The organism is Pseudalkalibacillus salsuginis (assembly GCF_021646685.1).
Lineage (GTDB): Bacteria > Bacillota > Bacilli > Bacillales > Fictibacillaceae > Pseudalkalibacillus > Pseudalkalibacillus salsuginis.
This window is the reverse complement of the sequence record NZ_JAKJHW010000002.1, coordinates 1-57,671: the sequence shown is the minus strand read 5'-3', so window position 1 is coordinate 57,671 and position 57,671 is coordinate 1. Positions and strand designations below refer to the sequence as shown.

The 57,671-nt window shown below is 41.1% G+C and carries 57 protein-coding genes and 1 tRNA gene (1 of these 58 running past the window's edge); 44 read left to right on the top strand and 14 right to left on the bottom strand.

What is annotated here, in order from left to right; translation table 11 throughout:
• The 10 genes from mgtE to L1611_RS05400 form a co-directional block, all read left to right on the top strand.
• On the top strand, nucleotides 1–1,280 hold the 3' portion of the coding sequence (gene mgtE / locus L1611_RS05445; RefSeq protein WP_236312100.1) for a magnesium transporter. Its footprint begins 73 nt before the window's first position; the window shows 1,280 of its 1,353 coding nt (coding positions 74–1,353); its start codon lies off the left edge, out of view; the stop codon is at nucleotides 1,278–1,280.
• Nucleotides 1,281–1,298: 18 nt separating this feature from the next.
• Nucleotides 1,299–3,137, top strand: a complete 1,839-nt coding sequence (locus L1611_RS05440) for a monovalent cation:proton antiporter family protein (RefSeq protein WP_236312099.1) — start codon at nucleotides 1,299–1,301, stop codon at nucleotides 3,135–3,137.
• A 158-nt stretch (nucleotides 3,138–3,295) separates the two neighbouring features.
• Nucleotides 3,296–4,072: an enoyl-ACP reductase FabI gene (gene fabI, locus L1611_RS05435; protein ID WP_236312098.1), complete on the top strand. Its 777-nt coding sequence runs from the start codon at nucleotides 3,296–3,298 to the stop codon at nucleotides 4,070–4,072.
• A 212-nt stretch (nucleotides 4,073–4,284) separates the two neighbouring features.
• Nucleotides 4,285–4,971, top strand: a complete 687-nt coding sequence (locus tag L1611_RS05430) for a PIG-L deacetylase family protein (protein WP_236312097.1) — start codon at nucleotides 4,285–4,287, stop codon at nucleotides 4,969–4,971.
• 27 nt (nucleotides 4,972–4,998) lie between these two features.
• Entirely contained in the window at nucleotides 4,999–5,934 is a 936-nt protein-coding gene (locus tag L1611_RS05425) for an NAD-dependent epimerase/dehydratase family protein (RefSeq protein WP_236312096.1), read from the top strand.
• The gene (locus tag L1611_RS05420) at nucleotides 5,931–6,587 is read left to right on the top strand and encodes a class I SAM-dependent methyltransferase (RefSeq protein ID WP_236312095.1); all 657 of its coding nucleotides are present in this window, start codon (nucleotides 5,931–5,933) and stop codon (nucleotides 6,585–6,587) included. The genes L1611_RS05425 and L1611_RS05420 overlap by 4 nt, the downstream gene beginning before the upstream one ends.
• On the top strand, nucleotides 6,580–7,371 hold the full coding sequence (locus L1611_RS05415; protein ID WP_236312094.1) for a glycosyltransferase family 2 protein: 792 nt from the start codon (nucleotides 6,580–6,582) through the stop codon (nucleotides 7,369–7,371). The genes L1611_RS05420 and L1611_RS05415 overlap by 8 nt, the downstream gene beginning before the upstream one ends.
• Before the next feature lie 9 nt (nucleotides 7,372–7,380).
• Nucleotides 7,381–8,193 (top strand): glycosyltransferase family 2 protein, encoded by an 813-nt coding sequence (locus L1611_RS05410; RefSeq protein ID WP_236312093.1) that lies wholly within the window; start codon nucleotides 7,381–7,383, stop codon nucleotides 8,191–8,193.
• Between the two features lie 41 nt (nucleotides 8,194–8,234).
• On the top strand, nucleotides 8,235–9,362 hold the full coding sequence (gene glf, locus L1611_RS05405; RefSeq protein ID WP_236312092.1) for a UDP-galactopyranose mutase: 1,128 nt from the start codon (nucleotides 8,235–8,237) through the stop codon (nucleotides 9,360–9,362).
• 81 nt (nucleotides 9,363–9,443) lie between these two features.
• On the top strand, nucleotides 9,444–10,430 hold the full coding sequence (locus L1611_RS05400) for a glycosyltransferase (protein ID WP_236312091.1): 987 nt from the start codon (nucleotides 9,444–9,446) through the stop codon (nucleotides 10,428–10,430).
• A 35-nt stretch (nucleotides 10,431–10,465) separates the two neighbouring features.
• Here the strand turns inward: L1611_RS05400 and L1611_RS05395 are convergent, their stop codons facing one another.
• Nucleotides 10,466–11,416, bottom strand: coding sequence for a GDP-mannose 4,6-dehydratase (locus L1611_RS05395; protein ID WP_236312090.1), 951 nt, complete (start codon nucleotides 11,414–11,416; stop codon nucleotides 10,466–10,468).
• A 172-nt stretch (nucleotides 11,417–11,588) separates the two neighbouring features.
• On the opposite strand from L1611_RS05395, the gene galE reads away from it, so the two are divergent.
• The 3 genes from galE to L1611_RS05380 are packed head-to-tail and all read left to right on the top strand — an operon-like array spanning nucleotide 11,589 to nucleotide 14,045.
• Nucleotides 11,589–12,572, top strand: coding sequence for a UDP-glucose 4-epimerase GalE (galE, locus tag L1611_RS05390; protein ID WP_236312835.1), 984 nt, complete (start codon nucleotides 11,589–11,591; stop codon nucleotides 12,570–12,572).
• Nucleotides 12,573–12,592: 20 nt separating this feature from the next.
• The gene (locus tag L1611_RS05385) at nucleotides 12,593–13,315 is read left to right on the top strand and encodes a glycosyltransferase family 2 protein (protein WP_236312089.1); all 723 of its coding nucleotides are present in this window, start codon (nucleotides 12,593–12,595) and stop codon (nucleotides 13,313–13,315) included.
• A gap of 13 nt (nucleotides 13,316–13,328) precedes the next feature.
• Nucleotides 13,329–14,045 (top strand): glycosyltransferase family 2 protein, encoded by a 717-nt coding sequence (locus L1611_RS05380; protein WP_236312834.1) that lies wholly within the window; start codon nucleotides 13,329–13,331, stop codon nucleotides 14,043–14,045.
• A 54-nt stretch (nucleotides 14,046–14,099) separates the two neighbouring features.
• Here the strand turns inward: L1611_RS05380 and L1611_RS05375 are convergent, their stop codons facing one another.
• A complete protein-coding gene (locus tag L1611_RS05375) occupies nucleotides 14,100–14,360 on the bottom strand; it encodes a hypothetical protein (protein ID WP_236312088.1) in 261 nt (86 codons plus the stop codon).
• 251 nt (nucleotides 14,361–14,611) lie between these two features.
• On the opposite strand from L1611_RS05375, the gene L1611_RS05370 reads away from it, so the two are divergent.
• The 3 genes from L1611_RS05370 to L1611_RS05360 all read left to right on the top strand — a co-directional run bounded on the left by L1611_RS05370 (nucleotide 14,612) and on the right by L1611_RS05360 (nucleotide 16,561).
• Nucleotides 14,612–14,821 (top strand): hypothetical protein, encoded by a 210-nt coding sequence (locus L1611_RS05370; RefSeq protein ID WP_236312087.1) that lies wholly within the window; start codon nucleotides 14,612–14,614, stop codon nucleotides 14,819–14,821.
• 65 nt (nucleotides 14,822–14,886) lie between these two features.
• Nucleotides 14,887–15,801 carry a glycosyltransferase gene (locus tag L1611_RS05365; RefSeq protein ID WP_236312086.1) on the top strand — a complete coding sequence of 305 codons (915 nt, stop codon included), beginning with the start codon at nucleotides 14,887–14,889 and terminating at the stop codon, nucleotides 15,799–15,801.
• A 13-nt stretch (nucleotides 15,802–15,814) separates the two neighbouring features.
• The gene (locus tag L1611_RS05360) at nucleotides 15,815–16,561 is read left to right on the top strand and encodes a glycosyltransferase (protein ID WP_236312085.1); all 747 of its coding nucleotides are present in this window, start codon (nucleotides 15,815–15,817) and stop codon (nucleotides 16,559–16,561) included.
• 198 nt (nucleotides 16,562–16,759) lie between these two features.
• Here the strand turns inward: L1611_RS05360 and L1611_RS05355 are convergent, their stop codons facing one another.
• Nucleotides 16,760–17,821, bottom strand: a complete 1,062-nt coding sequence (locus tag L1611_RS05355) for a glycosyltransferase family 4 protein (RefSeq protein ID WP_236312084.1) — start codon at nucleotides 17,819–17,821, stop codon at nucleotides 16,760–16,762.
• 237 nt (nucleotides 17,822–18,058) lie between these two features.
• On the opposite strand from L1611_RS05355, the gene L1611_RS05350 reads away from it, so the two are divergent.
• From L1611_RS05350 to cysC, 11 genes are all read left to right on the top strand, one after another.
• On the top strand, nucleotides 18,059–18,838 hold the full coding sequence (locus tag L1611_RS05350) for a sulfotransferase domain-containing protein (protein WP_236312083.1): 780 nt from the start codon (nucleotides 18,059–18,061) through the stop codon (nucleotides 18,836–18,838).
• A gap of 118 nt (nucleotides 18,839–18,956) precedes the next feature.
• Nucleotides 18,957–20,039: a non-hydrolyzing UDP-N-acetylglucosamine 2-epimerase gene (gene wecB / locus L1611_RS05345; RefSeq protein WP_236312082.1), complete on the top strand. Its 1,083-nt coding sequence runs from the start codon at nucleotides 18,957–18,959 to the stop codon at nucleotides 20,037–20,039.
• A 3-nt stretch (nucleotides 20,040–20,042) separates the two neighbouring features.
• Nucleotides 20,043–21,029, top strand: a complete 987-nt coding sequence (locus L1611_RS05340; protein ID WP_236312081.1) for a polysaccharide biosynthesis protein — start codon at nucleotides 20,043–20,045, stop codon at nucleotides 21,027–21,029.
• On the top strand, nucleotides 21,026–21,844 hold the full coding sequence (locus tag L1611_RS05335) for a dTDP-4-dehydrorhamnose reductase family protein (protein WP_265738370.1): 819 nt from the start codon (nucleotides 21,026–21,028) through the stop codon (nucleotides 21,842–21,844). The genes L1611_RS05340 and L1611_RS05335 overlap by 4 nt, the downstream gene beginning before the upstream one ends.
• A gap of 1 nt (nucleotide 21,845) precedes the next feature.
• Nucleotides 21,846–22,745: an NAD-dependent epimerase/dehydratase family protein gene (locus tag L1611_RS05330; RefSeq protein ID WP_236312079.1), complete on the top strand. Its 900-nt coding sequence runs from the start codon at nucleotides 21,846–21,848 to the stop codon at nucleotides 22,743–22,745.
• 33 nt (nucleotides 22,746–22,778) lie between these two features.
• A complete protein-coding gene (locus L1611_RS05325; RefSeq protein ID WP_236312078.1) occupies nucleotides 22,779–23,537 on the top strand; it encodes a glycosyltransferase family 2 protein in 759 nt (252 codons plus the stop codon).
• A gap of 9 nt (nucleotides 23,538–23,546) precedes the next feature.
• Nucleotides 23,547–24,755, top strand: coding sequence for a glycosyltransferase family 2 protein (locus L1611_RS05320; RefSeq protein ID WP_236312077.1), 1,209 nt, complete (start codon nucleotides 23,547–23,549; stop codon nucleotides 24,753–24,755).
• Nucleotides 24,756–25,092: 337 nt separating this feature from the next.
• Nucleotides 25,093–26,127, top strand: coding sequence for a glycosyltransferase family 4 protein (locus L1611_RS05315; protein WP_236312076.1), 1,035 nt, complete (start codon nucleotides 25,093–25,095; stop codon nucleotides 26,125–26,127).
• A 4-nt stretch (nucleotides 26,128–26,131) separates the two neighbouring features.
• The gene (gene sat, locus L1611_RS05310) at nucleotides 26,132–27,271 is read left to right on the top strand and encodes a sulfate adenylyltransferase (RefSeq protein ID WP_236312075.1); all 1,140 of its coding nucleotides are present in this window, start codon (nucleotides 26,132–26,134) and stop codon (nucleotides 27,269–27,271) included.
• A 5-nt stretch (nucleotides 27,272–27,276) separates the two neighbouring features.
• A complete protein-coding gene (locus L1611_RS05305) occupies nucleotides 27,277–29,043 on the top strand; it encodes an SLC13 family permease (protein ID WP_236312074.1) in 1,767 nt (588 codons plus the stop codon).
• A 13-nt stretch (nucleotides 29,044–29,056) separates the two neighbouring features.
• On the top strand, nucleotides 29,057–29,656 hold the full coding sequence (gene cysC, locus L1611_RS05300) for an adenylyl-sulfate kinase (protein ID WP_236312073.1): 600 nt from the start codon (nucleotides 29,057–29,059) through the stop codon (nucleotides 29,654–29,656).
• Between the two features lie 245 nt (nucleotides 29,657–29,901).
• Here the strand turns inward: cysC and L1611_RS05295 are convergent, their stop codons facing one another.
• On the bottom strand, nucleotides 29,902–30,690 hold the full coding sequence (locus tag L1611_RS05295) for a hypothetical protein (RefSeq protein ID WP_236312072.1): 789 nt from the start codon (nucleotides 30,688–30,690) through the stop codon (nucleotides 29,902–29,904).
• Nucleotides 30,691–30,798: 108 nt separating this feature from the next.
• Here L1611_RS05295 and L1611_RS05290 point away from each other — a divergent pair, with 108 nt between their 5' ends.
• A complete protein-coding gene (locus tag L1611_RS05290) occupies nucleotides 30,799–31,974 on the top strand; it encodes a BMQ_0737 family morphogenetic spore coat protein (RefSeq protein WP_236312071.1) in 1,176 nt (391 codons plus the stop codon).
• A gap of 284 nt (nucleotides 31,975–32,258) precedes the next feature.
• Here L1611_RS05290 and L1611_RS05285 read toward each other — a convergent pair whose 3' ends face one another.
• A complete protein-coding gene (locus L1611_RS05285) occupies nucleotides 32,259–33,545 on the bottom strand; it encodes a UDP-glucose dehydrogenase family protein (RefSeq protein ID WP_236312070.1) in 1,287 nt (428 codons plus the stop codon).
• Between the two features lie 174 nt (nucleotides 33,546–33,719).
• On the opposite strand from L1611_RS05285, the gene L1611_RS05280 reads away from it, so the two are divergent.
• From L1611_RS05280 to L1611_RS05265, 4 genes are all read left to right on the top strand, one after another.
• Nucleotides 33,720–34,535 carry a UTP--glucose-1-phosphate uridylyltransferase gene (locus L1611_RS05280; RefSeq protein ID WP_236312069.1) on the top strand — a complete coding sequence of 272 codons (816 nt, stop codon included), beginning with the start codon at nucleotides 33,720–33,722 and terminating at the stop codon, nucleotides 34,533–34,535.
• Nucleotides 34,536–34,636: 101 nt separating this feature from the next.
• Nucleotides 34,637–35,524 carry a hypothetical protein gene (locus L1611_RS05275; RefSeq protein WP_236312068.1) on the top strand — a complete coding sequence of 296 codons (888 nt, stop codon included), beginning with the start codon at nucleotides 34,637–34,639 and terminating at the stop codon, nucleotides 35,522–35,524.
• A 565-nt stretch (nucleotides 35,525–36,089) separates the two neighbouring features.
• Entirely contained in the window at nucleotides 36,090–36,992 is a 903-nt protein-coding gene (locus L1611_RS05270; RefSeq protein ID WP_236312067.1) for an MBL fold metallo-hydrolase, read from the top strand.
• A gap of 339 nt (nucleotides 36,993–37,331) precedes the next feature.
• A complete protein-coding gene (locus tag L1611_RS05265; RefSeq protein WP_236312066.1) occupies nucleotides 37,332–38,018 on the top strand; it encodes a DUF421 domain-containing protein in 687 nt (228 codons plus the stop codon).
• Nucleotides 38,019–38,064: 46 nt separating this feature from the next.
• Here L1611_RS05265 and L1611_RS05260 read toward each other — a convergent pair whose 3' ends face one another.
• The 3 genes from L1611_RS05260 to L1611_RS05250 all read right to left on the bottom strand — a co-directional run bounded on the left by L1611_RS05260 (nucleotide 38,065) and on the right by L1611_RS05250 (nucleotide 39,849).
• A complete protein-coding gene (locus L1611_RS05260; protein ID WP_236312065.1) occupies nucleotides 38,065–38,490 on the bottom strand; it encodes a GNAT family N-acetyltransferase in 426 nt (141 codons plus the stop codon).
• 5 nt (nucleotides 38,491–38,495) lie between these two features.
• Nucleotides 38,496–39,014 carry a YjcG family protein gene (locus tag L1611_RS05255; protein ID WP_236312064.1) on the bottom strand — a complete coding sequence of 173 codons (519 nt, stop codon included), beginning with the start codon at nucleotides 39,012–39,014 and terminating at the stop codon, nucleotides 38,496–38,498.
• Nucleotides 39,015–39,123: 109 nt separating this feature from the next.
• Nucleotides 39,124–39,849: an alpha/beta hydrolase gene (locus L1611_RS05250; protein ID WP_236312063.1), complete on the bottom strand. Its 726-nt coding sequence runs from the start codon at nucleotides 39,847–39,849 to the stop codon at nucleotides 39,124–39,126.
• A gap of 116 nt (nucleotides 39,850–39,965) precedes the next feature.
• Here L1611_RS05250 and L1611_RS05245 point away from each other — a divergent pair, with 116 nt between their 5' ends.
• Together L1611_RS05245 and L1611_RS05240 are read left to right on the top strand one after the other, a co-directional pair.
• The gene (locus L1611_RS05245) at nucleotides 39,966–40,520 is read left to right on the top strand and encodes a phosphatidylglycerophosphatase A family protein (RefSeq protein WP_236312062.1); all 555 of its coding nucleotides are present in this window, start codon (nucleotides 39,966–39,968) and stop codon (nucleotides 40,518–40,520) included.
• Between the two features lie 114 nt (nucleotides 40,521–40,634).
• Nucleotides 40,635–40,710, top strand: a tRNA-Val gene (locus L1611_RS05240).
• A 69-nt stretch (nucleotides 40,711–40,779) separates the two neighbouring features.
• Here the strand turns inward: L1611_RS05240 and L1611_RS05235 are convergent.
• Together L1611_RS05235 and L1611_RS05230 are read right to left on the bottom strand one after the other, a co-directional pair.
• The gene (locus L1611_RS05235) at nucleotides 40,780–41,778 is read right to left on the bottom strand and encodes a glycosyltransferase family 2 protein (protein WP_236312061.1); all 999 of its coding nucleotides are present in this window, start codon (nucleotides 41,776–41,778) and stop codon (nucleotides 40,780–40,782) included.
• A 240-nt stretch (nucleotides 41,779–42,018) separates the two neighbouring features.
• Nucleotides 42,019–42,192 (bottom strand): aspartyl-phosphate phosphatase Spo0E family protein, encoded by a 174-nt coding sequence (locus L1611_RS05230; protein ID WP_236312060.1) that lies wholly within the window; start codon nucleotides 42,190–42,192, stop codon nucleotides 42,019–42,021.
• Between the two features lie 169 nt (nucleotides 42,193–42,361).
• On the opposite strand from L1611_RS05230, the gene corA reads away from it, so the two are divergent.
• Both corA and L1611_RS05220 read left to right on the top strand, forming a co-directional pair.
• Nucleotides 42,362–43,417, top strand: a complete 1,056-nt coding sequence (corA, locus tag L1611_RS05225) for a magnesium/cobalt transporter CorA (protein WP_236312059.1) — start codon at nucleotides 42,362–42,364, stop codon at nucleotides 43,415–43,417.
• A 69-nt stretch (nucleotides 43,418–43,486) separates the two neighbouring features.
• Nucleotides 43,487–45,007: an MDR family MFS transporter gene (locus L1611_RS05220; protein WP_236312058.1), complete on the top strand. Its 1,521-nt coding sequence runs from the start codon at nucleotides 43,487–43,489 to the stop codon at nucleotides 45,005–45,007.
• A gap of 262 nt (nucleotides 45,008–45,269) precedes the next feature.
• On the opposite strand, the gene L1611_RS05215 is transcribed toward L1611_RS05220, so the two are convergent.
• Together L1611_RS05215 and L1611_RS05210 are read right to left on the bottom strand one after the other, a co-directional pair.
• Nucleotides 45,270–45,638 (bottom strand): VOC family protein, encoded by a 369-nt coding sequence (locus L1611_RS05215; protein WP_236312057.1) that lies wholly within the window; start codon nucleotides 45,636–45,638, stop codon nucleotides 45,270–45,272.
• Nucleotide 45,639: 1 nt separating this feature from the next.
• Nucleotides 45,640–46,380, bottom strand: coding sequence for a sulfite exporter TauE/SafE family protein (locus L1611_RS05210; protein ID WP_236312056.1), 741 nt, complete (start codon nucleotides 46,378–46,380; stop codon nucleotides 45,640–45,642).
• Between the two features lie 123 nt (nucleotides 46,381–46,503).
• On the opposite strand from L1611_RS05210, the gene ccpC reads away from it, so the two are divergent.
• The 5 genes from ccpC to L1611_RS05185 all read left to right on the top strand — a co-directional run bounded on the left by ccpC (nucleotide 46,504) and on the right by L1611_RS05185 (nucleotide 51,276).
• Nucleotides 46,504–47,379 (top strand): transcriptional regulator CcpC, encoded by an 876-nt coding sequence (gene ccpC / locus L1611_RS05205; RefSeq protein ID WP_236312055.1) that lies wholly within the window; start codon nucleotides 46,504–46,506, stop codon nucleotides 47,377–47,379.
• A 129-nt stretch (nucleotides 47,380–47,508) separates the two neighbouring features.
• Complete coding sequence (gene dapD, locus L1611_RS05200; RefSeq protein WP_236312054.1) at nucleotides 47,509–48,228, top strand: 2,3,4,5-tetrahydropyridine-2,6-dicarboxylate N-acetyltransferase; 720 nt, start codon at nucleotides 47,509–47,511, stop codon at nucleotides 48,226–48,228.
• Between the two features lie 21 nt (nucleotides 48,229–48,249).
• Nucleotides 48,250–49,377, top strand: coding sequence for an N-acetyldiaminopimelate deacetylase (locus L1611_RS05195; RefSeq protein ID WP_236312833.1), 1,128 nt, complete (start codon nucleotides 48,250–48,252; stop codon nucleotides 49,375–49,377).
• 170 nt (nucleotides 49,378–49,547) lie between these two features.
• The gene (locus L1611_RS05190) at nucleotides 49,548–49,796 is read left to right on the top strand and encodes a YkuS family protein (protein ID WP_236312053.1); all 249 of its coding nucleotides are present in this window, start codon (nucleotides 49,548–49,550) and stop codon (nucleotides 49,794–49,796) included.
• 130 nt (nucleotides 49,797–49,926) lie between these two features.
• Complete coding sequence (locus L1611_RS05185) at nucleotides 49,927–51,276, top strand: TrkH family potassium uptake protein (protein ID WP_236312052.1); 1,350 nt, start codon at nucleotides 49,927–49,929, stop codon at nucleotides 51,274–51,276.
• Between the two features lie 115 nt (nucleotides 51,277–51,391).
• Here L1611_RS05185 and L1611_RS05180 read toward each other — a convergent pair whose 3' ends face one another.
• Nucleotides 51,392–51,595, bottom strand: a complete 204-nt coding sequence (locus L1611_RS05180) for a ChaB family protein (RefSeq protein ID WP_236312051.1) — start codon at nucleotides 51,593–51,595, stop codon at nucleotides 51,392–51,394.
• Between the two features lie 107 nt (nucleotides 51,596–51,702).
• Nucleotides 51,703–52,545 (bottom strand): mechanosensitive ion channel family protein, encoded by an 843-nt coding sequence (locus tag L1611_RS05175; RefSeq protein WP_236312050.1) that lies wholly within the window; start codon nucleotides 52,543–52,545, stop codon nucleotides 51,703–51,705.
• A gap of 320 nt (nucleotides 52,546–52,865) precedes the next feature.
• Here L1611_RS05175 and L1611_RS05170 point away from each other — a divergent pair, with 320 nt between their 5' ends.
• The 3 genes from L1611_RS05170 to L1611_RS05160 all read left to right on the top strand — a co-directional run bounded on the left by L1611_RS05170 (nucleotide 52,866) and on the right by L1611_RS05160 (nucleotide 57,229).
• Complete coding sequence (locus tag L1611_RS05170) at nucleotides 52,866–53,414, top strand: peroxiredoxin (RefSeq protein ID WP_225065397.1); 549 nt, start codon at nucleotides 52,866–52,868, stop codon at nucleotides 53,412–53,414.
• A gap of 244 nt (nucleotides 53,415–53,658) precedes the next feature.
• Nucleotides 53,659–55,413: an ABC transporter ATP-binding protein gene (locus L1611_RS05165; protein ID WP_236312049.1), complete on the top strand. Its 1,755-nt coding sequence runs from the start codon at nucleotides 53,659–53,661 to the stop codon at nucleotides 55,411–55,413.
• A gap of 13 nt (nucleotides 55,414–55,426) precedes the next feature.
• Nucleotides 55,427–57,229 carry an ABC transporter ATP-binding protein gene (locus tag L1611_RS05160; RefSeq protein ID WP_236312048.1) on the top strand — a complete coding sequence of 601 codons (1,803 nt, stop codon included), beginning with the start codon at nucleotides 55,427–55,429 and terminating at the stop codon, nucleotides 57,227–57,229.
• The last annotated feature ends 442 nt before the right edge of the window (nucleotides 57,230–57,671 follow it).

Sequence of the window (57,671 nt, the reverse complement as noted above, 5' to 3'; positions counted from 1 at the left end):
GGGAAAATTTCTTAGAGATGCACCCTTATGATCAAACCCGGTTGTTCTCAGAGTTGGAAGAAGAAGAAAGGATGCGCCTTTATAGCTATCTTTCACCTGGAGAAATGGCTGATATATTTGAAAAAATAGAGATTGAAGATACAAAAGGCTATCTGTTTGAAATGGAGCCCTTTTATGCTGCAAAAATGCTTGGTGACATGTACGCCGATGACGCGGTAGACGTATTGAATGATCTGGAGGCTGAACAGTTAGCCAGCTACCTGACGATCATGGATGATGAAGCGGCTCAGGAAATCAAAGAGCTCTTACATTATGAAGAAAAAACAGCTGGTAGTATCATGACAACGGAGTTCGTAGCCATACGTGCAAACCAGACGGTGACGCAGGCGATGCAAATTCTTAGAAAAGAAGCTCCCGATGCTGAAACGATTTACTATGTGTTCGTAGTCGATGAAAATAAAAAGCTGGTCGGGGTCATCTCTTTAAGGGACTTGATCATCGCTGAAGAAGACACATTAGTGACCGACGTAATGAATGAACGTGTGGTAGCGATTTCTGTAGGAGAGGATCAGGAGGAAGCGGCACGGATGATGAAAGATTATGACTTTCTCGCATTGCCGGTTGTCGATTTTCAAAATCATCTTCTGGGGATCATCACAGTCGATGATATTGTCGATGTCATCGATGAAGAAGCTTCGGAAGACTATTCAAAATTAGCTGCCGTTTCAGATATGGATTCTGCTGACCGGAGTCCGATCCAGGCAGCCAAAAGACGATTGCCCTGGCTAATCATATTATTGTTTCTCGGTATGATAACCGCAAGCCTGATCGGACAATTTGAGCAAACGTTGAATCAAGTTGCCATTTTAGCCGTATTCATCCCGCTGATTGCTGGGATGGCTGGGAATACAGGTACCCAAGCTTTAGCAGTCGCGGTAAGGGGGATTGCGACAGGGGATACAGATAAGCAAGATGTCCGGAGCCTGGTATTAAGAGAAGCGGGGACAGGTGTGATCACCGGAACGTCTTGTGGATTGATCATCATGATCATCGTATATTTATGGAAGGATTCGATCTATTTAGGGTTGCTCGTGGGTGCATCGATCTTGATGACTTTGATCGTTGCCACTCTCGCCGGAGCTCTGATTCCGCTCCTTATGCACAAAATGAAAATCGACCCTGCAGTAGCATCTGGACCATTCATTACAACAATCAACGATATCATCAGTGTTCTGATCTATTTTGGCCTGGCGACGGCATTCATCAACTATTTTACGTAAACGAAACAGGAGGAAAGTATGGAAGAGCATGTATCATTCACATCCTTAATCGTCGTTATTTTAACCGCTTTTCTCACACCGATCTTATTGAAGAAATTAAGACTGTCGATCATTCCTGTGGTGGTTGCTGAAATCATTGCCGGTCTGATCATCGGAAGAACAGGTTTCAATTTAGTCCAGCCCGATGAGTGGATCACTATCCTCGCAAGCCTTGGATTTATATTTCTTATGTTTTTAAGTGGTTTGGAAATTGATTTCAGCGTATTTTCAAATAATAAAAATCGAGTGACCTTGCCTTCAGGGAAATTGGAACCGAACCGTTTTCTCGTTTCAATCATCGTTTTCGTGTTCATTCTGATCCTGTCGTTTGTATTGTCGTGGCTGCTCGTGTTATTCGGCTTTACAAACAATGCTTATTTTATGTGTCTCGTCATCTCGACGATTTCTCTTGGTGTTGTCGTCCCGACATTGAAAGAAACCGGGATCATGAAATCAGGAATCGGCCAGATCATCCTAATTGTCACAGTCATTGCGGATCTTGTGACGATGGTCCTGTTGGCAGTTTTCGTCTCTTTATATGAAGGCGGCGGAAACATGTGGCTGTTGCTCTTGCTATTCTGTGCAGGAATTCTTCTCTATTTCATCGGCAAGTTCTTTAAACAAAGCACCTTTTTTGAAACCTTGTCGACAGGTACTGTGCAGATTGGAATGAGGGCCGTATTCGCCCTGATCATCCTTTTGGTCGGGTTATCTGAACAAGTCGGAGCAGAAAGTATTCTCGGGGCTTTCCTTGCCGGAGTACTTGTATCCTTGTTGGCACCTAACCGGGAGATGGTAAGACAATTGGATTCATTCGGATATGGGTTCTTGATCCCGATCTTTTTCGTTATGGTCGGGGTAGAGCTCGATCTCTGGGCTTTATTCAGCGACCCGAGGATCGTCATTCTGATCCCATTATTGTTCATTGCCTTATTGATTTCCAAGCTGGTTCCTGTACTGTATTTGAAGAAATGGTATGACTGGAATACGATCATCGGTTCTGGATTCCTGCTGACAGCGACTCTGTCTCTAGTAGTCGCAGCGGCGAAGATCGGGGAACGTATTGGGGTCATTGATAACCAAATGTCATCAGCACTGATCCTGCTTGCAGTCATCACCTGTATTGTTACGCCAATCGTATTCAAAAAGGTATTCCCTTTAAATCTGGTCGCCTCCAAAACAAAGAAGGTGAACGTCATTGGAGCGAACCAATTAACATTAAGACTGCCATTGGAACTTGATCCGAATTTGTTCAATACGACTCTATATCATACGAAACAAGAAAAGCTTGAGGAAGGGATCGGGACTAATTTTGAAGTGAATGAAGTGGATGATTATGAAATAGAAAGATTGCTGCAAGACGATGTATTCAATACAGATGTACTGGTCGTAACGACCGGTAACGATTCGATCAATTCCAAAATCGCATCCTATGCAAAAGAAACTGGAATAGAGCGCGTCATAACGAGGATTGAATCATCGAAGATAAGTACGAAACTGAAAGAAAAAGACATTGAAGTGTTCTCATCACTGTTATCAGCTAAGACTATTCTTAGATCGATGATTGAGACACCTGATGTCGCGAAGCTGATCATCGGTCAAGAAAACCGGTTATATCAAGTGAACGTCCAAAACAACAAATATGTCGGAACGATGCTCCGGAACTTCCCATTCATGGGAAATGCGATCATCATCAGGATTTTCAGAGGTAATGAATCCATTGTCCCTCACGGAGATACAGAGATTCAACTGCATGACCATCTGATTGTAACAGGAAGCAATGAAAGCATACAAGAATTAAGAAATGCCTTATCGTAATCTTTAATCAAGAGAGTGTCAGGCGTCCTGAATGGATCATCACTGGATGACAGGGCGTCCGACACTTTTCTTTTCTTCGAGTGACTGCTATACTCTAATTAGGACTAGGTCATAAGAACAAACGTAAATCATAAAAGTACGTAAAGGAGGCCCATTCAATGAATTTATCATTAGAAAACCGTACATATGTTGTCATGGGAGTAGCCAACAAGAGGAGTATCGCATGGGGAATCGCACGGTCATTGAGTAATGCTGGAGCACGACTAGTATTCACGTATGCCGGTGAACGTTTTGAAAAGGGAGTACGTGATCTTGCAGAATCTCTTGACCGTAAGGATTCTCTTGTCATTCCTTGTGATGTAACAGATGACGAACAAATCAAAGGTGCTTTCACCCGGATCAAGGAAGAAGTCGGTGTCATCCATGGACTGGCCCATTGTATTGCATTTGCGAATGTTGATGAGTTAAAGGGTGAATACTTGAATACGACGAGAGACGGGTTCCTATTGGCTCATAATATCAGTTCCTACTCACTTACAGCTGTAGCAAAGGAAGCACGCGGACTGATGACTGAAGGCGGATCGATTGTGACGATGACCTATCTTGGTGGAGAGCGTGTCGTATCGAACTATAACGTCATGGGCGTTGCCAAAGCTTCACTGGATGCAAGTGTAAAATACCTTGCCAATGATTTAGGAAAGGACGGCATCCGTGTCAATGCCATTTCGGCAGGACCGATCCGTACACTTGCTGCTAAAGGAGTAGGTGATTTCAACAGTATATTGAAAGAAATCGAGGAAAGGGCTCCACTTCGACGTACGACTACCACAGAAGAGGTCGGCGATACGGCTCTTTACTTGATGAGCGATCTATCCAGAGGACTAACTGGTGAAATCCTTCATATAGACAGCGGCTACCACCTTTTAGCCAGATAAGTGATGAGCCATTCCTGATTTCAGGAATGGTTTTTTACATTAGAAATTCTATCCTTTTTCAATACAGTCCTAAAGTTAGACAGTTCATGTTTATATCCTATGCCTAGAGACGAGTTTCCTAGGCGTTTTTTTATGCTTTGGAAAGGTGCCTACACATGAAGACGATTCATGAATACATTAAATTATCACGATGGGTTTAAGGAGTGTGTATTGTGCTAGTAAATGGGGAAGAACGGGTGTTGGTCATTGCTCCACACGCCGATGATGAGGTGTTAGGCTGCGGTGGACTTATTGATAAAGCACGGCATTACGATAACGATGTAAAAGTGATCATAGGTTCAGTAGGAGACATTTCCTTCCAACATAAAAATGAAAGGATCATTGAATCTCAAACAAGAAAACAAGAACTTCGGGAAGCTCTTGTTTATTTGGGTTGTGAAGATCATCAGATTTTATTTGAAAATAAAGAAAGTGCGATGGATACGATTCCAATGAATCAGATCGTCGCGAAATTGGATCGGATTCTACATGGATTTGACCCGACGATGATCTTTATTCCATATCCAAGCTATCACCAAGATCACCAAGTACTGTTTCAGGCGTCCATGGCCAGTTTGCGGCCGGTCCCGAATAGAAACCCTAAATTAGTCGCTATGTATGAATACCCATTGATCGTATGGCAGTATCCAAAGGTAAATGATGTCGGTGAGCTGTACCTGGATATCACAGATTCGATCGATAGGAAAGTGGATGCATTCTGCAAACATCAATCACAAATCCGAACTTCAGAACATTTGATATCACCAGAAAATATCAAAAAATGGGCTGCAAAAAGAGGAATGGAAACTGGAGTGGGCTATGCAGAGAAGTATCACCTCATTCGGGGGCAGCTGTTATAAAGTTCAAATGTTAAATGAGGGATGAATATGAAGGTACTTATTACAGGAGGTTGTGGGTTCATTGGTTCCCATATCGCAGAACTCCTGGCAGCACAAGGCTATGAAGTAGTAGTGATCGACAACCTGAGCAGCGGGAACTACCGATCAGATATTTATCCAATTCACTATTATGAGATAGATTTTACATCAATGGAAATGGAAGGGATTTTTGAAAAGGAGCGCCCGGAATTTGTCATTCATCTTGCGGCTCAAGTGGATATCAAGACGTCGATGGAAAATCCAGTTTTTGACGCCGAAATCAATATCCTTGGAACTATAAGACTCTTACAAATGTGTCGTATACATGAGGTAAAAAGATTCATATTCGCATCTACATCTGCCGTTTATGGTGACCTAGGAGGACAATCTGCAGATGAGGCTTCTTCGCTTAATCCGATCTCTTTTTATGGAATATCGAAACTAGCATCTGAAAAATATATTCAGCAATTCAATCAACAATTTGGCCTTCCTTTCACCATTTTCAGATATTCCAACGTGTATGGGCCGCGTCAGCGGTCAGACAATGAAGGAGGCGTTGTCCCGATATTCATCAAACTGCTTACTGAGGGAAGGATTCCGGTGATTTATGGAGATGGCAAGCAAACGAGAGATTTCATCCACGTGGAGGATGTGGCGCGTGCTAACCTGTCAGCAATTGAAAAAAATGTTGATGGTGTCATGAACATAAGCAGCATGAGTGACACAACAATCAATCGGTTATATAAGCTCATTTCCGGGTTCTTCCGCTACGACAAAGATCCACTCTATCTACCTAACAGGCATGGGGATATCTTATTTAGCCGGCTTGTAAATAAAAAGGCGGAAACGCGATTAGGGTGGAAACCTCGTTTGCGATTGGAAGAGGGGATTTGTCAAATGATACAGACTGTCACGGTAAAGAACAGGGAGGGAACCGATAAATGAGAAATTTTTCGAAAAGACCAGTCAGCAGACAATTTGGATTTGACCGAGGACAACCTATAGATCGCTATTTCATTGAAAGGTTTTTAAAAGAAAAAAAACATTTTATAAAAGGGAAGGTTCTCGAGATCGGAGAGAACAGATATACGGAGCAATTCGGAGATCAGATTGAACGTTCAGATGTATTTGACATTGATCGATACCCTGGCGTGACGATAACCGGAAATCTGGAAACAGGTGAAAATGTACCGGACTCTGAATACGACTGTTTCATCCTGACACAAGTGATCCACATCATCTATGACTTTAAACAAGCACTGCGGAATGCATTGAAAACATTGAAGCCTGGCGGGGTTCTCCTTGTCACCTTCCCTGGACTCAGCCAAAGCTGCAAAACGAAAGAGTATGGTGATTATTGGCGCTTTACCAGAATGGCGATAGAAAGATTCTTCTACGAGATTGAAACAGTTGGGGAGATGGCAATCGAAACCTATGGGAATCTAGGTATTGCACAAGCTTTTTTGGAGGGAAGAGCTGTCCATGAAATCCCTAGGAGTCTATTCGCTTATAATGATCCCCGTTATGAAGTCATCCATATGGCGGCAATAACCAAAAAGGATCCTTATTCCCATTCAAGTGGTGAAGAACATGAATAAAAGTGAAGTGACAGTCCTTACGGCTTCTTTTAATCCAGGGGAGTATTTACGAACTGCTGTCGACAGCGTCCGTAAGCAAACCTACAAGGAATGGAGGCATGTCATCGTGGATGATGCATCTGAGGATGACAGTCTGTCTTCAATCATAGATCACCTGGATGATCCACGGGTGACCCTTATCAAGAATGAACAGAATTTAGGCCAATCGAGATCCCAGAACATGGGACTCTCTCATGTCGAAACCCCATTCATTCTGATGTTGGATAGCGATGACTGGTTGTTTGATTATACGATTGAAAAGCTGTTGGACGAAGCGAACAAGGTTTCGGAAGATGTAGCACTCATTTGCGGTAATAAGGAAGTAGTATTTGATTACGGGGGAAAAATCCTAGGGAAATATCAGGATAAATGGGGAAGGTCTTTTGAAGATCGGTATGAATTCCTACTAGCAAACTATGTTCCCTATCCTAGATTTTATAGGACGTCAGCTCTCCGGAAGGTGGGAGGGTGGCCGACGGATGATCCATACGAAGGCCGCTATCTTGAGGACCGTAGAATGGATGTACGATTGATTGAGCATTACAAAATCCATTGGATCGATGAGATGCTCTATAATTATCGAAAACATACAGACAGTTTGACCAATCATATCGATCCTATTAATGAAATGATCGAATGGAACATCCGAGATGCCCTGAAAAGGTGGAAAAGTCGATATGAACCAGTATTCCGTATGAACAACGGAACGAAGGAGCTTGCTTCATTAGAAAAAAGGAAAGGTTAGGAGGCTATTATGGAAGCAGAAGTGACCGTCTTGATTCCTTTTTATAATCCCGGAAGACGATTCCTGAGAGAAGCACTGAGGAGTGTTTTCGAACAGACGTATCAAAAATGGAAGATCGTTTTAGTGAACGATGCTTCTTCGGATGATTCGGTCGATTGTATAAAAGAATTCACTGATGATCCCAGAGTGACACTCCTCACCCACGAGTTCAATAAGGGCCAATCGCATGCACAGAATACCGGACTCGATGTCATTGACACTCCTTTCATCATCAAACTTGACAGCGATGATTGGTTTTTCCCTGAAACGCTTGAAAAGATGGCCGCTGAAATGAAATGGCTGCCTGGAGATGTAGCTCTCCTATGGGGAAGGAAAACAGATGTATATGAGGATAGGGAGGGGAATACGTGTCTGAGGGTGCCTCGAAAAGAAGGTGCATCCTATTCGGACAAATATGAATTCCTCCTTTCAAATGATGTTCCTTTCCCAAGGTTTTACCGGACAGAAGCATTGAAAAGGGTAGGAGGTTGGCCGACAGACGATCCATGGGATGGACGGGTGATGGAAGATCGGCGAATCGATGTCAGGTTGATTGAACGGTATAAGATCCACTGGATTGACGAAATGTTATACAATTACAGGCAGCATCCATTCAATGCTACGAAAAAGCTCGATCTTTACAATGAAGTATTCGAATGGCATATCTTTGACACTTTGCGTAGATGGGGGAAAGAGTATGAACCAGAATTCAAGTTTCGTTGCGGTTGGAAACAGCTCGCTGCTCTTCATCCAATAGAAAAAAGGAAAAGTTTATTTGATTAAGCATATAATACGTACAAATAAGTATGGGTGAGGGGATTGGATTGAAAATCGATTGGCTGATCGTAGGCGCAGGATTTACTGGCTGTATCCTTGCAGAACAGATTGCCAGCCGGTTGGATCAAAACGTGTTGATTGTTGAGAAACGGGACCATATTGGCGGGAATGCTTATGATTGTTATGATGAAAACGGGGTCCTCGCCCACCAATATGGTCCTCATCTATTTCATACGAACTCGAAGAAAGTTTGGGACTATCTTTCAACCTTTACAGAATGGCTTTTTTACCAGCACCATGTATTAGCTGTGATTGATGGAAAAAAGGTGCCCGTTCCATTTAACCTGAACTCCCTCCATATGTTATTTCCTATTGGATATGCGAACAAAATGGAAATGAAATTGATCGATCGGTATGGCTTGGGAAAGAAAGTCCCTATTCTTGAGATGATTGAGGATAGTGACGAAGAAATCCAACAATTAGCTGATTTCGTTTATAAGAAAGTATTTCTAGGTTATACGTTGAAACAGTGGGGAATTGATCCAAAAAACCTGGATTCTTCTGTAACCGCAAGAGTACCCATACATATAAGCAGAGATGACCGTTATTTCCAGGATAAATATCAAGCCGTTCCGAAAAGCGGCTATACTGCTATGTTCAAAAATATTATCAAAAATCCGAATATCAAAATATTGCTAAAAACAGATTACAAAGAGCTAAAGGATCGTTTTTCAGCTGCGAAGATGGTCTATACTGGCCCAATCGATGAGTTCTTTGATTATAAATATGGAGAGTTGCCGTACCGCAGCCTCAATTTTAAATCCATCCATCATAGCAATACAGATTATTATCAGGAAACCTCGCAAATCAATTATCCGAACGATTATGATTTTACGAGGATAACGGAATACAAACATATCACACAACAAAAGACAGCTGGAACAACCATCATGGTCGAAGAAGCATGTCCTTATTTACGCGGTATGAACGACCCTTATTACCCTATCCCGAATAAAGAACATACTGAGTTATACCGTAAATATCATGCAGAAGCAGATAAAATAAAGAATAGAGTTCTTTTTATCGGAAGATTGGCGGAATATCGCTATTATAATATGGATCAAGTTGTCGCAAGAGCTCTTCAGACGTTTGAAAGACAAATTATCAATAAGTAAGACCTATCCAGGTTTTCAAAACGTTGATTCTTCATTCAGTTTAGAAAAATAATTTACCATTAAAAAAAGGGAGTGGTTTTTTTGATCGTTTCCGTGGTAAGGGCTGTTCATAACGGCGAGGAATATCTTACAGAAGCTATAGACAGTATCACTTCTCATACATATTCAAAAATGGAACTCATTATTGTCAACGATGCTTCAAGAGACGACACGAAAAAGATTTTAGATGATTATTCCGACAACCGTATTAAAGTCATCCATTTAAAAACGAATATGGGTGCAGCGTATGCGCTAAATTTAGCGATTGAGCATGCAAATGGAGACTGGATAGCGGTTCATGATGCGGATGATCTAAGCTACCCCAATCGATTAGAAGAACAAGTCAATTATATAAAAAAGCATCCTGAATTGATCGGAGTTGGGTCTTTTATAGAATGTATCACCTGCCCAAATTCCCAGTACTCTGAACGTGAGTTACGCCAAATAGAATTTGGAAGAAACCATACGTTGGACGGCGACCAAATAAAATCAGCCCTATATCATGGATGTCCCTTCACACATGGTACGATCATGTATTCAAAAAAAGCAATTCTTAAAGCGGGTCGATATGATCCAACTCTAAGAATTGCTTATGATTATGATTTATGGACCCGTTTAATCACAATAGGTCCTATCATAAATGTGCCTGAAGTCTTATACAAATACCGTCGCTATAATGAATCATTATCCAGTAAAAATATAACTCGAACGAATGAAGAACTGTTGTATTCGTTTTTAAAGTATATTCGCAAGAGTTGTTTTATGGACAATTCAAATAAACCATCTGTTGCGATATTTGGAAACCTAGGTTCAGAAAAATTAACATTGCCCAATGATATAAATGTGAAGACTATCTTTAGTAAAGGTGATAGCAGTACGATAAACCACTCATTAACATTACTTAAAGAAGAAAAAATTGATGGGATCATTATACTGAATAACTTAAGTGGATGGACTACCGTTATAAGGCAACTTCAAATCAATGGATTAGAATTGAATAAGGAATTTTTCGCGTTTTATCTTGCTTAAGTATTGATTTTTCCTTCAGAAAGCATTTGTATATTCTATATCTGATTTTTATATTCTTCTATCATACGAGTCAACCCTTCTTGCAATTCGATTCTTGGTTTCCACCCCAATACACTAATAGCTTTTGAAATATCTGGACATCGAACTTTAGGGTCATCTTCAGGTAGCTCCTTGTAAACGATATTACTGGTCGTATTGGTTAGTTTTTTGACAAGCTTCGCAACCTCCAGGATAGTATATTCTTTGGGATGCCCAATGTTAAAAATCTCTCCGTTGGATCGTTCAGATGCCATCATTTTTCGAAAAGCGGTGATCGTATCTTCAATATAACAGAACGTACGCGTTTGAGAGCCTTTTCCATAAACCGTCAAATCCTCTCCTTTTAAAGCTTGGGTGACAAAATTTGATATGACTCTTCCATCCTCTTGCCACAATCCTGAAGAGTAAGTATTAAAAATTCTCGCAACCGTAACTCTTGTGTCATATAAAGAATGGTACAAATAACAATAAACTTCACCAAGCCGTTTGGACTCGTCATAACATGCTCTTGGTCCCCATGTATTTACATTTCCTTTATAATTTTCTGATTGTGGGTGGATCTCAGGGTCCCCATATATTTCACTTGTACTGGAATAAAGCATCTTGGCTCCATGCTTTTTGGTCAATTCAAGCATGTGCATCGTTCCAACCGTATTGACAGAAATGGTGTTAAAAGGTGACGCTTGATACCATTTCGGTGAGGCTGGAGAAGCGAGATGATAGACCTCATCAATCTTGACCATCTTTTCATTATCAAGGATGGATTGTTGAGTAATATCCGCTTTAATGAATTGAAACTGGGGAAATGGATTCAATTTATCTATATTACTTATTCTTCCTGTTGAAATATTGTCAACCCCGATCACTTCATATCCTTCCGTGAGGAGCTTCAAAGCCAAATTAGATCCTAAAAAGCCTGCAACCCCCGTAATAACGGCTTTCGTCATTTTATTTCTCCTTTTACCGTCCATTAATTTTTTTAAAATTGTTTTAAATAAAACCGAATTGCACGGTTTAACTAGGACTCTAATACTTTATTAAGACATAGGTCTGGATATTTTTATGTATTCAGTATGAAATTGGTGAATGGACAAATGGATTGGAAAGGCAGATGGAACTATGATTCTTGTTACAGGAGGAGCTGGATATATCGGTAGTCATGTCGTGAAGGGGCTTTTGGATGCCCATCATCAAGTAGTCGTTCTTGATAACCTTTCAACCGGCCATAAGGAAGCGGTCGATGAACGTGCACATTTTATTAAGGGGGATGTAAAGAACTGCGAAGACGTAGAAGGTGTTCTGGAAAAATTTCCGATAAGAGCGGTCATGCATTTTTCGGCAAACTGCTATGTCGGGGAGTCTGTCACGCAACCTAGGAAGTATTATGAAAATAATGTTGCAAGCATGATCACCCTATTAGGAATAATGAGGGATAACGGTGTAAATAAGCTCATCTTTTCATCTTCTTGTGCAGTGTATGGAATTCCGGAAAACCCTGAAATAAATGAACGAATGGAGACAAATCCGATATCACCTTACGGACGTACTAAACTGGTGGCTGAAGAGATGATCAAGGATTTTTCTTTTGCCTATGGACTTGAATATATCAACCTCAGATATTTCAATGTTGCGGGGGCAGATCCTGATGGGAAACTAGGGGAAGATCATCACCCAGAAACACATATCATCCCCAATATTTTGCTCCATTTAGCAGGGAAACAGCCCTATATAACAGTATATGGCAGTGACTATGAAACACGGGACGGAACCTGCATACGAGACTACATCCACGTATGCGATTTAGCGAAAGGCCATATTCTCGCATTGGAACATTTGCTTAACAATCAGGTGAAAAATAACACCTTTAACCTTGGAAATGGGAATGGCTATTCTGTCCGGGAGCTCATTGACACTTGCGAGAAAATCACCGGCATGAAAGCAAAGGTTGTAATTGAACCGAGACGAAAGGGTGATCCGCCAAGACTCATTGCAAACAGTAGTAAAATAGTTGGAGAATTAGGCTGGAAACCGGATTATGGCCTGACCGACATGGTCCAGACAGCATGGGATTGGTATCAGAAAAATCCTGACGGATATGTATGAGGGATGAAAGGGGAGGGAATATGGTTTCGGTGATAACTTGTACAATGAGAGATTCATGCCTTGAAAATGTATTCAATAATTACGCCCGGCAAAAATGGGAGGATAAAGAACTTATTATCGTTTTGACGAAAGTAGAAATGGATCAGGATAGGTGGGAAACGGAAGCAAAAAAACATAAGAACGTTTCCATCTTCAAAGTGACAGATGGTGGTTCCTCACTAGGGAAGTGCTTAAATTTTGCTGTGGAACAGACGAAATACGAAATCATCGCAAACTTTGAAGATGACGACTATTACGCCCAAGACTATTTGAATGATTCATTATCAGCTATGGAGCTGACAAATGCTGATGTTATCGGAAAAACGACGGTTTATTTATTTATGCCGGAAAGAAAGGTTTTGGCGATTTTTAATTCCAATAATGAGCATCAATATGTCAATGACCAAACAAAGATCGGAAAACAGTACTTACAAGGCGGGACACTCGTAATGAAACGCCATGTCTTTGAAAGAGTCCTGTTCCGTGATCAGATTCGTGAACTTGACAGGTTCTTCTGTAACGACTGTGTTTCTGAAGGATTCAAGGTATACTCTTCAGATAAAGACAATTTCGTATATATACGAAATGATTCAGGGGGCACGCACACATGGAAGGTACCAAACGATATCATTCTGAGTGTCTGTAAGGTTGTAGCCTACACTGAGGATTTTGAACCGTACATCATCAAAAAACGGGGGGGATAGAACATTGATCAGCGTGCTCGCATGTACCAACAAAGAATATTCTCTTCCTATGATCCTTGAAAACTATTACAGGCAGACGTGGAAGGAAAAAGAATTGATCATCATCTTGAATAAAGATTCTCTAAGTCTTGAAGATTGGAAATTGAAAGTAGCTGATGATCCAGAAATCAAAGTCCTCCAGCTGAAAGAGAATACGTCCCTCGGCGAATGTTTAAATAGAGGGGTGGAGGAGGCGGCTTATGATTATATTTCCAAATTTGATGATGATGATTTTTATACGGGGGATTATCTGGCGCATAGTATGGAAACATTGAGAAAGTCAAAAGCAAAGGTTGTCGGCAAAACGACGATTTATATGTATTTTGAAGATGATCGAACCTTATATGCATTCAATCCTTACAAATTCGCCAGACAAGAAGACCAGGAAACAGAGAATCGGTATGATCCTAAGGTGATGATGGGAGGCACGCTTCTTTTCGAAAAGAGTGTAAACCGTTTAGCACCTTTTCAGCCGTGTAATACAGGGGAGGATGCAAAATTCTGTGAAGGATGCATTGAAAAAGGTATCCCGATCTTTTCAGGTACGAAAGACCATTACGTTTATATTCGGAATTCGTTGGAGGCCCATACTTGGAAGATCAAAAACCAGAAGCTGAAGAGGTTTTGTACACCTATCATAAAAACGGACGATTTCCGCTCTTATTTGGAGAATTTGAAAGCTGGCAATTGAAAGAAAAAACCTGATTTGTTGTCAAATCAGGTTCTTTTACTTAAGGATTATGAGTTAGCTTAAGACGCGGATCGCATCGACTTTACGGCAATCTACGATGAATGGATAGTCGTCATCTAAGAAAGTTACACAGCAAGATTTCTTATCAAAGCATGCGAAAATCAAATCTGCAAATTCTTCCCCATCAATAATCAAGTCTACTGTCTCACCGGAACGTAGTTTTCTCAATTCGTCACAGACACAGCCGTCACACTTGTCGTCTCTTCTTCGATCGTCTCTTTTGTCACATCCGCAATCTTTATCAAATAAACTCATTTCGTTTCCTCCTTTATAAAAAGTGTGTATGCACCCCAAAATGCATATTAGAAAGGGTTACTATACTATATTGCAATTGATGTCCTTTTGAATGGGTCAAGACCTACTCCTATCAAAAATGGATGTTAGCCTTGTCCGCACACAACCAATTTTTGGTTACATACATGGTTGTCCATGCAACTCGACATATTGCCACATATATATAAAGAAGCATCGATTGTGATGCTAATTAACATAAAAGGAGTGTTAAAATGGCTAGTACTAAACTGGTTTATATGCGCCGACTCTTTGGAAGAATTTTAACTGAAGTAGCTGTCGAAAACTCAGATGCTGATTTGATTTTGACAAACGTTGTCCTATTAGAAGTAGGTAGGGACTGGTGTTTGTTCAATCAGGGTGGATCTGGTGGTTTAGGGACTATTTGGGTTCCGACCAGAAATATCGTTGGGATCATAATCTAACAACCAAAGTTTGAGGTTGTCTCATTTTTTGAGTCAACCTCAAACAATCTATTTAAGGTGATTACATGAAACTGAATGTTTTATTCATTACAAGATATATGGGGTCTTTTATTGAAAAAAGTACTTACTATCTGGCGAATGAACTGGATAAATTATGCAATCTAACCTATTGGTATGAAGATGGAAACTTACCAGATATCATCGCTCAGCTTCCACAATCTCCAGATTTCATCTTATTCAATGATCAGAAACCTGACTATTGTCCCTGGATCCGGAATATCGATAAAGTGACTATTCCAAAAGGTGCACTTGTTCATGATATGCATTACCGGATAGGTCGACGGAAAAAAATGTACCAGAAGAACCATATTGAACATTTATTCGTCCAGTATCGGGATGCGTTCTTAAGATGGTATCCAGAATTCAAACAGCAAATGATCTGGCTGCCTCATCATGTCCCTGGTCATATATTTACAGAATACAATCTACCAAAAGAGATTAATCTTCTTATGCTTGGAAGTATGATTGAACATCTGTACCCACTTAGAGTCCACTTATTCAATACACTTTCAAAACGGACTGATTTCCTTTATGTCCAACATCCGGGTTATCGTAACCTACCCTCGAATGCAAAGGCGATGACAGGTGAAAATTACGCTAAATTATTGAACCGGGCAAAGATATTTTTGACTTGCGACTCAATCTATAAATATCCAGTATTGAAATACTTTGAATCACTTGCATGCGGCACTTTACTATTAGCCTCAGGTTCAAAGGAACTTCAAGACTTAGGGTTCATCGATGGAGAGACTTTTATTGAAATAAATGACCATGACGTTCTGGAAAAAGTGAATGTTAATCTTAAAAACGAATCCCGACGGAACCGGATTGTAAGTAAGGGAAAACGTCTGATCCAGCAAAAACATACCACTGAAGTCAGGGCGAAGGAGCTGATCGGTCATATTGAAAGGCTTATTTAGTGAGGGAAGGAGGATGAATCCAATTACACCGAAAGTTTCGATTATAATACCTTTTTATAATTGTCAATATATTGATCGCGCAATTGAAAGTGCCTTAAACCAATCCTATAATAATTGTGAAATCATCGTCATTGATGATGGATCGACACAACATGTCGAACGTATCAATCCTTATAAAGGGAAAATTACTTATATAAAAAAGGGGAACGGAGGAACTGCAAGCGCCCTTAACCTAGGGATCCTTCATGCCAAGGGGGAATATTTTTCCTGGTTAAGTTCGGATGACATGTACCATCCTGAAAAAATCAGAAAGCAACTTCAGTTCATGCAAGATCAGCAAGCTGTCATTTCTTATGGGAACTATTATTTGATGAATGCACGTGATCATATCACAAGTGAACCTGTCGGCGTAGGCTTTGCAGACAAATGGTTTTTCCTTAAAACGATGCGATCGGGGTGTATCATCAATGGGTGTACTGTGATGGCAAAAATCAATGCCATTAAAGAGATTGGAATGTTTGATGAATCCTTGCCTTTTACGCATGATTACGATCTTTGGCTGAGGTTGATACCAAAATATGATTTTCCTTATTTCCCAGAACCTTTAGTATATTACAGAATTCATGGAGCGATGGGCTCAAAAGTTCATAAAGAGGTTATACGAAATGAGATCCATAAAGTCAAGAGGAAGCACCGGGATCAGATGAGCAGGTTGATCAATATGATCACACGCGCAAAAAGAAATCAAAGGTATTTATAACAAAACTGGCATCAATCCCTCTCACTTCTGGGAGAGACTGTAGCCAGTTTTTGTTTTGGGTAAGAAAAGGTGGGGGAGACAAAATGAGTATTACTTAAGAAGTTATCCAAGCAGAACCGAACTTTGTTTGGTTCGAACCTTCTCGTCGGATTTCCAGTGACCTTCGTGGCTAAACAGGGCAATTCCGCTTTTATTGATTCATAGATTTGTGTACATGTTCATGAATTCGGACGCATAACGTTCCAGAGAAAAGGTTTGTTTAAGATGATACTTTGCATTGACGGTCAAGAAGTTACGAAATTTGGAATTTGCCAATAATCGTTCTCCTTGTAAGACCGCTTTCATCACATTACCTTGTTCGATAAAAAGACCTGATACCTGATTTTCTATGATGTTACGGACACCATCCGAATCAGTGGTGAGGATCGGGCAACCACAGCTTATAGCCTCTACGATCGTATAGCCAAAACCCTCCACCTGAGATGTTGAACATAAAAAACCTCCAGAATCTGCGATTTCAGAGTAGTATTTCGCCATCAGATGATTTTTTATGTTGTTATGGATTACAAGGTTATTCGATAACTTTGCAGATTCTTTTTTCCTCAAGAACCTTTGTTTCTGAGAATGTTCAAAGATCGTGTCATCAATGAACATCCACAGTTTTAATGTGCTATTCCGTTCAATCATTTTTTCTCCGATTTCAAGGAAAAACTTCCAATTTTTATTTTTTTCGATCCTTCCGACCCAAGCGATGATTGGAGAAGGTGGTTTTTGCACTTTCACGTGATGAAAGGTCTCGTTATCAAAGCAATTATGGATTGGGAAGCGTGGCAAAGCTGAAAGGTAGTTGTTGGATAATCGAATCAAATGTTCTGTTTTGGGAAGCAAAATCCCATCAGCAGCTCTATTAATGATGGGGTTATGCTGGATGAAGAAACGTTCTGTTGACCTGTAATTACCCAGGCCTTGGAGCTCGAATACCAGTTTCCCCTTATACCCAGACCTTCTGATTACTTGAAGGAGTTGGTAATCTGTACAAACGACAATCAGGTCATATTGTTCCCTTTTGATCAAGGCTGTTATCGCCAAAGGATCACTCATTATGAACGTTTTGATACCTGAGATATTTTGGTGGCCTGATCCTCGCTCTTTGTATAGCAAGTGGCATTCTATACCAACATTGCCAAGTGCCTTGATTCGGTGCCTGTTGAGTGTCTCGACACCCCCACTGGATATGAAATAAGTGAAAAGGACCTTCATTCTAGTTAAACTCCCCTCTTCTTGAAGATTATTGAATTATATATATGTTTCCACATCTGTAACTGCTTGTACTGATCACCAATAGTACAGATCAATTGGAAAAATGTAATTTCATAGGAAAGTTGTCCAATCATCCTCAATGGTCGGTTCATAGGATGTAAAAGCCTTTGAATATAAGGTATAAATCAAAAATGAACTTTACAGAGCCAAATATAAAAATGGAAGAGAGGGAAAATATTGGTAACAAATGAGTCACAAGGGCTGCCGCCATTTTTGCTGAATACGATCCCGAAAAGTGGAACCCATTTAGTAAAACAGATGTTACGAGGCATTCCAGGGATGAATCATCACCCGGATAAAGGAATGTTCGGGCATATACAATATCAGACGTCTATACAGCTTGAGAGAATCAAAGATCTTACAAACAATGAATTTGTGAATGGACACCTGTTTTATAGTACAGAATGGGAGACGTTTTTCAAGGAATTAAGTATGAAGCAAATATTCGTCTACCGGGATCCACGGGATGTCATTGTGTCATATGCCTATTTCATACCTGCATTAAAAATTCACCCTTTATACGATACGTTCAAACAGGAAGGTTTCACACATCGTGATCGTATCAAGTTCCTCATCAAAGGCGGCCAACCGACCGATCCGAAAAAAGCTTATCAGCCAGATGTACTGGAGTGGTACAAAAGCTTTTCAACATGGATCGGAAAAGACAATGTACATCCTGTCCGCTTTGAAGATTTGATTTCGTCTGATACAAGTAGGTTGCAAGCAACACATAGGATCGTTAAATTTCTTTGGGGAGATCTTTCTATGCCATCCAGCAGGCAAGAAATGGTCGGGAAAATGATCCAGAATATCGATCCAGGCACTTCCCCGACATTCCGAAAAGGAAAGATCGGCGGGTGGAAAGATGAAATGGATGGGGAACTCCGATCGACATTCAAAAAAGTAGCAGGTCCACTGTTGATCGAGCTTGGCTATGAAAAAAATCTGGATTGGTAATGTAAAATTGCGCCTATTTGAATTTATTTAAGCGATTATAGGGGCTTGTCTATGCTTGCATGATACCCGTGTCATAGGTTAATAGGAGAAAGCCTGAGGATAATGAAAGGGGTTTGGTATGAAAGTCTTGACGATTCTGGGTACACGTCCAGAGATCATACGTTTAAGTCTGATCTTGAAAAAACTGGATCAATGGGCTGATCAGCATATATTGGTCCATACTGGTCAGAATTTTGTTTATAACTTAAGTGAAATATTCTTTAAAGAACTGGATTTACGGATGCCTGATTACATTTTACAGACTAAGCAACAGTCATTAGGGAGTCAATTAGCATCCATGTTTGAACGAATTGAAGAAATCCTGTTACGGGAAAAACCCGATAAAGTTCTCGTTCTAGGTGATACGAATAGTGCATTGAGTGCGGTGCTAGCTGAACGAATGAGCATCCCTGTCATCCATATGGAGGCTGGAAACAGATGCTTCGATTTAGCTGTCCCAGAGGAGAAAAACAGGAAAGTGATCGATGCGATTTCCACCTATAATCTCCCCTATACACCGAATAGCAGGGATAACTTGCTACGTGAAGGGATTCCGAGCAATCGGATCATGTTATTTGGAAATCCTATCTATGAAGTGCTTAAACATTACGAAAAAACAATTGATAACAGCAAGATCATGGCCAAATTGGATCTAAGTCCACAGGAGTATTTCCTTGTGACAACCCATCGTGCAGAAAATGTAGACAATCCTGTGCATCTGGTTGAAATTTTCGAAGGACTTAACTCTATCGCTGAAACCTACAATAAACCGATCATATGCAGTATCCATCCCCGTACGAAATCCAAGTTGGAAAACCTAACACAATTGACCCACCATCCAAACATACGATTCTTTGATCCTTTTGGATTCTTCGATTTTGTCCAGCTTGAAAAACAAGCTCTTTGCGTATTGACTGACAGCGGGACAGTTCAGGAGGAATGTTGCATCTTCAAAGTTCCTACCGTCACGATCCGAAACAGTACCGAACGTCCAGAAACCGTCGATTGTGGAAGTAATGTCGTGTCTGGATTGAACAGGAAGCGCATATTGGATGCAGTTAGAATCATGATAAACCAAGATTCGGAGTGGGAATGTCCAGTTGGTTATCTTGAAAAGCAAGTTTCACATAAAGTAGTTCAATTTTTATTAGGAGGTCGCTGACTATTGAGAAATAAAACGATTTTGATTACTGGAGGAACAGGTTCGTGGGGACATGAACTTGTCAAACAGCTGCTTGAAAAAGATCCGAAAGAAATCCGGATATTTTCACGTAACGAGGCAAGTCAAGTCCACATGCAACATGAATTTGAATATAATCCGAAGCTTAATTTCATCATCGGAGATATACGTGAATATCAAGGCCTGGCAAAAGCCTCAGAAGGGGTAGACTATATCTACCATCTGGCTGCCTTGAAACATGTGCCGATCTGTGAACATCAACCATATGAGGCGCTCAAAACGAATGTGTTGGGAACACAACATGTTATTGAGGCCGCTATCCAAAATAATATCGAGAAAGTCATTTACATCTCGACAGATAAAGCTGCAAATCCTTCCAACTTTTATGGAATGACGAAAGCGATTGGTGAAAAACTTATCATCTATGCGAATGTCCTCAGCCCATCAACCAAATTTGTATGTGTAAGAGGTGGTAACGTACTTGGGACGAATGGGAGTGTCATCCATGTCTTCAAGCGTCAGATCCAGCAGAAAGGTGAAATCGGGATAACTGACAAACGGATGACCAGGTTCTTTCTCACCTTGCAGGATGCCATCAAGCTCTTATTCAAAGCTACGGACGAAAGTAAGGGCGGAGAGATTTTCGTAATGAAGATGCCAACGTGCCGTATCATCGATTTAGCTGAAGTATTGATTGAGGCATCAGGCAAAGAAGGGGTTGCCATCAAAGAGTCTGGCATTCGGCCAGGTGAAAAATTGCATGAGATTCTGCTTTCTGAATATGAAAGCAACACAACAGTCTATTTTGACGAAGAATACTTTGTCATCCTTCCGACCATCGATCTTAAAGAGCTGAAGGAACATTACCAAAGTTATAAAAAGATTGATCTGCACAGTTATAGCTCACATGAGATGCTGATGTCCAAAGCCGAAATCAAAGAGATGCTACTCAAAGGTGGGTTTCTGTCATGAGGGTGCTTGTCTTGGGAGGACATGGAATGGCGGGTCATATGATAGTCAAGTATTTTACCAGTTTGAAAGAATATGACCTTTACTATACTCATCGAAATCCGGAGGCCACTGAAGGAATATACCTCGATGTCCGAAATACGGCAGAACTTAAAAGCGTTATTCAAAATGTGAAGCCTGATATTGTCATCAATTGTGTAGGTATCCTGAATGAAAGTGCAGAAAAACACACTAGGGATGCCATAATGGTGAACAGCCTATTACCGCATATTCTTAAGGATGAATTGTCTATCATCGGATCTAAGTTAATCCACATAAGTACGGATTGTGTTTTCAATGGACAAAAGGGCAACCATACTGAAACGGATCTCCCGGACAGTACAAGTATTTACGGCAGAACCAAGGCACTGGGAGAGGTGACGGAGGAGCCGCATCTTACAGTCAGAACGTCAATCATCGGACCAGAATTGAAAGATGGAATCGGATTATTCAATTGGTTCATGAAGCAAACAGGGGAGATCAATGGATTCATCAATGTCTTTTGGAATGGCATCACTACCCTTGAATTGGCTAAAGCGGTACATGTTCTCCTCATTCAGAATGTTTCTGGGCTTTATCATCTTACCGCCCAAGAACCCCTTTCCAAATATTCACTACTTACGAAGATCCATGGGATTTTCGGGAAAGATGATGTAAGCATAAAGCCATACGAAAAGGTGGTTTGCGATCGTACGCTTATGAATACTAGAGAAGATGTCGGTTACCAGACTCCCTCTTATGATGAAATGCTGAGGGAATTAAGGGAATGGATGGACTGAAATGCCAGCCTCTAAAAAGAGGATCCTGATAACAGGAGCTTCCGGTTTTACTGGGGTGCACGCTGTAAAACTCGCTCATCAGTCGGAATTAAAGGTCATCTGTACCAGCAGGAGCCCTCAACCTTCTTCACCCATACCATTCAAACAGTGTGATTTGACTGACTATGCTCAGATTGAAGGAATCATTAAGAGTGCAAAACCACATTATGTACTTCATCTTGCAGGGTTCAATGATGCTCGACGATCTTGGGAAACACCGCATACCTGTTTAGAGAATAACATACTTGGAACCCTCAATCTTCTAGAAGCTGTCCGGCTTCATATTCCGAAGTCTAAAATATTAATCATTGGTTCCGCTCTTCAATATTCGTTGTGCTCTGGGGAAAAGCCACCTCATCCCTATAGCCTCAGTAAAACGCTCCAGACACTCCTGTCAAAAGAGTGGAAGCGATTTTACGATATGAACATTGCTGTAGCCAAACCATCCAATCTTATCGGACCCGGACATTCCCAAGGTATTTGTTCTAAAGTGGCAAAAGAGATCGTCATCGCTGAAAAAAATAATGAACCTGTCCGTGTCCATCTATACAATAGTCTATCGGAATGCGATTTTGTAGATGTACGGGATGCGGTCAAGGCATATCTAATGATTTTGATGAGTGAAAGTGAATTTGATCATTTTGATATCGGTTCAGGACAGAGCAGGACGCTGGAGAACCTGATGGACAATTTTAAGTTGATAACCACACAACCTATCCGAATTACTAAGGATCATTCCCATGCAACCGACCCGGTTGGCTTGGATTTACGGTTGGTAAGATCACTTGGATGGAAGCCGGAATATACCCTCCAATCAACTTTGAATGATATCCTTTCTTTCTATAAGTCTATTGTCCAATAACATTCATTAAAGACTGAAATGAGGAAAACCACGTTGGAAAATTTGCCGAAAATAAGTATCATCATACCTTTTTATAATTGTCCGTATGTCGATCAAGCGATAAGGAGTGCCCTTAGACAGACCTATCGAAATAGGGAAGTCATCCTGGTCGATGATGGATCGACACAACATACATCATTGATCAATCCATTTTTGAATCAAATTTTGTATATAAAAAAAGAAAATGGTGGTACAGCTAGTGCTTTGAATACCGGAATCCAATCTTCCACAGGAGAATTGATCGCATGGTTGAGTTCAGATGATGTATTTTTAAAGGATAAGCTGGCTAAGCAGGTTCAGTTCATGCAGGAAACAAAGGCGGATATGGTGTATACCAATTTCAACCTGATCGATGAGCATAGTGTCGTTTTCAAAAAGGATGTTGGGTTGATTCTCACGAGTAAGGTTGATTTATTCAAGCAGCTCCAAAAAAGCTGTCCGGTTAATGGAAGTACGGTTTTGGTAAAAAAAGAGATGTTCTCATCGATCGGTTGGTTCGACGAAACGTTGAAGTATACACAGGATTACGATATGTGGATAAGGATGGCGGCCAAGTACGAACTGAGAGTCATGGGTGAATCTTTACTGAATTATCGGATCCATGACAATATGGGTTCGAAAAGGTTCGTGGAGGGACAATGGAAAGAAATCAAGGCCGTACAAGAAAAATATAAAGGGATGTTGGCCAGACTTATTCATTGTGAAGAAACCGGAATAAGAGAGGAATGTTCTCGAGACGATGATGTGGAGTGAAATATTGAGATGAAAATAAGGAAAGAAAAACCCCTGGAACAGGATATTGAAATCAGTATCATCATTCCGACGTATAATAAATACCCCCAAAATTTATTGACCCTATATTCTATTGAAAACCAACAATTCGATCTTTCCAAAGTAGAAGTCATCATGATTGATGATGGTTCTACAGATCAGACGAGAACATTGATTAGCCATACATTTCCTTTTCACTTTAAGTTAATACGGAGTGGTCATAACATCGGCAGACCAGCAGCAAGAAATCTGGGTATAAAGAATGCAAAAGGAAAAATCCTCATTTTCCTTGATGCGGAGATTATCGTTCAGCCTGATTTTCTAACGATCCACCATCACTATCATAGTAAACATTCGAATATGGTCGTTACAGGAGTCATGACCATCAGGAGATTATATTCTATTTTGTATCCTGATTTTTCTGAAAGTCAATTACAAGAATGCAGAGGAATCACCCGGGCTTTACCAGAGTTTAAGGCGAAAGTCGACGCATTTGATAAGAAACCTCAAAAATTGCTGTTGTTAAACAAGCATCATATCTTTTCGGAGAAATACAAAAGATTATCCACGATTACACCTTATGAGAAATTTTATAACCGGGTGATCATCGCGAATTACGGTTATGAATTAAAGGGTTATAAGATTCCATGGCAAATGTTCGGAACAGGCCACGTGTCGGTTTCTAAAGGTGCGATCGAGCAGGTAGGTCTATTTTCGGAATACCCAGGATATGGATGGGATGATTGTGAAATGGGGTACCGTCTTTATAAAAATGGAGCTGTATTCACCAGTGATGAACGTTTAATCAGCTATCATCAGGAACACCCGATAGCCAAAACGATCCGGGATGAATCGAAAGAAAATTATTTCAGGTTCCAGGAAACCTATAAAGAGGTGGACCAAATGATCATCAGCCTCACGTTTTTACCTAAACCATTTAATCTCCATAAAACAAACCAAATCTTAGTCAATTATCAGGATCTTTGCATTCGATACCCGGATGCCTATAAATCTATCAAACAATGTTTCCATGGTATGTTACGAGAAATAGGGAGGCTTAAGAGTAAGAACGAACCGATCACCAGTCTCTCTAAACAAAAAATAGACAAGAATGCCCTCTTTAATGAAATACAACAATTAAGGAAACTTCGCCGATATCAAAGTTTTCTAGAGTGCTTTAAATACCTTGGAAACTTATAAAAAATAGCCTCAGTTAAAGTTCATTGTTGATAAATGCAAAATTCACTCCCTTTCCGCGGACGATCCGCAAGCCTCCTCGCTTACTTGCACAGGATGTCAACACAAAAATAAAATCATTTTCGTGTCTGCGATGAGAATTCTTAGAAGCTTTCCTTGTGCTGGCTTCGACATTCACCACAGGACGTGGTGGTTGTTAGTCGAGAATCCTTAAATTGCTGCGGGGTCTAGCCTGGCTCGCCTTTCCCGCTCGAGTGTCGCGAATTTGGCTTAGAGAATTTCCTGCAAACAACATTACTATTTAACAAAGCCGTAAAAATAAAGAAAGGTGGTGGTGTGTTTGAAGATAACATTTGCAGTGATCACTCTCTGTAAAGGAGGGGCTCAAAGAATGCTTGTGGAGCTTGCGAATGGTCTTTCCCAAAAAGGATATGATGTGGCAGTTGTCATGCCACCGCAAGGGGTTATCGAATATCCGTTACATGTCAGTGTGATCCGGACGAAGGGACAAAGCATTACTGCGGATGAAATACCAGTCAGTGACGTCATTGTCTCTAACTTTTATACATTGACGCCTATATGCGAGCAAGCCAGCCATGCTGGCAAAGGGATACATGTAAGGATCAGTCTTTGTTATGAACCTGTGTTTCTGCCAGATCATGAAGCTTCTTTCAAGAGCTATCATATCAGTAAAAATCTTGTCGTCCTTTCCAATTGGCAGCAACAACTCATTAAATTGAACCATGGAATCGAAGGTTCGATCGTACCTGTAGGTGTAAGCGGGAACTTTTGCAATCTAGGCAAAAGGCGATCGAGCAAAAGGTTGGAAGTTAGCGGAATCGTCAGAATACAAGAAGGTGGATATTCATGGCATAGAGAACAGGAATATCTTATTGAGACCTTCAGGGCATTAAAGGAGAAATATCCACGTGTGATTTTCAATTTGATTTCACCCCCAAATGAAGTCATATCCTCTCCGACCCTTCATCAATACCACTCAAACCGCTCATTCCAATCATTAAGACCTCGTGATGATATGCAGCTTAACCGATTCCTGAATAAAACAGATATTTTTGTGAGCTCATCAACCTATGATACAGCTTCCTTACCTGGACTGGAAGCGATGAAATGTGGAGCAGCATTGGCAACAGTCTATTCAGGAGGAAACATGGATTACTGCCGTCATGGAGAAAACTGTTTATTATCTTATCGCCATGAAAATATGTTGTTTGAGCACGTTTCTACTCTAATAGAGAACGCCCAGCTTCGTCAGAAGCTTGCGATCGAAGGAGAGAAAGAAGCATCTAAATGGACATGGGATAGAAGTGTCGACCTTTTCGAAGTAGCAATCAAAGGATTCATGAACAGGAGGTAACAGCATGACAAGTGTTCCACATGGTGGAAGACTCATCAATAGATTTGGTTTTATCTGTACGGAAGAATTCACAAACTTGAAGAAAATTGAACTCACGAGGGGCCAATTAAATGACCTGGACTGTATTGCCTCAGGTGTATACAGTCCTTTAGAAGGCTTCATGACAAAAGATGATTATGACAATGTACTGGATTACATGAGGTTGAAAACAGGAGAAATATGGACGATCCCGATCACCCTTCCAATTGATGAAACACGTATCTCAGAATTGAAGGACGAAAAGCGGGTCTTACTAGTGTACGACAGTGATGTTTACGGGGTACTAGAAGTTGATGATATCTATCATGTCGATCTGAAACGGGAGGCGGAACTCATCTATGGCACAGTGGATCCGGATCATCCAGGAGTGAAGAAACTATATGGACGACCGTCTGTCAATATCGGCGGTCAGATAACGATGTTCAAAAGGGTCACAGCCTCATTTCCAAACCATACCTATGCTCCCGAAGAAACAAGGCTTATTTTTCAACAAAAAGGCTGGAATACGATTGTTGGGTTCCAGACACGGAATCCGATCCATAGAGCACATGAGTATATTCAAAAAACTGCATTGGAGCATGTGGATGGTTTATTTCTCCATCCTCTCGTTGGTGAGACGAAGTCAGACGATGTGCCCGCAGAGGTCAGGATGAAGTGTTATGAGGTGTTATTGGACAATTACTATCCGAAAGACCGCTATCTCCTTGGTGTGTTTTCAAGTTCAATGCGGTATGCCGGCCCGAGAGAAGCTGTCTTCCATGCAATCGTACGGAAAAACTTCGGGTGTACCCATTTCATTATCGGAAGGGATCATGCAGGTGTAGGGGATTATTATGGCACATATGATGCTCAACGATTATTGAATCAATTCAAAGGAGATGATCTAGGTATCGTCCCCGTCTGCCTTGAACATAGTTTCTATTGTAGAAAGTGTGATCAAATGACCTCATTGAAGACATGTCCCCATGATTCCGAAAACCATATCCATTTATCTGGTACGAAAGTACGGAAAATGTTGAAAGAGGGCACGGTTCCCCCGTTGTATTTCAGCAGAAAAGAAGTCGTTGACATCTTGATTGACTATTATCAGAAATTGAAGGACTGACATGATTGATAACTGATATATGGATAACATACATTGTCATCGGCGTCATGCTCCTATTCCTGCTTACAAACGTATACAGCGCAGAAGTGATCGTCCTCAGTGCTGTTTTAGTTTTAATATGGAGCGGAGTACTCTCTCTTACTGAGGCATTCGGGGGGTTCATAAATGAAGGGGTCCTTACGATTGCTTCATTGTTCATCGTCATGAATTCGATTCAGAAGCATCCTTCCTTCTCTAACATAACAAAATTTGTATTTGGAAATAAACAGACACTGAGAAGCGGAATGTCGCGTATGATGGTCGTGACAGGTGGGTTATCAAGTTTCATGAACAATACCCCTCTTGTCGTACTCTTTACGCCAATTGTGAAAAGATGGGCAGAAAAGCAATCGATCTTTCCATCAAAACTGTTGATTCCGCTCTCTTATGCAGCTATCATCGGGGGAATGTGTACGTTGATAGGCACATCGACAAACCTGGTCCTCCATACATTATTACTAAGAGAAGGTTACAAAGGGTTTTCCTTATTTGAATTAGCGTATATCGGTGTTCCCTTTTTCATCATCGCGCTCTTTTATATGCTGTTCTTCGGCTATAGGCTGCTTCCGCAGCATGATACGAATTATCTGCAAAAGATCATAAGTCCAAAGTTCATTGTCGAGGTTAAAGTGAATGAACAATTCTCAGGAACCGGTAAAACACTGGAGGAGGCAGGCTTACGTCATCTGAAAAAATGTTATGTAATGGCGGTTTTGAGACAAGGAGAATGGATTTTCCCTGTATCCCCTACACAGAAAGTCAACGACGGTGATCATTTGTTATTCGTCGGAGACGAGACTTGTTCCCAAGAAATCGAACATATGAGGGGGCTGGTCATAGAACATTCACGGTATGATTTCACCGACCATCATAATGAATTCAAATTAGTGGAAGCAACCGTACCTCAGCATTCATCCTATGTATCAGAGAGGATCAGCGATATCAAATTCCGTACAAGACATGGGGGGATAGTGGTCGCAGTATATCGGAAAGGAAGGCGGATCAACGAAAAAATCGGTTCTATCCGTTTGAAATCGGGCGATATGTTGGTGGTCCTTACAACCAACGAGTCATTGAAAACCGATCGTGCGTCAAAAAACCTACTTGTTCTAGATGTGTATCCAACCGATAAAAATGGAACCTTCAAAGATTGGATTCCGATTGGTTTATTTGGATTGATGCTGTTGTTGGTCAGTTTTGGACTCGTCCAGATAGCACACGCGGCGATCACGACTGCCATCATTTTGATTCTTTTGAAAGTAACTACCTTCGATGAGGCCATGGAAGCGATCAAATGGGATATCCTTTTCATCATAGGTGGAGCGTTTGGGATCGCCACAGCCATGACGAAATCAGGGGCTGCAGATTCCGTGGTCAATCTCGTTTTCTTGAATTTGGATGCCATGACGCCGTTCATCCTGTTGATGAGTGTTTATCTTGTAACCAATATATTGACTGAGATCATCACGAATAATGCAGCTGTAGTAATCATGTTCCCAATTGTCCTTTCCTTTGTAAACGAACTATCATTAAATCCCCATCCATTTGCCGTTGTCCTAGCCATTGCTGCATCTGCCAGTTTTTCGACTCCTATAGGTTACCAGACCAATTTACTCGTATACAGTTCTGGCCAATATCGATTTGCTGATTTCATCAGAGTCGGTTTACCACTTAATATCATTGGGTTCATAATGACGATGACCATCGTTCCACTTTTATGGCCATTAAGTTAGGGAGGTGCAAAGAATGACATCGAACTTATTTTGGCATCAACAGGATGTCCCTAAGAAGGCGAGACAATTGCTGCACGGTCATAAAAGCTTCATCATTTGGTTCACGGGTTTATCAGGTTCTGGTAAGTCCACTATTGCAAACCGTCTCGATCGTGCATTATACCGTCACAACATTTCTACTTATATACTTGATGGAGATAATATCAGGATGGGCCTTAACAAAGACCTCAGTTTCGCTCAAAAGGACAGGGAAGAAAATATCCGAAGAGTTGGAGAAGTAGCCCGACTATTTGTCGATGCCGGGATCATTGTCCTGGCAACCTTTGTATCTCCATTTCAAAAAGACAGGGATTTTGTCAGAAACCTGGTGAATAAAAATGAGTTTATCGAAGTTTATGTGAAGTGCAATCTAGATACTTTAAAAGCGCGGGACCCAAAAGGGCTTTATGAAAAAGCACTAAAGGGGGAAATAAAAAACTTCACAGGTATCTCGGATCCCTATGAACATCCTGAAGATCCAGAAATAGTCGTTGATACCACAATGATGTCTCCCAATGTGTGTGTAAAACAAATCATGAATTATCTATTCAAAAATGGATATTTGAAAAAATAAAAACCAACTTCCTTGTTACAGGTGTTGGTTTTTAAAAGGTAATCATCGGTTTGGTTTCCATGTTACTTTACCGCAAGATTTACAACCCGTCGTCTTTTTAGTTGTTGTAAAAAGATTCGTTTTGTTTTCCTTGATTCTCTTATTCTTGACATAATTATATAACTCGATAACATCCTCTTTTTTCATGTCAGTTCACCCCGGTCATCTGATAATGCATCTTATTCGCATAAGGACGGGATGGTGTTCTATTTTTTGAAAAATGGATTGATAACGTTGTTGTTCTTCCCTTCAGTTTTTGGTTTAAATGGATTGATGGTGGTTGATGGTGTTTCCGGTTTTTCTTTAAATGGATTGATCTGTGTAGCAGGAAAATTATTCTTTCCTTTGAAAGAGCTAATCAGTTCTCCGGACTGTTGTTTATCGGATTTGCTTTTTGGAATTTCCGGCCAGTAGTGCTTAAGCTGATAAGAGGATAAAAAGGGATTGATCGGTACAAGGACATTTCTCAAAAGCGATTCAAAGGTTTTTAAAGGTACATCCTGCAAAAGTTCAGTGGATTCATTAGGTTTTAAAATTAAATAGGCTAGCCATTCAGTGATATCGATGCAATTTACAGGATTCCAGTAAACTTTCACTGCATCAGAGATGACCGGTTCAAATCGCTTGTAGATCATGTCTGACACCGATTGGAAGGATGGTTTACTGGGAGGTTCGAACTCAAACACCTGGTTGTTGGATTCTATTTTTATTGTAACTTTGGGAGCTGTTTCCTTAAAGACTGACAAAGTCAGATCTGCATGGCAAGGATGGGTTGTAATGATAGCTTGTGTATGTTCTAGTGAACGGTTCAAACGGTTCAATTCTTTCCTATTCAATCCTATGATACGGACTGTTTTCCCTAATAATCTACCATTCAATTGATTAGTGGAATCTTCCCAGACCAATCCCCAGAAAACAGCTATTTTCTTAAGTATTTGCAGTTCCTCAGAAGAAAGCTTACATACTTCTTTTCTATTAAATGAAACGCTGTACACAGCATTCCCCTCCTTTAAAAATAGGCAATAATCTTTGTGTCATTAGCCGTCGTATTCCCATAGTATGTATTGAATCTTCAGTTCATGATGAAGAAAGGAAGGGAAACTATGAGTAAGAAAAAACACGACATACCTAAAGCTGCCAACAGCTTACAGGATGAGTGTATCCGCGTACAGAAAGTGTACGACTGGGTTACCGATGCACTTACCGTCACCAAGACGGTTTTGTTTACAGAAGATCAGCTCAGAGATATAGAAGAAGCGATGGATGACCCGAGTCGCCGCCCTTTGCGTCTTGTCTGTGAACCGCCGAAAACACCTCCATTATTCCCTCTAAGCAGTGGAAATGAAGATCACGATCACGATTTAGGATTCATTTGTGAACAAGTGGGAGAAACACGTGACGTCACGATCTCAACCAATGGCGGGTTCATCGATGCGCAACTAGTGGAGCTGCTGATAAGTACTGATGTTAAGGTACTTGTTGTCGATAGACATGGATGTGTTGTTACAAAAGCGGTCGTCAATGCATCAGTCTTTGAATCATTTGTACTTTGCTTCCCAGAAGGAACAGACTTATTCTGCAAAGTATCCAAGATTTTCTGTCGCATTCCGACAGGAACGGTACTCCTCAATACACCAGCACCAGATCGTTTCAATATAGAGATTACATTTTGTCTCGATATCCAAGTAGAAGCAGAAGTGAAACTCGAAGTACTGGCTAAATTCTGCTCACCTAGAGACAATGACCTTGTAGCAGAAGAAGATGTGGTCGATGACCGGTGTCCTAAGGTACATTTTCCAGAACAATGTCCAGGAATCTTCCCTAGACCGAATTGCGATTGCTCTGCAGAAGGAGAAGCGAGCGGGGATACTGGACCTGATGCAACGGAACAGGGTCGCTTATCAGTCCTTGTTAATATCTGTCCAGACTGCAGTCTAGTTGACAGTGAATTAAGGGCCAGCTTCAGGGATTCTGATTCTGGTGATGGTTCACAAAGCTTCAATTTTACAGCGAAAACATTTGATCAAGAGACATTATGCTGCGAAGAGACGAAAGATGGTCTGAAACTGATCGTTAGCGGTACTGGTAAAGTTGATGGAAAGACAGTGGATTTCAACTTTGCAGTCGTTGATAGTGACTCAGAAACGTTGTTCCAGCTTCAATTGATCAACCGTAAAGGTAAAACCATTTTTGATTCAGATGTAGTATGTTCTGATGAGGGTGATATCGAAGTAGAGGATTGTGTAACGTTCGACGATCTCAAATTTAAAAAGGTATAAAAATAGGAGCGAGTAACCTCGCTCCATTTTTTATACGGATAAGGGAGTATAAAAATTTTGGTTGCGGTGAAGTGATGTCCAGCTCAAACGCCCAACCACTTGGATCACTTCAGTCCTTCTGTGGCGGCGGCAGCCTCCTCGTCAGACTTCCAGTGACCTTCGTGGCTGACCAGGGCGTTTGCGCTTTTCTTTATTTTGAATATATCGTTCATAATACACCTACATAATACAAACAAAAGACAGCTTGGTCACTAGCTGTCTTTCAATGGTTGGAGGTTCTATTTCTAATGTCGACCGACGGCAAGATACTTCAACCCGGCTTGCCTTACAATGGAGGCATTCAAACAATTTCTTGCATCAATAATGATGGAACCTTTCATTAGTGCTTTTACTCTTTTCCAGTCAGCCTCTATAAAGGGTTTCCAATCTGTCGCTATGATCAGCACATCTGAACCTTTGACAGATTCATATTGATCTTTTGATACATTAATAGCTTTTGGCGTTCCAGATGCTGCTGGATCATAAGCAGTGATTTCAGAGCCTTTGTCAACCAATCCATCGATCAAGCGGAAGGATGGGGAGTCACGTGTATCATCTGTATTCGGCTTGAACGCGAGTCCCCAGACTGTTATGTCACGATCCTTCAGGGTCCCCATCTCTTTTTCGAGTAGATCGATATACAAGTCAACTTGTGAATGATTCACTCGTTCCACGGCATGTAATAATGAGGGGACGATTCCTTTATCTATTGCAGAATGTGTTAAGGACTGAATATCCTTAGGTAAACAGTATCCTCCATAACCTAACCCAGCTTTCAAAAAATCGGGACCGATTCTCGGATCACAACCGATCGCTTCAGCAACGACCGAAACATCACCTTTATATGCTTCACATATTCTCTGTATTTCATTGATGAACGAAATTTTTGTTGCAAGAAAAGCATTGGAAGCATACTTTGTGATTTCAGCTGTGATTGGGGAAGTGAAGAAGTATTTGGACGGGAGATAGCCATACATCTTCCGAATCAACTCTAGTTCCAGGGGATCTCTGCCGCCTACGACTATTTTATCAGGATGTAACAAGTCATAAACTGCTGTCCCTTCCCGTAAAAATTCCGGATTCGATATGACCGAGAAACTGTCTTTGTCCCTTCCTGACTGGAGTAATCGGTTTCGTACATAGTCATTTGTTCCAGGCGGAACGGTACTTTTGATGACGATCGTCTGAAAATGCTGGTCAGCCTTTAAAGATTCGATATATTCAATGACCTGATCAATGTAGGTGAGATCAGTTTGTCCTGTTCCATTTGATGGTGTTCCTACCGCAATGATGATGATTTCATTTTTTCGCATATGCGTGTGAATGTCAGTTGAAAATTTAAGCGTTTCACACTCAAGTTGTTTCTGAAGCATGGGTTCCAATCCGTCTTCATGAATGATACACTTTCCTGAATTTAGGGAGTCCACTTTCCCTTCGTCAATATCTATACAGGTAACCTTATGCCCGAAATGGGATAGGACCGTACCTGTTGTCAAACCTACATAACCACACCCTACAACGCAAATGTTCAATCCATATCACCCCGACCTTTACTCAATCACTTTATATTGTATTGGCCATAGATGATTTAGGTGATGAAGCCAGACTGGGAATTACAAGGTGAACAAGCCTTATTTTCAGTTAAGCTTACACTTCATACTTTGAATTGAATAAGCTATTATATGAATCTTGAGGAGGAGTAAGCTTTGATCAAAAAAGCAATCATACCGGCTGCTGGATATGGTACTAGGAGTCTGCCCATAACAAAGGTTCTTCCTAAAGAAATGTTTCCAATCAAGGGGAAACCCTCCATCCATTACATTGTAGAAGAAGCCGTTGAATCTGGAATTGAAGAAATACTTATCATCGTATCCAAATATAAAAACCTGATCGTTGATTATTTTGATGTCTCACTGGAGTTGGAAGCCTTCCTGGAATCAAGGAATAAAGCCTATTTACTGGATAAATTGGTCCTCCCGAAAGTTCATATACAATATACCCGTCAACCATATGCACGCGGCCTTGGAGATGCAATCCTGTTAGGGAGGTCCTTTGCAGGGAATGATCCATTTGCCGTGTTATTGCCTGATGATATCATAATCAATCAAGGAGCGAATGCAACCAAGCAACTTATTGACCTTTATAATACAGTTGAATCTCCAGTGATTGCGCTTAAATATATGAAGGATGAACTACTGCATAAATATGGAGTGGTGGATATAACCAGTCAGGAAGGCCAAGTGCATCATCTCAAATCCATTATTGAAAAACCGAAACATTCACCACCTTCAAACTTAGCTGTTGTTGGTAGATATATAATGACACCGGACATTTTTGATTGCATCACTGTAAAATCTGGAGAATTTGGGGAAGAAATACAACTTACTGATGCCATATGCAAATTAATGGCAAATCGGGCCTGTTATGGTTATGAGATCGAAGGGGATCGGTTCGATATTGGAATTGAGGAAGAGTACTTACAATTGATCCGATATATACATGGACTGGAAAATCCAATTTAGGGGATGGCTTAGGGTCAGCCCCCTAAATTTCAGGTTCTTGTAAAGTCTCAGCCTTGATATACATAAGATAGATGTAAATGCCCTGTCAGGAGGGAGTCGTAATGAATTCTCAAAAAGAACTAAGCTACGATCGTTTGGCTTCGAGAACGAAATTTTATCAGGAAAAATCATTGGAATTAGAAAAGAAACTAGTGTTTGCGGAAGACAAGATCGATCAGCTTGAACTACAATTGAAAGAAGCGTTGGAAAACGATGAATTGGAACGCCAACTAGAGGCTAAAGAAAATAAAGTGAATCAATTGCAGAGCGAATTGGATCAATTGAAAAATGAGGTATCATTGTCTAATCTCCAGGCGATGGAACAGAAAGTTGAAGGATTCGAAGAATTGTTGGAAGCGATCGAGAAAGAACTGAATGAAAAGGAAAAACAAATTGAAAGCTACAAATCGAAAATCAAAAGTTTAGAAAAGCGGGTAAAGGTACAAAAATATACACCCGAAGAGGTCGAGACGGAACCAGAAGAAAAGGAACAAGCAGATTACCAGCTTTCATCCTATTTTAATTATAGTGTAATTTGTAAGGATAAAGAATCTTATGTGATTCATGGAAGTTTTCACATGACGAATACCGGAGAGAAACCATTAGAAAATCCATTATTGTGTTTCAGGTTCCAGCCTGCCGATTACACGAATTTGAAAGGGAAAATCAATTCCTTGGACCAGGGTAGCATTAATCCTGAAACGAAAGAAAACATCCAATGGGTATATGTAGATAATGATTGGGCTGAAGAAGCCAAGTCCAGAGGGGAAATTTGGATTGCTTCAATGTATGATTTCCAAATACCTGTTAGCCGTACCATATCTTTGACCGACTTTCAGATCCCGATTCAAAAGCAATTCGAGGACAGTGTAGTAGTTGAAGCGTTCGTCTATTTTCAAAAAGAGGACTATAGGGCAAGAGCAATGAATCAAATTTCCATAAATTTCTGAACGGGCACCCATATTCTTACACACGCCAACGAAGATTTTGAATAGTACAAAAACTTTCAGCTTTTTAATGAACGGATTACCGGGAAACATAATTGAAAAATACGTTTTCCATAATAGAAAAGAAAAAGTGAAGCAGGTGATAGGATGGGTTATATACCACCTTACGTTCCAGATCAGAAACTGATATATGGAAGTCGTACTGAATCTTCTTATACTAGAACCAGGCTACAGTTGTACCCGGTTCAGCGGATTCCGTTTAAAAATGCGACCGATAAAAGTCAGGATTACTCAAAACCATTCAAGCACATCCATGCTCCTCATGATTCTTTCCAAAAAATTTTCTCTGAATTAACAGGAAAAGGGCAAAATATCAACGAAGTAATATAGGAAATGGACTTGACTCTATCTGAGTCATTTCTCCTTTCCTTTTTTATTTGCTTTTGTTGGGCTAAGGTAACTAAGGCTTAATCTGAGCTAATACTTGATATCGACAAGTTTGTAAATTGCTATAAACAATTATTACCTTTAGGAACGCCTTTATTAAAGAAAGATTGGTGCGATTACAATGAAACTATGCCAAATGGATCACAGATGCTATTATTTTCAAGGACCAGTCAATGTCGGTTATATCAATCAAGGTGATGATGGAGTCCTGATTGATACCGGCATCGATAAACAGGTGATGAAGCATATCATCAGGCAATTGCACGAAAAGTCGCTGCCAATCACCCATCTGTTCATAACGCACGCCCATGCAGATCATTATGGAGGTGCAAAATTTCTCCAGAACCAAACAAACATACTGACCTTCGCCCCAAAAATTGAAGAAGCAATCCTGCGGAATCCTGTTTTGGAACCGATGTACCTCCTGCAGGGGAACCGTCCGCTAGATGAGTTGCGGAATAAATTTTTAGAGGCACCGCCAATTGCCATTGATCATATTGTTACAGAGGGATTAATGTGCTTCGGCTCTATTGAAGTTGAACTGATCGCTTTACCAGGTCACAGTGTCAACCAACTCGGTGTCAAAGCCGGTAACATCATGTATGCAGCGGATGGGTACTTTGGAACTGAACAACTCGAGAAGCACAGGATTCCATTTATTATTGATGCGGATGCTACATTAGCTACTATTGAAAAGCTTTTATCACTGACCAATGTTGGAATGGTTCCGGGCCATGGCACATATGAAGAAAACCCTGCTCAAACCCTGATTCGAAATTATGACCATCACGTATCGATCGTTACCACGATGTACGAAACGCTTCAAGAATATAAGGAGGGCTGCAGTTTTGAAATTTTCATGAAAGAAATGTGTAAGAGGTGGGAGGTCTCATTACCATCGTTATCGGTTTGGTCCCTATACCGGACAGCCCTCTACGCCTATATCATCAAAGGGATAGAAGATAAACGGGTCACATACCAGATCAAGGATTATTCTCCATACTTCTTTTTATTAGAGGAATAGTCTGTTCATCAAAGCAGTTGGAGTCCTGTTGGCAATCAGCCGGCAGGCTTTTTTTATAGGATAAGAAAGTGTGAAATTTTGGTTGCGGTGAAGTGATGTCTAGCTCCACCACCCGACCACTTGGATCACTTCAGTCCTCTTGCGGCGGGTCGACACATTGATTTAGGTCGAAGTGTTACCCACGCAGAACTGAACTTTGTTTGGTTGAGCCTCATTTTCAGCGATTAGCCTTGCAAGGGCTTGGCTTTGCTAAGTTTTCTTTATTTTGACATCCAGGTGCGATTAGTCTTTCCCCAATCCGTACATACTAAGAAAACATGCAATGAGGGGGAAGGACATATGCATATTCTATCGACTACAACGGAATTATTTGTAGGTTTTATTGCCCTATTTCTGATGACAAAAATATTGGGTAAAGTATCTCTCGCTCAAATTACGATTTTTGATTTCATTTCAGCTGTTGTCCTTGGGGAACTAGTTGGAAATGCAATCTATGATGATGAGGTAAATGTCGGCTCTATCCTTTTTGCAATAGGGTTGTGGGGTACTATGATCTTCATCATGGAATTCTTCACCCAAAAGTTCCGTGGTTCAAGGAAACTTCTTGAAGGTAGTCCCTCTATCATCATACGGGATGGACATTGTGATAAAAAGGAAATGAAAAAGAACAAAATGGATTTGAATCAACTTCAGAATCTATTACGGCAAAAGGACGTGTTTTCCATCAGAGAGGTGGCCTTTGCGATCATCGAGACAGATGGTTCTGTCAGTGTCATGAGAAAGCCGGAATATGAAACACCGACGCTTTCGGATATGGGTTTGCCGCAAAACCCGGTTTATTTGCCATTTACCTTTATTAATGATGGAAAGGTCGACTGGGAAAACCTTAAGAAGGCGGGATTTGATGAAGCATGGCTGAAGAAAACCCTTCAAAAACATCACATCGACCATTATGAAGAAATATTCTATCTGGAATGGAAACAAGATGAAGGTGTCCACATCAGTAAAATGCCAGCTGAAAGTTAATTTCAGATTCGTATCCAGTAAAAAAACGACCTTTGAAGGGTCGTTTTTAAAATTCTTTTTTCATTGCAATATGTGGGATACCAGCATCCATGAAAATATCCGAGTATGTGTGATAACCTAAGCGTTGATAGAATGGTTCAGCATGAGTCTGTGCATAGAGGACGAACTTTTTACAACCTCTTTCAGACCCTGTATGCTCTAATTTTTGCATCAACATCTTACCTGCTCCAGTACCCCTGAATTCCTTGAGAATGCAGACACGTTCAACCTTTCCATAATCCTCTACAAAGCGTAAGCGTGCTGCTCCAATAGCCTTATGGTTATCACTGTAAATGACGAAATGAATGGATTCTGACTCGAATTCATCAATTTCTTCTTCTACAGGCACATTTTGTTCCTCAACGAATACTTTCGTCCGTACTTGGAAGGCATCCTCTAATTTTCGATCGGTGTCAACAACTTCAACTTTCAATTTGCTCAGCGGACCTTTCCTAGATGGAAGGTTTCATATACTGTCCAGGAACCATTTTCAAGTTGATATAACAATTGGAATCTATCGATCTCTTCCTTATGGTCGATATCCATCATCTTAAGGGATTCCAGAACATCATGATGCTCTTCGTCTGAGAGGTTTTGACCAACTGTTATATGAGGGACGAAACGATACGGACGTTCACTGTAAAGTTCTTCCTGATGTAATTGTTCATGAAGCTTCATCAATCTTTCTTCTTCTTTTACTTTGAAATGAATGACATTGTTTACTGGATGAAATGATGCGACTTTATAGACGTGCAAGGTGAACGGTTGGATGTTATCAGAAATTTCATGGACTTGTTGTGTTAATTCTTTCAATTCAGCCTCGTCCTCGACATAAAACGGTTCCTTTAAAGTCAAGTGAGGAGCGATTAATGCATAGTGAGGATCATAACGTTTTCGATATGAATTTATAAGGTCTTGTAGTTTTTTCGATGGAAAAATCGCGATACCGTATTTCATAATTACCCTCCTCTTACTGAATAACATGCATGTTGTTGTCGAACTTAATCTATTATAGCAAATTTTCTCACTATTTCCTACTTATATACAACATCCCGATTAGGGGGCATTACTCTGAAAACATATATTTCAAAGCTTTTGGAATGTCAGGTTGCCAGTATTTCCAACTATGACCTCCATCAAATTCTTCATAATGATACTCAAAAGATCGCTTTGAAAAAAGTTTATTCAGTTCACGATTCGGTTCAATAAAGTTTAGCACCTCTCCATTAGTCGTTTCTACTTCGGTCTCTTGCTTTCCTGCAACATGATAAATGGTAAGAAGTGAAGGATCCTTAATTTCCGAAACCTCTTTCATTATCTCTTCATCAACGTATGGCGATTGAAGAATCACTTTTCCGAACGTCCTTGGGTAGGATGATGCTGTTTTTAAAGAAACCGTGGCACCAAGGGAATCACCAACCAATACTCTGGCACTTGGAAGTTCGAGGGTGGAAAATTCCGCTTCAATGTATGGCACGAGTTCATTCACAAGAAAACGTACGTATGGAGCGTTCTGTTCACCGGAAGGATGGTATTTCCTCCTGCGGTCTTTCACACTTTTGTATGGAAGCCCGATAATAATAAATTCGTCGATTTCACCTTCTTCAAATAACTCTTCAGAAGTACGGGCTAACCTTCCTAACCTGAAATAGTCATCTCCATCTTGTGCAATCAATACAGGATACCTCAATAAAGGTGTATAGGATGGAGGAAGGTAGACGAGCATTTTGATTTCCTCATTTAATAATTCACTCTGAATTGTCTTATCTAGAGTAATACCTTTTTGTTTCATCTTTAAATCATCCTCCATAATGAAAGCAGACACTTTAATCTGAGATACATTCTATCATAAATGCTATAATGAAATTAAGTATAAGCAATGGAACTAGCAGAGAGAGGAGACTGACAATGAATAAACGTATTCACAGCAAGGAAGTGAAAGCTGCAACAATGAACCTTTTGAAGGAGCGCGGTGTCAGTATCATGGATGTAGCTGAAATCGTTTACGACATGCAAAGTCCATATGCACCAGGTTTGAAAATGGATGATTGTATTGAAAGTGTTGAAGCAGTATTGGATAAGAGAGAAATGCAACATGCCTTATTGGTTGGTATTGAACTGGATAAATTGGCTGAGCAAAACAAGTTGTCTGAGCCGCTTCAATCGATTGTTGAAACAGATGAAGGTTTGTTCGGAATCGATGAAACGATCGCCATGGGTGCTGTCTATGGATATGGTAGCATTGCGATTACAACATTCGGCCATCTTGATAAACAAAAAGTAGGGATCATCCAAAAATTAGATACGAAACATGGCAATGGTGTCCATACGTTTCTAGATGATCTAATTGCAAGTTTAGCCGCTAATGCTTCAAGCCGATTAGCTCATCGTATTCGTGATCGTGAAGAAAATCTAAAGGAGGAAGAAATCCGGAAACGTGATGAAGAAGAGAGAATCGGTTAATATTCAATATAGGTTGGCCGAAGACCACCAGGTCAACCTACTGCCAAATTTCTTTAAAAATAACGTTGACAATTTCGTTGAATATAAGTATAGTAATACTTGTCCGCTAAAAAGGATCCGTTAGCTCAGTTGGGAGAGCGCCACCTTGACAGGGTGGAGGTCACTGGTTCGAGCCCAGTACGGGTCACCATACATAGTATATACAAAACCTTTTTCATTTATTGAAAAAGGTTTTTTGAATTTCCATATTCCATGATGATCAATTCCAATATCCGGCCCAGATTTTAAAAAGGTTCCTATTCCATTCCATACCCTTTTCCTCAAGAGCTTGAAAGATACTGAGATATTGGATCCCTTCCAATAAGATTACACTATCAATAAGTTGCTTTTTAATAAGTTGATGTATTGCTTCAAGAGTACCCGAATCCGTTGATTGTAGATAACAGTCCACTTTCAGCTTGCTCAAACTGCAAATCTGTTTGAATTCGTTACAAGCATTTGAATTCCCTATCACAAGGAAGACTGGATCACGGGTGTCATGATATTGTTTTTTTGCTATTTTCTTAATGTGTGTGGAAGCAACGAGCCAGTCTTCATTATAAGGTTGTTTTTTCCTGCTTATTGATTCGGGATGTATTCGATAGTGATATAATACTTTGTTGATTTTATGGATAGACCCGACTTCAAGCATTCTTATCCATAAATCGTAATCGTAACAAATCTTATAGGAAGGATCATAGCCACCGATTTTCTTGAAAATTTCCTTTGAAAAAAGAACAGAGCCGTGACATAAAGGATTGATATAGAATCGGTAAGCTCTCAAATGTTCACCTGAAACAAGATAGTTACTGAATTCTTCCGTTCTCAGTCTTTTTTTCGGGATTTCATTTCTGCCGCTTATACATTTCCTTAATGTTCCCACTGCAGCTATCCCGGGATGATCTTTAACATAAGATATCTGTTCTTTCAATCTTGACGGATAGCTTAAGTCATCTGCATCTTGAATTGCAATCCATTTTCCTTCTGCTTCTTGAATCCCTCTGTTCAAGGCGGATGCAGCTCCTACATTCTTAGGAAGGTGAATGAGCCGAACTCTTGGGTCTTGTATATCATTTAGGATCTGAATCGTTTTATCGGTAGAACCATCGTTCACAATAATAAATTCAAACTCAGGATAAGTTTGTTGTAAAATGCTGTCTATTGCTTCTTGTAAATAAAGCTCCCCATTGTATACGGCCATAACAACACTTATCAGCATACAGGAATTTCCCCCATCCATTTTTAATTATGTTTATTCCCCAGTTATGCCTATATGAGGATAAGTAAATAAAAAGAAACCTCTTCGATCTGTGATCGAAGAGGTTATATGTTATACACACGACATGGTAGAAGTGTGTTATGGATTGATAACGGGTATAGTTTTCTTTATAAAGATCTGCCCAATTTTAATTTTTGAAATGTTTTCAAGTTCATATGACCTTATTTCAATATATTAAAATTAGGAAATTTTGAGTATGTTCAAGTTTCGTTCATGTATGTTTTTTACTAAATGTAGTTGTAGAAGCTTGTCCAACTCTTGGCTGCATTTAAGGGTTTCGCTAGATGACATGCCATAAATTTTCGCTGTCTCTAGCATCTGTTCTCTCTTTCTTTCGATTGTATGAACTAACATTTTTTTACCTCCATACCTAAGTTTCGAGTTGACCTTGTACATTATCTTACAAAAGCAAGACCTTTGGAAGTCTTTCGTGGAAACTTCTGATGATTCGACAATAATAGAAATAAAAGTCCACACATATTACCCTTTGTGTAGATAAAAAGTAGTGTTTGGAGATGATTGAATGGGTAAACAAGCAGATTTGGAAAAGAAAAAAGGACTGCCCCCTGGGTCTCTGGTTTACGTAGGAGATGAAGAGGCTTCGGTTACGAAGATCTCTATCATCGACTATAACGGTGACGTTTTTGCAGAAAAATCTGTCGATACGATCCAGGAAGCATTATCATATGCCGAATCAGACAGCGTAACGTGGATCAATATCGAAGGGCTTTACAACAAAGAGGTCTTTAAGGGAGTCCGTGATATCTTCGGGGTACATCCTTTACTCATCGAAGACATATTGAATACTGAACATCGGCCAAAAATCAATGTACTGGACAATTATATACTGATGATTTTGAAGATGGTATGGTTCGAGCGGGAGGAAATTGATATTGATGAAGAACAGATCAGTCTCATCATAAAAGATCAAACGATCATAACGTTTCAGGAAAAAGAGGGTGATGTACTAGATCCTGTTCGCCAAATGATTCGCCAAAATCTAGGGAATATCCGCAAGATGAGTACAGGGTACCTAGTCTATTCCATATTGGATGCAATCGTCGACCAATACTTGATTGAATCTGAACGGATAGCAGCGGATATCGAGAAGGTTGAAGAGGAGATGGTGTTACATCCTGACCAAACCGTTCTTCAGAAGATTTATAATTACAAAAATGTCGGAATATATCTCCGCAAGCAGGTGTGGCCTGTCAAGGAAATCATTACAGGGTTGGAAAAATCGAAAATCATCGATATGAATACCGGTTTCTATTTGAAAGATGTATCCGATCACGTCATACATGTCATGGATATGGTGGAAATGACCCATTCGATGTCAACTAATCTCCTGGATGTCTATTTCTCAAGTGTAAGTAACAAGATGAATGAGGTCATGAAGGTATTGACGATCGTTTCTACAATTTTTATCCCGCTCACATTTATTGCCGGAATCTATGGGATGAACTTTCAATATATGCCGGAGTTAGATGAACATTGGGGATATCCGATTGTTTGGGGGATTATGATCATGATGACGATAGGAATGCTTATCTTTTTCAAAGCTAAACGATGGTTCTGAAGATTTTGTGGAATAAAGTTGATATAATGGGAGGGCATTATTGGATACCCAAAAAACGGAAGTGAACATATGACGAAAGAAGATATTTTGGTAGGGATCAAAGAAAAGACCACACTAAGGCCTCTTGTCTTAGCTGCAGTTATTTTGGCGATGTTCATGGCTGCTATTGAAGGAACGATCGTTTCCACTGCAATGCCGAGCATCGTCGCTGATCTAGGCGGATTCCGATTGTACAGTTGGGTTTTCTCTGCTTACTTGCTTATGCAGGCAGTAACGATTTTAATCTATGGCAAATTATCCGATCTGTTCGGTCGTAAGCCTGTTTTTACATTCGGGATCGGAATGTTCATGGTCGGCTCTTTGTTGTGCGGTTTCGCTGAGACGATGGAAATGCTCATTATCTACCGTCTGATTCAAGGTATTGGTGCTGGAGCGGTGATGCCGATTGCGACGACGATAGTAGGTGATATGTACACAATGGAGGAACGGGCAAAAATCCAGGGATACCTAGCAAGTGTCTGGGGTATTTCTGCTGTACTCGGCCCAGCTTTTGGCGGCTTCATTGTCCTTTATTGGGACTGGGCATGGGTTTTCTGGCTCAATCTTCCTCTTGGTATTTTGGCGATATTAGGAACGAATTTATTTTTACATGAAGACATTGAAAAGAAAAAGCATGAAATAGATTACATAGGGGCTTTATTGGTTTTCATTTCAGTCAGCAGTTTGATGGTGGCTTTGATCCAAGGCGGGGTTTCTCTCCCTTGGACATCCTGGCAGATCGCAGGCTTGATTGGAACTTTTGCCGCTAGTTTCATTTTGTTCATCTTCCAGGAACGACGTGCTGCAGAGCCGACCATGCCACTTAGCTTATGGAAGGATCGCTTGATCACGTTAGCAAACCTCGCTTCACTGACTACCGGTGCGATTTTATTCGGGATTTCTTCCTTTTTACCTGCGTATGTGCAAGGTGTCATGGAGGAGTCACCTCTTGTAGCGGGCTTTACCCTTACGACAATGTCCATCGGTTGGCCGATTGCATCCACATTGGCAGGAAGGTTGATCATAAAATTAGGTTTCAGGACAGTGGCCCTTGGAGGAGGCATCGCGCTTGTTTTAGGATCCCTCTTCTTCGTGTTCCTTGACCCGGTGAAAGGGCCGGTTTGGGCTGCGATTGGGTCGTTCATCATCGGTGTCGGGATGGGGCTTTCAACGACGACCTTCATCGTATCGATCCAATCGTCTGTAAATTGGGAGAAACGGGGAGTGGCGACAGCATCAAATATGTTCATGAGAATTTTAGGGAGTGCGATCGGTGCAACGCTTCTAGGCGGGATTCTGAACAATCGGCTGCAGAGCTATTTGGAGGCACATGGAGCGGACCTGGATGATTCGTTATCGATCGATGCTGCGAACATCCTTCTCGAAAAATCCCAACGAGAAAAATTAGCACCCGAAACACTGAAAATTCTTCAAGAAGGGCTCACATTTTCTCTTGATAGTGTTTATATCGGTGTATGTATCTTAGCTATTGTCAGTTTTGTCTTGATCGTTTTTCTGCCGAGAAAGGAAGATCAAACACCTGAACAGTAAGAAAAGCGCAACCGCCCCCTGGTTAGCCACGCAGGTCACTGGAAGACCGACGAGGAGGCTTGAACCAAACAAAGTTCGGTTCTACGTGGGTAAAACACTTCGAACTAAATCAATGTGTCGACCGCCGCAGGAGGACTGAAGTGAACCAAGTGGTTGGCCGTTGGAGCTAGACATCAATCCATCAAATTTATGCGCTTATTATATAAACAACGAGTAGTCTACAATGGATCGTTCCTTTTAAATTTTTATAATCAAGAGCTATTTATTCATATGTTTCAAGGAATTCGATCCGGTTATGGAAAGGGTCGAGGAAGGAGAACCTTTTCAAGCCTGTGATCTTCGTTTCGTCTTTAATGGTTACAGTGTTTTCCTCCAGGTAGCTTTTCACTGTATCGAGATCAGCTATTTCAAAAGCTGGATGTCTTTTGCTCGTTTCTGTATACTTTTCTGTTCCGATATGCAGTTGGATGTCACCAACCTGATACCATAACCCGCCATTCTTTTTCAACGATTCAGGCTTTTCGATTTCAGTCAAGCCTAATATATCGCTGTAAAAAGAGCGTGCTTTTTCCTCTTCTCCAGTCGGTATACAAATTTGAACATGATGGAGCCTTTTGAATATAATCTTCATGTTATAGATTCCCCCCTAAAAATTGATAGACGAGTTGAATCAAGAGCAATAGAGTGATGAAGCGTAATATCAGTTTTACAATCGATTTTGAAAGTTTGCCAGCAAGCCGTACCGCGACCTGGGCACCGATCAATGAACCGATTGACAAAGGGATTGCTACATCCCACCGGACATACCCGGTAACATAGAAGCTGATGAACCCGCCGAAACAACTTAAAAACGTATTGAACCTGGTGTAAGCGATGGTTCGGAGGTAAGAGATACCCTGATAGAAAAATAGATACATCTGGAAAGTTGCCTGGCCTGGTCCGAACATGCCGTCATAGGCACCTATACCGAATAAACTAGGATAACTCCATAAGGATAATCTTTCATGTCCGTCTTTCTGCTGTGGTGGTTTCTTGATGAAGGATGTAACAAATGTTAAGCCCAATAAGCTGATTCCGATGATGATCATCGTCCGTTCGGATAAAGAGGAAGCGGCCAGTCCCCCTATAATCCCGCCAAAAAAACTGAATGGGGCTATTTTCAATGCAGCCTTCAGCTTCACTTCCTTCCGTTTCAATAGGACGAAAAAGCTTGAAAAAGAACTTAGCATATTGGAAAATTTGTTTGAAGCGATTGCATTGTGAACCGGAACCCCTGCAAGGAGCATGGCTGGCAGATTGATCAATCCGCCGCTTCCAGCAAGTGTGCCGATGAAAGTGGCAGCGAAACCGATGAATATCAATAATATTGTCATAATGGTACCTTCTTCCATATCCGATTCTATTGTTATCGTATGCTATCTTCAGCTATAATAAAATAACGATTATTTTATGTTCTACGATAAGAAAATCTTATCAATAAAAGGCGTGAGAGATTTATGCAGATGACCGAGTTTAAAGTGTTGAATGTATTGGCCTCTGAATTGAATATGCGCAAAGCTTCCGAACGGCTTTATGTATCTCAGCCAGCATTGAGCCAGCGACTTCAGTCCATTGAACAACGTTGGGGAGCGAAGCTTTTCATCCGATCTCAGAAGGGTTTGACACTCACACCGGCAGGAGAAAAGGTCATTGAATTTGTCAACAAGACCCTCCAGACCGAAGAGGATTTGCAGGATGAGATTTTATCATTAGGGGACGTCGTGCATGGAACGTTGAAGATCGCTGTTGCCTCGATCATTGGCCAATACTGGCTTCCGAAGGTTTTGAAGAAATATGTGGAACAATATCCGAACGTGAAAATTTCACTTGTTACGGGGTGGAGTAGTGAAGTCCAGCGGCAATTGTTCAGCGATCATTACCATGTTGGGATCATAAGAGGTTACCCTGATTGGAAGGGACCAAAAGAATATTTGATGAAGGATGAGCTGCACCTGGTCGATACGAAAATCCAGTCCTTGGAGGAATTGAAGGAGACGACAAGACCATTCATCCAATTTAGGAGCCATTCTACTTATTATCAGGAGATTCAGGACTGGTGGGTGAAGAAATTCAAATCTTCGCCAAAAAGGACGATTGTCGTGGATCAGATCGAAACTTGCAAGCAGATGGCGCTGAATGGTATTGGTTATGCGATATTGCCTTCCATAAGCTTGACTAGACAAGACCGGAATATCCATACGATTCCGATTATGAATGAGCGGAATGAGCCGCTTAGCAGGGACACGTGGATCATCAATAGTGAAGCATCCCTCCAGTTGAAACAGGTCAGGGTCTTTAATGAACTAATCAAGTCGATGAAACATAGGACGTAACACTTAACATCTTGAAGAAAGTACGATAAAATGAACGCGATTGAAATGAAAAAGACGAATTGGAAGCTGAACGTTTATGCATCTGGGATAGACTAAGCAGCTATAATTGTCAATAGGAGGAAAAGGGACATGAAAATGATGGATGCAAATGAAATCATCTCATTTATTCAAAATAGTGAGAAGTCAACACCTGTAAAAGTACATATCAAGGGAGAACTTGAAGCAATCGATTTCGGTGCCAACACGAAATCGTTCATTACAGGTACTACCGGCGTGCTTTTCGGTGAGTGGAAAGATATCAAGAATGCGATTGAACAGAACGAAACTTCAATCGAAGACTATGTTGTAGAAAACGATCGACGCAACTCAGCGATTCCTTTGCTGGACCTTAAAGGAGTACAAGCACGAATTGAACCAGGGGCGATTATCCGTGACCAGGTTGAAATTGGAAAAAATGCAGTCATCATGATGGGCGCTATGATCAACATCGGTTCTGTCGTTGGTGAAGGGACGATGATTGATATGAATGTTGTTCTTGGTGGACGTGCGACAGTAGGGAAGAATTGCCACATCGGAGCGGGAGCGGTCCTTGCAGGGGTGATTGAACCGCCATCAGCGAGCCCTGTCGTTGTTGAAGACGGCGTTGTGGTTGGTGCTAACGCTGTTATTTTAGAAGGTGTTAGAGTAGGTGAAGGTTCTGTCGTCGCAGCGGGTGCTGTCGTCACAGAAGATGTCCCTCCGTTGTCAGTGGTTGCCGGGACACCAGCCCGCGTCATCAAGAAGATCGATGATAAGACTAAAGGCAAGACGGAAATTAAGCAAGAACTTCGTCAATTAAAAGAAGACTAGAAAAGGAGAGAGCGAAATATGATGCCTCTCGATGAACTTATACCTATCCGACGTGCCTTACATCGGATTCCTGAGCTGGGTTTTCAAGAGGTGGAAACCCAGCAATTTTTATTAAAATACATTCGTTCTCTTCCTCAAGATTTTTTAGAGGTGAAGGAGTGGCGAACTGGATTGCTCGTAAAAGTGACCGGGGCAGTTCCCAAAAAGACAATTGGTTATCGTACTGATATTGACGGGTTACCGATCAAAGAGGAAACGACTTATGATTTTCGTTCGGAACATGAAGGTATGATGCATGCTTGCGGCCATGATTTTCATATGACAATTGCTTTAGGCGTATTGACACACTTTGCGAATAACCGTCCAGACGACAATCTATTGTTCATTTTCCAGCCTGCAGAAGAAGGTCCTGGTGGGGCATTGCCAATGCTAGAGAGTGATGTGTTCAATGAAGATCGTCCTGATATGATCGTTGCTTTACACATTGAACCGAATCTCCCTGTCGGCACGATCGGCATCAAGGAAGGTTTGCTTTTTGCGAACACCTCTGAGCTTTTCATAAACTTGAAAGGAAAAGGGGGGCATGCAGCCTATCCACATCAAGCAAATGACATGGTTGTGGCAGCGAGCCATCTTGTCACCCAACTGCAGACGATCGTCTCGAGGAATATGGATCCGCTTGATTCGGCAGTCGTCACCATCGGGAAAATAATGGGAGGGACGAAACAGAATATCATTGCTGAAAATGCAAGGATCGAAGGAACAATAAGGACTTTATCGCCTCAAGCGATGGACAGTGTGAAAAAAAGGGTCGAAGCACTCGTGAACGGTATTAAAGCGGGATTTGAATGCGAAGCTGATATTGATTACGGTGCGAATTACTACCAAGTCAACAATGATGCTGAGCTTACTCATGAATTTTGTGAATACATCGCAAAAATAAAACCTCAATATACCGTTTTGCAGGTTGATAAGGCCATGACAGGGGAAGATTTCGGCTATTTTCTAAAAGAGATACCAGGTTTCATGTTCTGGCTTGGTGTCGAGACGCCATATGGCCTCCATCACTCTAAAATCGAACCGAAAGAAGAGGCTATGGAAGTTGCAACAAGTATATTGATCGATTATCTGACACATAAAACGACTTAGAGTCCCTGAATGGGGCTCTTTTTTAAAGGATAAGAAAGTATAAAAATTTTGGTTGCGGTGCTGTTTAGACCAATCATACAACCGTTGAAGGCTTATATTGGGCTTCCATAAAATGCATAACACCCCCTTGATGAGGTTACATTAACAATATTCGCAAGGAGGTGGATGAAATGCCGAGAATCGGAGTAGAACAATCATTGACAGATGTTCAAGAGGCATTGCAAAGCAGAGGGTATGAAGTAAAACAATTAAAACAAGAGCAAGATGCTGAGGATTGTGATTGCTGTGTAATCACAGGGCAGGATCAGAATGTAATGGGAATCCAAAACACGGTTACACAAGGATCAGTCATCAGCGCTCACGGTTATACAGCGGATGAGATTTGTGAACAGGTCGACCAACGTTTCAACCAACAATAAGGGGATGGCAGCCGCTGTCCTCTTTTTTCTGATTTTCCGTATGTTGTAAAGGGGTCAATGTACACAAGAGTCATATTTAGGTATACTTAGTTCTCTAGATCGTTTTTCTATTAGAGGGGTTAATGTACATATGAATTTCCAAACTCTAGGTATTCCTAATCGAATAAAAAAAGTGGTATTGACACCGCCAAGGATATTAGCCTTCTCTTTTATTGTGTTGATCACGGTCGGTACATTGCTGTTAAAACTGCCGATTGCAACAACCGGGGAAATCACCTGGCTCACCGCCTTGTTCACTGCGACATCAGCCTCCACGATTACAGGGCTTGTCGTGGTCGATACCGGTTCCGTCTATACGTTGTTCGGGCAAATCATCATCCTAAGTTTGATCCAAGCAGGTGGAGTAGGGATCATGACCTTTGCTGTGTTAATCGTTCAGATGTTGAGTAAAAGGATTGGAATAAGGTTCATGCTTCTGATCCAACAAGCCCTTAACCAGTCATCTTACGGCGGGATCATCAGGCTGGTAAAAGTACTGTTGATTTTTGCTCTCGTTTCGGAATCGATCGGGACACTTATCCTTATGTCTATGTGGGTACCGGACATGGGATGGAAACAGGGGACTTACGCAAGTATTTTTTATAGTATTTCCGGTTTCAACAGTGCGGGCTTTTCGATTTGGTCGGAAGGCTTGATCGGTCATAACAGTAATCCTGTCGTCCTTACAGTCATCTCGACTTTATTCGTATTGAGTGGTTTGGGATTTACCGTCATACTTGATCTTTACTACAGCAGGAAGTTCAAGGAACTTTCCCTGCATTCGAAACTGATGATCATCGGTACGGGTGTCATCAATATTGTCGCTTTGTTCGTCATATTCGCGCTCGAATTCAATAATGTAAAAACGATCGGCCTGATGCCCTTGTCCGATAAATTGTTCAACTCTTATTTCCAAGCGGTGACACCGAGATCCGCAGGATTGAACTCCCTTGATGTGAACAGTATGGAAGATGCATCGATCTTTTTCACAATCATCCTTATGTTCATCGGGGCTGGAAGCACCTCAACTGGTGGAGGGATCAAATTGACCACCTTCATCGCTTTATTGCTTTCTGTCGCGACCTTCCTAAGAGGGAAAAGTGAAGCGGTCATTCTCGGGAGGACGATCAGTGACAGTACGATCATCCGTGCATTTGCCATTACTGTCATCTTGCTGGGCATATTATTTACGACAGTTTTCATCATGATGATTTCTGAAGACGCATCTTTTATCGAAATCTTGTTTGAAGCGGTCTCAGCAATCTCCACATGCGGTCTCTCAATGGGGATTACCGGTGAATTATCCGTAATCGGCCAGATCGTCATCATCCTGTTGATGTATTTCGGAAAGCTTGGACCTCTTACTCTTTTATTCATCCTGGCGAAACCTAGTCTTCGCCGTAAAGTCCGTTATCCATATGGAGAAATCATTACAGGATAATAAAAAAAACCTCCTCAGGCTGCAGCCAGCTTGATGGGGATTTTTTCTACATGGTGACAGGTACACTTTAGAGGGCCTTGGGGCAGTTGAGGTTTGAAAGTGTACCTGGCACCGTCTAATCTTCTTTCTTCACCCAGTTGTCGTTTTCGTTCTTCTCATATTTCTCTTTTACTGCATTCCACGCTACTTTATGTGCTGTTTTTTCCTGGTCATATTGTTTGCTAGCCGAGTTGAAGGCTTCTTTATAAATTTCACGGGCATGCTCGGGAAGATTGTTCTTCACTTGATCAGGTAGTTCTTCTTGGGAATCATAAGGCATATGAAGTACCCTCCTTTTTTCAAAAAGCTGTTTTCTAAACTGTTAGACATCAATCTATACGAAACAGCCTTTTAAAAAGAGTACCCGGAACAACTCCAAAATAAACATTATTGATTTTCGTCTTTGTGTATATATACTTGATGCGGGAACGGGATTTCGATTCCGTTTGCTTCTAGAGATTCCTTTAGCGCTTTGCGCAGTTCGCGCTCGACCCCCCATTGCATGTCGTTCTTCGTTTTTGCAATGACACGTAATACGACATCAGAAGCACCTAGTGATTGTACACCAAGGACATTCGGTCCCTCGACGATATTCTCATTTGTTTCAGCGATACGATCACAAGCTTCCTGCAGGACTCCGATTGCTGTATCGATATTATCATTATAAGAAATACTGATATCGACAAGTGCTCTCATGTTCCCGCGAGTATGGTTGCTTATGGCGCTGATCTCACGGTTGGGGACATAGTGGAGAGTACCGTCAAACCCTCGGATATGCGTGGTTCTCAAACCCGTTTCCTCAACAATGCCGTCAAAGCCGGCCGTTGTCACGTAATCCCCAACATCAAGCTGTTTTTCCAAGAGGATGAAGAAACCTGTCACAACATCACTGACAAGTCCTTGGGCGCCAAAACCGATCGCCAATCCGATAATACCTGCCCCAGCTAACAGCCCTGTAACATCTAATTGAAAAGTTCCCATCACGGCAACCACTAAAATAAAGATCAATATGTAAGAAAAGACACTTTTCATTATGCTCTTCAGTGTTATTACCCTTCCAGGAGACATGTCTCTCCGGTTCTGAATTTTTTCGAATGTAGATTGTATGATTCGGTTACCGATCGCCTTCACTATCATGAACGCAATCAAGATGAAAATCAATTTCAGAGCCAGTATTCCGGCATCTTTTAAAATTTCAGCCCAATCGATTTTTGCGAGTAGTTCGTCCATATAAATCAGCTCCTTGCTTCTCAGTTCAGAATAATAATACTATAACGGACTTTTGCTCAGACCCGCAATAAATAAGGTCAGAGTATATCCTTTGAGAAGAGGAAGAAAACACGTTAGAATAGATATGGACATGCCCGAAGCGTTTATTACAAGCTTTTTTTGGAAATAGTAAGCATGTCTAGTGCGCTATATTAAATTAATTCTCATTTGATATTGACTATCAATAAGTGAATGATTATAATATAGCATGTACAATAATGATGGAAAAGAAAGGCGTAACTGCCGATCTTACATTAAAAATCATTTTGGAGGGATTACGAATGGCAGAACGTATGGTAGCAAAACAAGCACCACGCTTTGAAATGGATGCAGTACTTTCAAACAAAGAATTCGGTAAAGTAAGCCTTGAAGAAAACATGAAGAATGATAAGTGGACAGTCCTTTTCTTCTATCCAATGGACTTCACATTTGTTTGTCCTACAGAAATCACTGCGATGAGTGATCGCTATGATGAATTTGAAGACCTTGACACAGAAGTGATCGGTGTTTCTACTGACACGATCCACACTCACTTGGCATGGATCAATACGAACCGTGACGATAACGGATTAGGTGAATTGAAATACCCATTAGCTGCAGACACGAACCATAAAGTCTCTGAAGACTATGGTGTGTTGATTGAAGAGGAAGGGGTTGCACTACGCGGATTGTTCATCATCAGTCCAGAAGGTGAGCTAATGTACGCTGTGGTAAACCACAATAACATTGGCCGTGATGTAGATGAAACACTGCGTGTCCTTCAAGCTCTTCAAACTGGTGGACTTTGCCCGGCAAACTGGAAGCCAGGTCAAGAAACACTTAACGTTTAATAGACATTTCAAAGTAGAGCCTAACTCAGGTTAGGCTCTATTTTTTTCATGATTTAATTTCTGAAAATTAAATCATTTAAACATCCAGTACTATGATCCGATAGATAATAATATGGATCTAAAATATGTATAATTTACCTCGTAATAAATTTTAAGCAAAATTCTGGTTATTTATTTCGGAGTCCGTTATATTATTTATATTATGACTTTTTAAACAATACATAAAAAGAAGGCAGGTGCTTATGTGGATACTTTTAGACGTTTAAAAGAATTTTATTGGCCTTATCGCAAATATTTCTTACTCTCAGTATTTTCCCTCTTATTCGTATCAGGTATTACAGTCATATATCCGATGCTGTTGCAGTTCACCATTGATGAGGTCATCATCAATGAGCAATACTGGTGGATACCATATTTGGCGATCGGCTTCATCATCGTGATGGCGATCAAAGGAACAGCAACATTCTTCCATCAGTATTTGGGCGATTTGTTCGGTGTCACCGCTGTTTACCGGTTGAGGGAGGCATTGTATAAAAAGCTGCAGTATTTACCGTTCAGATATTATGACAATGCAAAAACCGGAGACCTGATGTCACGCCTGACTGCTGATGTCGAGGGGTTTCGGTTCTTTTTATCCTTCGGGTTTGCACAGGTCATCAACTTCGTTTTGCTCGTATCATTCAGTTTAGCTGTAATGTTCTACTATTCAGTACCTCTTGCATTTGTCACACTCGGCATGCTTCCGTTCTTGGCCATTGCCGTATACCGTTTTGACAAGAAGGTACATCCGGCCTTCAGAGGAATTCGGAAATCCATGGGTCGATTGAATACCAAGGTCCAAGAAAATGTCAGCGGAATCAATACAATCAAGTCCCTGTCCCGTGAAGACTTCGAAATCGGGAAATTCGTCAACAATAACAAGGATTATCGTGACAATTACCTGAACACATCAGACATCTGGGCGAAATACTTCCCACTCATGGAAATGATCGGGAACCTTTGTGTCGTATTTCTTCTTTCTTATGGTGGATTCCTTGTATTCAACAATCAATTGAATCCAGGTGAGCTCGTCGCTTTCTTTAGTCTGGTCTGGTATATCATCTGGCCGATCATGAACCTTGGATTCGTCATCAACACATTTTCACAGTCAAAGGCTTCTGGTGAGCGGCTGTTGGAAATTTTAGATGAACCAGAAGATATCCAGGATACGGAAGACCCCCTTCAAATTGACACGTTGAACGGCGATGTAGAGTTCGTCGATGTTACGCATAAGTATGCGAGTGAAGAAGAGTACGCATTGAAAAACGTTTCCTTCAAAGCTCCTAAAGGAAGGACAATTGGACTTCTAGGTGCCACTGGAGCTGGTAAAACAACCATAACTCAATTGATTTCAAGATTCTATGAACCGAAGGAAGGCAAAGTCTTGGTCGATGGAAGAGATATTAAGGAATATTCCATCAAATCTCTCAGAAAAAATGTTGGAGTCGTTCTACAGGAAACTTTCCTGTTCTCTTCATCGATTAGAGACAACATCGCATATGGAAACGCAAATGCAGAATTCGAAAAGATCGTCGAGGCAGCTAAAAGAGCCCAAGCTCATGAGTTCATCCAGGAGCTCCCTGATGGCTACGATACAATCCTCGGTGAACGGGGAATGGGGCTATCTGGAGGGCAAAAGCAGCGGATCGCTATTGCTCGTGCCATTTTACCAGACCCAAGTATTCTCATACTGGATGATGCAACGAGTGCAGTCGATATGGAGACAGAATTCAAGATTCAAAAAGCCTTCCAGGAAGTGATGAAAGGGAGGACTACATTCATCATCGCCCATCGTATCTCTTCCTTGAAACATGCAGATGAGATTCTTGTACTGGAAGACGGGCGAATTGCACAGCGCGGCACCCATGAAGATTTGATCGATCAAGAAGGTATGTACCGGAGGGTCTATGATATCCAATATAAGGATAAAGAGGCTATCAAACAAAGACAAACTGGTTAAGTGAGGTGAGAGAATGAGCAACAATACGAAAAAACGATTTCATTATTCACAGGATCAAGCGATAGAAAAACAATTCAATTGGAAACAGATGCTACGCCTATTTGGTTACATGAAGCCATACCAAACCAATCTATTGCCGAAATCGATTATCGCCATGTTGATTTCGACAGCTGTGAGATTGGTCGTTCCGATCTTCATCGGGGTTTTGCTTTTCGACCATGCGATCAAAGAACAAGATGAGAGCTTGCTTATCCAATTGATTTTCGGAATAGCGGGGCTATACATTCTGGCTTGGATTGCGAATACCTTCCGGATCAAATGGACGAATCAGCTAGGGCAATACATCATCTATGATATCCGGCAAGGATTGTTTAAACACATCCAGCGCCTTTCCCATCGATTTTTCGATCAACGGTCGGCTGGATCGATTCTTGTAAGGATCATCAACGACGTCAATTCATTACAGGAACTTTTTACAAACGGCGTCATCAATCTATTGATGGACTTCCTCCTTCTAATCGGTATTCTCGTCATCATGTTCATCCTAAGTCCTGAATTGACTTTGGCCATCATGATTGTCCTGCCGATCATGTTCTTGATCTCTACGAAATTACGCGGAAACATCCGCCGCTCATGGCAAATGGTCCGGATCAAGCAAGCAAAGCTCAATTCCCATCTGAATGAAAGCATTCAAGGAATCCGGGTGACCCAATCCTATACACAGGAAAAAGAAAACATGGGATTCTTCGAGGGAGTGAACGGTGAGACGTTCGATAGCTGGAAGGATGCAACCCGGAAGAGTGCGGTTTTCCGTCCGTTCGTCGAAATGTCAAATGCTATCGGAACAGCCATCCTCATCTGGTATGGTGTGTACTTGATCCAAAATGGAATGGACTATGGGGTATTCGTAACCTTTGCATTCTATCTAGGTATGTTCTGGGAACCGATTTCACGTATGGGGCAGGTTTACAACCAATTGCTGGTTGCCATGGCATCCAGTGAGCGAATCTTTGAATTCCTTGATGAACAACCGAATGTATCAGAACGGAAAAACGCGATCACTTTTGATGACATTGATGGGAAGATCGAATTTGATCAAGTGGAATTCTCTTACGATGACAAACGGAAAGCATTGAATGGCGTTAATTTGACGATCGAAGCTGGTGAGACCGTCGCTTTAGTCGGACATACGGGATCAGGTAAGACGACGATCGCCAATCTTATCAGCAGGTTCTATGACCCCACGGAAGGATCAGTCAAAATCGATGGTATCGATTTGAGAGATGTGAAGCTTGATAGTTTAAGACAAAAAGTAAGTGTAGTCTTACAGGATACATTCATTTTTTCGGGAACCATCATAGATAACATCCGGTTCGGACGCCCGGACGCAAGTGATGAGGAAGTCATCCAAGCTGCTGAAGCAGTCGGCGCAAGCACCTTCATCGAAAAACTCGAGAATCAATATGAAACAGAGGTAGAAGAGAGAGGGAATGTGTTATCTGTCGGGGAAAGGCAGTTGATTTCGTTTGCACGTGCATTACTGGCAGATCCGCGGATCCTGATATTGGATGAAGCGACAGCAAGTATTGACACAGAATCAGAATTGAAGATTCAAAACGCCTTGCAAACATTGCTTAAAGGACGTACAGCGATCATCATCGCCCACAGGCTCTCAACAATCCGTGAATCTGACAATATTTTTGTTCTCGATCATGGAAATCTTATTGAACAAGGAAATCATGATTCTCTCATGAAACAAAAAGGAGAATACTATGATCTGATCGTATCTCAATTTAAAATGCTCGATGCTATGTAACCAAAAAAGGCTGTTTTTCAGCCTTTTTTTGTTGTGCGCCCGGCATGTGCACACGCTCTAGGGTTCAAGTCCCGAACGGTGAAGGTCGTTGTAGCCGTTAGCTGAAGGCAAGGGTGTCCGGGACGACCCGGAATCTGAAGGAAGCCGGAGGCAAATCTCCGACCCGAGGAACACGAATCTCATACAAGGCTGTTTTTCTGGGATGAGATGGCAACTCACATCAAAGTCCCAACGACCGAAGGGAATGACAGTAAATGAGACGGGTACATGGAGAGGAAGTGTGTGAACTTACCCGGGGAGGTCTGCCGGAAACGCGAAGTACACTTCGTAACCTATCCAGCGATGGGTAGCTGAACCGGCAGAAGTCAGCAGAGGTCATAGTACCTTCCCAAACTCGAGATGGGAAGGGAAGGACCGAATCTTTAAGCCAGAGCGATCCTTC

What these genes read in the sequence shown, in the direction of transcription:
- L1611_RS05440 (WP_236312099.1), top strand. Translation starts at nt 1,299, where the DNA reads ATGGAAGAGCATGTATCATTCACATCCTTAATCGTCGTTATTTTAACC.
- fabI (WP_236312098.1), top strand. Translation starts at nt 3,296, where the DNA reads ATGAATTTATCATTAGAAAACCGTACATATGTTGTCATGGGAGTAGCC.
- L1611_RS05425 (WP_236312096.1), top strand. Translation starts at nt 4,999, where the DNA reads ATGAAGGTACTTATTACAGGAGGTTGTGGGTTCATTGGTTCCCATATC.
- L1611_RS05420 (WP_236312095.1), top strand. Translation starts at nt 5,931, where the DNA reads ATGAGAAATTTTTCGAAAAGACCAGTCAGCAGACAATTTGGATTTGAC.
- L1611_RS05415 (WP_236312094.1), top strand. Translation starts at nt 6,580, where the DNA reads ATGAATAAAAGTGAAGTGACAGTCCTTACGGCTTCTTTTAATCCAGGG.
- L1611_RS05410 (WP_236312093.1), top strand. Translation starts at nt 7,381, where the DNA reads ATGGAAGCAGAAGTGACCGTCTTGATTCCTTTTTATAATCCCGGAAGA.
- L1611_RS05395 (WP_236312090.1), bottom strand. Translation starts at nt 11,416, where the DNA reads ATGACGAAAGCCGTTATTACGGGGGTTGCAGGCTTTTTAGGATCTAAT.
- galE (WP_236312835.1), top strand. Translation starts at nt 11,589, where the DNA reads ATGATTCTTGTTACAGGAGGAGCTGGATATATCGGTAGTCATGTCGTG.
- L1611_RS05385 (WP_236312089.1), top strand. Translation starts at nt 12,593, where the DNA reads ATGGTTTCGGTGATAACTTGTACAATGAGAGATTCATGCCTTGAAAAT.
- L1611_RS05375 (WP_236312088.1), bottom strand. Translation starts at nt 14,360, where the DNA reads ATGAGTTTATTTGATAAAGATTGCGGATGTGACAAAAGAGACGATCGA.
- L1611_RS05370 (WP_236312087.1), top strand. Translation starts at nt 14,612, where the DNA reads ATGGCTAGTACTAAACTGGTTTATATGCGCCGACTCTTTGGAAGAATT.
- L1611_RS05365 (WP_236312086.1), top strand. Translation starts at nt 14,887, where the DNA reads ATGAAACTGAATGTTTTATTCATTACAAGATATATGGGGTCTTTTATT.
- L1611_RS05360 (WP_236312085.1), top strand. Translation starts at nt 15,815, where the DNA reads ATGAATCCAATTACACCGAAAGTTTCGATTATAATACCTTTTTATAAT.
- L1611_RS05355 (WP_236312084.1), bottom strand. Translation starts at nt 17,821, where the DNA reads ATGAAGGTCCTTTTCACTTATTTCATATCCAGTGGGGGTGTCGAGACA.
- wecB (WP_236312082.1), top strand. Translation starts at nt 18,957, where the DNA reads ATGAAAGTCTTGACGATTCTGGGTACACGTCCAGAGATCATACGTTTA.
- L1611_RS05335 (WP_265738370.1), top strand. Translation starts at nt 21,026, where the DNA reads ATGAGGGTGCTTGTCTTGGGAGGACATGGAATGGCGGGTCATATGATA.
- L1611_RS05330 (WP_236312079.1), top strand. Translation starts at nt 21,846, where the DNA reads ATGCCAGCCTCTAAAAAGAGGATCCTGATAACAGGAGCTTCCGGTTTT.
- L1611_RS05320 (WP_236312077.1), top strand. Translation starts at nt 23,547, where the DNA reads ATGAAAATAAGGAAAGAAAAACCCCTGGAACAGGATATTGAAATCAGT.
- sat (WP_236312075.1), top strand. Translation starts at nt 26,132, where the DNA reads ATGACAAGTGTTCCACATGGTGGAAGACTCATCAATAGATTTGGTTTT.
- cysC (WP_236312073.1), top strand. Translation starts at nt 29,057, where the DNA reads ATGACATCGAACTTATTTTGGCATCAACAGGATGTCCCTAAGAAGGCG.
- L1611_RS05290 (WP_236312071.1), top strand. Translation starts at nt 30,799, where the DNA reads ATGAGTAAGAAAAAACACGACATACCTAAAGCTGCCAACAGCTTACAG.
- L1611_RS05275 (WP_236312068.1), top strand. Translation starts at nt 34,637, where the DNA reads ATGAATTCTCAAAAAGAACTAAGCTACGATCGTTTGGCTTCGAGAACG.
- L1611_RS05270 (WP_236312067.1), top strand. Translation starts at nt 36,090, where the DNA reads ATGAAACTATGCCAAATGGATCACAGATGCTATTATTTTCAAGGACCA.
- L1611_RS05265 (WP_236312066.1), top strand. Translation starts at nt 37,332, where the DNA reads ATGCATATTCTATCGACTACAACGGAATTATTTGTAGGTTTTATTGCC.
- L1611_RS05255 (WP_236312064.1), bottom strand. Translation starts at nt 39,014, where the DNA reads ATGAAATACGGTATCGCGATTTTTCCATCGAAAAAACTACAAGACCTT.
- L1611_RS05250 (WP_236312063.1), bottom strand. Translation starts at nt 39,849, where the DNA reads ATGAAACAAAAAGGTATTACTCTAGATAAGACAATTCAGAGTGAATTA.
- L1611_RS05245 (WP_236312062.1), top strand. Translation starts at nt 39,966, where the DNA reads ATGAATAAACGTATTCACAGCAAGGAAGTGAAAGCTGCAACAATGAAC.
- L1611_RS05235 (WP_236312061.1), bottom strand. Translation starts at nt 41,778, where the DNA reads ATGCTGATAAGTGTTGTTATGGCCGTATACAATGGGGAGCTTTATTTA.
- L1611_RS05230 (WP_236312060.1), bottom strand. Translation starts at nt 42,192, where the DNA reads ATGTTAGTTCATACAATCGAAAGAAAGAGAGAACAGATGCTAGAGACA.
- corA (WP_236312059.1), top strand. Translation starts at nt 42,362, where the DNA reads ATGGGTAAACAAGCAGATTTGGAAAAGAAAAAAGGACTGCCCCCTGGG.
- L1611_RS05220 (WP_236312058.1), top strand. Translation starts at nt 43,487, where the DNA reads ATGACGAAAGAAGATATTTTGGTAGGGATCAAAGAAAAGACCACACTA.
- L1611_RS05215 (WP_236312057.1), bottom strand. Translation starts at nt 45,638, where the DNA reads ATGAAGATTATATTCAAAAGGCTCCATCATGTTCAAATTTGTATACCG.
- L1611_RS05210 (WP_236312056.1), bottom strand. Translation starts at nt 46,380, where the DNA reads ATGACAATATTATTGATATTCATCGGTTTCGCTGCCACTTTCATCGGC.
- ccpC (WP_236312055.1), top strand. Translation starts at nt 46,504, where the DNA reads ATGCAGATGACCGAGTTTAAAGTGTTGAATGTATTGGCCTCTGAATTG.
- dapD (WP_236312054.1), top strand. Translation starts at nt 47,509, where the DNA reads ATGAAAATGATGGATGCAAATGAAATCATCTCATTTATTCAAAATAGT.
- L1611_RS05195 (WP_236312833.1), top strand. Translation starts at nt 48,250, where the DNA reads ATGCCTCTCGATGAACTTATACCTATCCGACGTGCCTTACATCGGATT.
- L1611_RS05190 (WP_236312053.1), top strand. Translation starts at nt 49,548, where the DNA reads ATGCCGAGAATCGGAGTAGAACAATCATTGACAGATGTTCAAGAGGCA.
- L1611_RS05185 (WP_236312052.1), top strand. Translation starts at nt 49,927, where the DNA reads ATGAATTTCCAAACTCTAGGTATTCCTAATCGAATAAAAAAAGTGGTA.
- L1611_RS05180 (WP_236312051.1), bottom strand. Translation starts at nt 51,595, where the DNA reads ATGCCTTATGATTCCCAAGAAGAACTACCTGATCAAGTGAAGAACAAT.
- L1611_RS05175 (WP_236312050.1), bottom strand. Translation starts at nt 52,545, where the DNA reads ATGGACGAACTACTCGCAAAAATCGATTGGGCTGAAATTTTAAAAGAT.
- L1611_RS05170 (WP_225065397.1), top strand. Translation starts at nt 52,866, where the DNA reads ATGGCAGAACGTATGGTAGCAAAACAAGCACCACGCTTTGAAATGGAT.
- L1611_RS05160 (WP_236312048.1), top strand. Translation starts at nt 55,427, where the DNA reads ATGAGCAACAATACGAAAAAACGATTTCATTATTCACAGGATCAAGCG.